The 46186-nt window shown below is 45.2% G+C and carries 40 protein-coding genes; 20 read left to right on the forward strand and 20 right to left on the reverse strand.

What is annotated here, in order from left to right; translation table 11 throughout:
• On the forward strand, positions 1–923 hold a 923-nt coding region (locus QZ327_RS07985; protein ID WP_294618548.1), incomplete at its 5' end, for a DUF3362 domain-containing protein.
• A gap of 50 nt (positions 924–973) precedes the next feature.
• Here QZ327_RS07985 and QZ327_RS07990 read toward each other — a convergent pair.
• Positions 974–2194, reverse strand: a complete 1221-nt coding sequence (locus tag QZ327_RS07990; RefSeq protein WP_294618549.1) for a permease — start codon at positions 2192–2194, stop codon at positions 974–976.
• Between the two features lie 273 nt (positions 2195–2467).
• Here QZ327_RS07990 and QZ327_RS07995 point away from each other — a divergent pair, with 273 nt between their 5' ends.
• Positions 2468–3637, forward strand: coding sequence for a DKNYY domain-containing protein (locus QZ327_RS07995; protein WP_294618550.1), 1170 nt, complete (start codon positions 2468–2470; stop codon positions 3635–3637).
• 26 nt (positions 3638–3663) lie between these two features.
• Positions 3664–4104 carry a hypothetical protein gene (locus QZ327_RS08000; protein ID WP_294618551.1) on the forward strand — a complete coding sequence of 147 codons (441 nt, stop codon included), beginning with the start codon at positions 3664–3666 and terminating at the stop codon, positions 4102–4104.
• A gap of 152 nt (positions 4105–4256) precedes the next feature.
• Here QZ327_RS08000 and QZ327_RS08005 read toward each other — a convergent pair whose 3' ends face one another.
• On the reverse strand, positions 4257–4526 hold the full coding sequence (locus tag QZ327_RS08005; protein ID WP_294618552.1) for a hypothetical protein: 270 nt from the start codon (positions 4524–4526) through the stop codon (positions 4257–4259).
• Between the two features lie 129 nt (positions 4527–4655).
• On the opposite strand from QZ327_RS08005, the gene QZ327_RS08010 reads away from it, so the two are divergent.
• The 3 genes from QZ327_RS08010 to QZ327_RS08020 are packed head-to-tail and all read left to right on the forward strand — an operon-like array spanning position 4656 to position 5601.
• Entirely contained in the window at positions 4656–4889 is a 234-nt protein-coding gene (locus tag QZ327_RS08010) for a DUF3791 domain-containing protein (protein ID WP_294618553.1), read from the forward strand.
• Positions 4886–5392, forward strand: coding sequence for a DUF3990 domain-containing protein (locus QZ327_RS08015; protein ID WP_294618554.1), 507 nt, complete (start codon positions 4886–4888; stop codon positions 5390–5392). Before QZ327_RS08010 ends, QZ327_RS08015 begins: the two co-directional genes overlap by 4 nt.
• A 2-nt stretch (positions 5393–5394) precedes the next feature.
• Positions 5395–5601 carry a DUF3791 domain-containing protein gene (locus QZ327_RS08020; protein ID WP_294618555.1) on the forward strand — a complete coding sequence of 69 codons (207 nt, stop codon included), beginning with the start codon at positions 5395–5397 and terminating at the stop codon, positions 5599–5601.
• A gap of 52 nt (positions 5602–5653) precedes the next feature.
• Here QZ327_RS08020 and QZ327_RS08025 read toward each other — a convergent pair whose 3' ends face one another.
• The 3 genes from QZ327_RS08025 to mfd form a co-directional block, all read right to left on the reverse strand.
• Positions 5654–5779 carry a hypothetical protein gene (locus QZ327_RS08025; RefSeq protein ID WP_294618556.1) on the reverse strand — a complete coding sequence of 42 codons (126 nt, stop codon included), beginning with the start codon at positions 5777–5779 and terminating at the stop codon, positions 5654–5656.
• A 10-nt stretch (positions 5780–5789) separates the two neighbouring features.
• Complete coding sequence (locus QZ327_RS08030; RefSeq protein ID WP_294618557.1) at positions 5790–6053, reverse strand: nucleotidyltransferase family protein; 264 nt, start codon at positions 6051–6053, stop codon at positions 5790–5792.
• A gap of 82 nt (positions 6054–6135) precedes the next feature.
• Positions 6136–9522, reverse strand: a complete 3387-nt coding sequence (mfd, locus tag QZ327_RS08035) for a transcription-repair coupling factor (RefSeq protein ID WP_294618558.1) — start codon at positions 9520–9522, stop codon at positions 6136–6138.
• 322 nt (positions 9523–9844) lie between these two features.
• On the opposite strand from mfd, the gene QZ327_RS08040 reads away from it, so the two are divergent.
• From QZ327_RS08040 to QZ327_RS08070, 7 genes are all read left to right on the forward strand, one after another.
• Positions 9845–10591 carry a polyprenol monophosphomannose synthase gene (locus QZ327_RS08040; RefSeq protein ID WP_294618559.1) on the forward strand — a complete coding sequence of 249 codons (747 nt, stop codon included), beginning with the start codon at positions 9845–9847 and terminating at the stop codon, positions 10589–10591.
• Positions 10592–10594: 3 nt separating this feature from the next.
• A complete protein-coding gene (locus tag QZ327_RS08045; protein WP_294618560.1) occupies positions 10595–11950 on the forward strand; it encodes a dihydroorotase in 1356 nt (451 codons plus the stop codon).
• Between the two features lie 69 nt (positions 11951–12019).
• Positions 12020–12907, forward strand: coding sequence for a vitamin B12 dependent-methionine synthase activation domain-containing protein (locus tag QZ327_RS08050; protein ID WP_294618561.1), 888 nt, complete (start codon positions 12020–12022; stop codon positions 12905–12907).
• Positions 12908–12981: 74 nt separating this feature from the next.
• Positions 12982–13467: a sigma-70 family RNA polymerase sigma factor gene (locus QZ327_RS08055; RefSeq protein ID WP_294618562.1), complete on the forward strand. Its 486-nt coding sequence runs from the start codon at positions 12982–12984 to the stop codon at positions 13465–13467.
• A gap of 3 nt (positions 13468–13470) precedes the next feature.
• Complete coding sequence (locus QZ327_RS08060; RefSeq protein WP_294618563.1) at positions 13471–14097, forward strand: hypothetical protein; 627 nt, start codon at positions 13471–13473, stop codon at positions 14095–14097.
• Complete coding sequence (locus tag QZ327_RS08065; RefSeq protein WP_294618564.1) at positions 14085–15314, forward strand: metallophosphoesterase; 1230 nt, start codon at positions 14085–14087, stop codon at positions 15312–15314. Before QZ327_RS08060 ends, QZ327_RS08065 begins: the two co-directional genes overlap by 13 nt.
• A gap of 47 nt (positions 15315–15361) precedes the next feature.
• Positions 15362–16120: a 1-acyl-sn-glycerol-3-phosphate acyltransferase gene (locus QZ327_RS08070; protein ID WP_294618565.1), complete on the forward strand. Its 759-nt coding sequence runs from the start codon at positions 15362–15364 to the stop codon at positions 16118–16120.
• Positions 16121–16138: 18 nt separating this feature from the next.
• On the opposite strand, the gene QZ327_RS08075 is transcribed toward QZ327_RS08070, so the two are convergent.
• A complete protein-coding gene (locus tag QZ327_RS08075) occupies positions 16139–16888 on the reverse strand; it encodes a DUF4369 domain-containing protein (protein WP_294618566.1) in 750 nt (249 codons plus the stop codon).
• A 133-nt stretch (positions 16889–17021) separates the two neighbouring features.
• On the opposite strand from QZ327_RS08075, the gene QZ327_RS08080 reads away from it, so the two are divergent.
• From QZ327_RS08080 to QZ327_RS08100, 5 genes are all read left to right on the forward strand, one after another.
• Entirely contained in the window at positions 17022–18254 is a 1233-nt protein-coding gene (locus QZ327_RS08080) for an anaerobic sulfatase-maturation protein (protein WP_294618567.1), read from the forward strand.
• Between the two features lie 30 nt (positions 18255–18284).
• A complete protein-coding gene (locus QZ327_RS08085; RefSeq protein WP_294618568.1) occupies positions 18285–20444 on the forward strand; it encodes a S46 family peptidase in 2160 nt (719 codons plus the stop codon).
• 139 nt (positions 20445–20583) lie between these two features.
• Positions 20584–22746: a S46 family peptidase gene (locus QZ327_RS08090; protein ID WP_294618569.1), complete on the forward strand. Its 2163-nt coding sequence runs from the start codon at positions 20584–20586 to the stop codon at positions 22744–22746.
• A 168-nt stretch (positions 22747–22914) separates the two neighbouring features.
• Complete coding sequence (trxA, locus tag QZ327_RS08095; RefSeq protein WP_294618570.1) at positions 22915–23211, forward strand: thioredoxin; 297 nt, start codon at positions 22915–22917, stop codon at positions 23209–23211.
• Between the two features lie 8 nt (positions 23212–23219).
• Positions 23220–23690: a thioredoxin domain-containing protein gene (locus QZ327_RS08100; RefSeq protein ID WP_294618571.1), complete on the forward strand. Its 471-nt coding sequence runs from the start codon at positions 23220–23222 to the stop codon at positions 23688–23690.
• 183 nt (positions 23691–23873) lie between these two features.
• Here QZ327_RS08100 and QZ327_RS08105 read toward each other — a convergent pair whose 3' ends face one another.
• The 10 genes from QZ327_RS08105 to QZ327_RS08150 form a co-directional block, all read right to left on the reverse strand.
• A complete protein-coding gene (locus tag QZ327_RS08105) occupies positions 23874–25505 on the reverse strand; it encodes an O-antigen ligase family protein (protein ID WP_294618572.1) in 1632 nt (543 codons plus the stop codon).
• An 11-nt stretch (positions 25506–25516) separates the two neighbouring features.
• Entirely contained in the window at positions 25517–26377 is an 861-nt protein-coding gene (locus QZ327_RS08110; RefSeq protein ID WP_294618573.1) for a DUF1573 domain-containing protein, read from the reverse strand.
• A 4-nt stretch (positions 26378–26381) separates the two neighbouring features.
• Entirely contained in the window at positions 26382–27467 is a 1086-nt protein-coding gene (locus QZ327_RS08115) for a BF3164 family lipoprotein (RefSeq protein ID WP_294618574.1), read from the reverse strand.
• A gap of 138 nt (positions 27468–27605) precedes the next feature.
• Positions 27606–27962, reverse strand: coding sequence for a hypothetical protein (locus QZ327_RS08120; RefSeq protein ID WP_294618575.1), 357 nt, complete (start codon positions 27960–27962; stop codon positions 27606–27608).
• A gap of 859 nt (positions 27963–28821) precedes the next feature.
• The gene (locus QZ327_RS08125; RefSeq protein WP_294618576.1) at positions 28822–29673 is read right to left on the reverse strand and encodes a histidinol-phosphatase; all 852 of its coding nucleotides are present in this window, start codon (positions 29671–29673) and stop codon (positions 28822–28824) included.
• Between the two features lie 69 nt (positions 29674–29742).
• Positions 29743–31632, reverse strand: a complete 1890-nt coding sequence (locus QZ327_RS08130; RefSeq protein WP_294618577.1) for an ABC-F family ATP-binding cassette domain-containing protein — start codon at positions 31630–31632, stop codon at positions 29743–29745.
• Between the two features lie 68 nt (positions 31633–31700).
• On the reverse strand, positions 31701–32513 hold the full coding sequence (locus tag QZ327_RS08135; protein ID WP_294618578.1) for a DUF3805 domain-containing protein: 813 nt from the start codon (positions 32511–32513) through the stop codon (positions 31701–31703).
• Between the two features lie 148 nt (positions 32514–32661).
• A complete protein-coding gene (locus tag QZ327_RS08140) occupies positions 32662–34656 on the reverse strand; it encodes a SusD/RagB family nutrient-binding outer membrane lipoprotein (RefSeq protein ID WP_294618579.1) in 1995 nt (664 codons plus the stop codon).
• A gap of 21 nt (positions 34657–34677) precedes the next feature.
• Entirely contained in the window at positions 34678–37932 is a 3255-nt protein-coding gene (locus QZ327_RS08145) for a SusC/RagA family TonB-linked outer membrane protein (protein WP_294618580.1), read from the reverse strand.
• 421 nt (positions 37933–38353) lie between these two features.
• A complete protein-coding gene (locus tag QZ327_RS08150; RefSeq protein WP_294618581.1) occupies positions 38354–39556 on the reverse strand; it encodes a hypothetical protein in 1203 nt (400 codons plus the stop codon).
• Positions 39557–39929: 373 nt separating this feature from the next.
• Between QZ327_RS08150 and QZ327_RS08155 the strand changes: the two genes are divergently transcribed.
• Both QZ327_RS08155 and QZ327_RS08160 read left to right on the forward strand, forming a co-directional pair.
• Complete coding sequence (locus QZ327_RS08155) at positions 39930–40619, forward strand: response regulator transcription factor (protein ID WP_294618582.1); 690 nt, start codon at positions 39930–39932, stop codon at positions 40617–40619.
• Positions 40594–42402 (forward strand): ATP-binding protein, encoded by a 1809-nt coding sequence (locus QZ327_RS08160; RefSeq protein ID WP_294618583.1) that lies wholly within the window; start codon positions 40594–40596, stop codon positions 42400–42402. The genes QZ327_RS08155 and QZ327_RS08160 overlap by 26 nt, the downstream gene beginning before the upstream one ends.
• Before the next feature lie 29 nt (positions 42403–42431).
• Here the strand turns inward: QZ327_RS08160 and QZ327_RS08165 are convergent, their stop codons facing one another.
• The 4 genes from QZ327_RS08165 to mutY all read right to left on the reverse strand — a co-directional run bounded on the left by QZ327_RS08165 (position 42432) and on the right by mutY (position 46007).
• Entirely contained in the window at positions 42432–43061 is a 630-nt protein-coding gene (locus QZ327_RS08165; RefSeq protein WP_294618584.1) for a 4'-phosphopantetheinyl transferase superfamily protein, read from the reverse strand.
• Complete coding sequence (gene gldE / locus QZ327_RS08170) at positions 43061–44413, reverse strand: gliding motility-associated protein GldE (RefSeq protein ID WP_294618585.1); 1353 nt, start codon at positions 44411–44413, stop codon at positions 43061–43063. Before gldE ends, QZ327_RS08165 begins: the two co-directional genes overlap by 1 nt.
• 22 nt (positions 44414–44435) lie before the next feature.
• Positions 44436–44894, reverse strand: coding sequence for a single-stranded DNA-binding protein (locus QZ327_RS08175; RefSeq protein WP_294618586.1), 459 nt, complete (start codon positions 44892–44894; stop codon positions 44436–44438).
• Between the two features lie 72 nt (positions 44895–44966).
• Positions 44967–46007 carry an A/G-specific adenine glycosylase gene (gene mutY / locus QZ327_RS08180; RefSeq protein WP_294618587.1) on the reverse strand — a complete coding sequence of 347 codons (1041 nt, stop codon included), beginning with the start codon at positions 46005–46007 and terminating at the stop codon, positions 44967–44969.
• Positions 46008–46186 lie beyond the last annotated feature (179 nt).

Here is a 46186-nt window from a genome sequence, read left to right on the forward strand (position 1 = left end):
ATATGATTAAATTCTCCGTCAACATCCACCGCGGATGTTTCGGCGGCTGTGCTTTCTGCACCATTTCGGCGCACCAAGGAAAATTTATCGTCAGCCGCAGTAAGGAAAGTATCCTGAAAGAGGTAAAGGCGGTAATGGAACTGCCTGACTTTAAAGGATACCTCAGCGACCTGGGCGGTCCTTCCGCCAATATGTACAAAATGCGGGGGCGCGACGAATCCGTATGCAAGAAGTGTAAACGCCCCTCGTGCATTCATCCCAAAGTGTGCCCGAATCTGAACACCGACCACAGCCCGCTGCTCGATATCTATCACGCGGTAGACAGCCTGCCAGGTATCAAGAAATCGTTTATCGGCAGTGGCGTGCGCTACGATTTGCTATTGCATCAGAGCAACGATGCCAAAACCAACCGAAGCACGCAGGAATATACCCGCGAACTCATCGCCCGCCACGTAAGCGGCCGTCTCAAAGTCGCTCCGGAACACACTTCGGATCGTGTGCTCAACATCATGCGCAAGCCATCGTTCAACCAATTCGGCGAATTCAAAAAGATATTCGACCGCATCAACCGTGAAGAAGGTCTGCGGCAACAACTCATTCCCTACTTCATCTCCAGCCACCCCGGCTGCAAGGAAGAGGACATGGCGGAACTTGCCGTCATCACCAAACGGCTGGATTTCCATTTGGAACAGGTGCAAGACTTTACCCCCACCCCCATGACTGTCTCCACCGAAGCCTGGTACACCGGCTATCACCCCTATACCTTGGAACCGGTGTTCAGCGCCAAGACGCAACGTGAGAAACTGGCGCAGCGCCAATTCTTCTTCTGGTATAAGCCCGAAGAGCGGCGGAACATCATCAATGAACTGCGCCGGATAGGGCGGCAGGACCTGATAGAAAAACTATACGGCGGGAAACGATAACGGATAAGGATGTCAAAATACCCATTTTGACACCCTTATCATTTTATGTATTACGATATAACATCAAATCCTGCATTGCGAACCGCCGTTATAACATCTTCGGAATTGTGTTCCCCTTCAACCGTTGCTTCACCGGTAGAAAGCTTTACATCAACCTGTTTTACACCATTTACCGCACTAATGCTTTTTACGACAGCAGCTTGACAATGTGAGCAATTCATTCCTTTAATCGTATACACCTTTGTCATGGCTGAAATATCTATATGGTGATGCTTACGTCTTTTAAAAAAGGCAACCGCAAGCAATATGACGAGTATGGCGGAACAAACGGAAGGAAACAGACCGACCACATGGCAGTGTCCGGCAATGGTATATGAATTTCCGATACGAAACCATTCTGCAGGCAGCAAATAATCTATGGTTAATCCGAACGCGATTGCACCGGTAATGATTGAAATGAGATATACGATTGCAGCCTTCCGTCCCATTTCTCGTGAAATCAGAGTAAAAGAGGCAAAATTCGCAGCAGGACCGGCCATGAGCAATACGAATGCCGTTCCGGGAGAAAGCCCTTTCAATACCAACGACAAAGCGATGGGTATCGAGCCTGTAGCACAGACATACATAGGAACGGCGATAACCAGTACGGTAATCATCGATAAAAACGGCTTGCTGCCGAGGACGGAAAAGAAATCGGCAGGGACATATACCGTAATCAGGGCAGCGATAACCAATCCCGTCACGAGCCATCCGCCAATGCTTCCCACAAGATCAATAAACCCATAGCGCAAGGCATCCAAGCATTTACGGGTAATGGTTTCCGTTTCATTGGATGCCGTATCTTCCATTCGGCAGGATTTCTCCTCGGTTCTTGTTTCCGATTTTCCGACCGCTATCCCGCCCAATACGGCAGTAATCAATGCTGCCAGCGGACGAAGGAGAGCGAAAGCAGGTCCTAACAGCGACCATGTAGCGGCAATACTGTCTACGCCGGTTTGCGGCGTGGAGATAAGAAAAGAGGTCGAAGCCGCTTTGGAAGCTCCGTTCCGGCGCATAGCGATTGCGGTTGGCAATACTCCACACGAGCAAAGAGGCAAAGGAATGCCTATTATTGCCGACTTGACAACCGATTTCCAACCTGTACCGGCAAGATGGCGCGCGAAGGTTTGCTGTGGAATAAATGCGTGCATAACTCCTGCGATAAAAAAGCCCAACAGAATATATGGAGACATCTCATTGAGCATAAATAGTAAAGAACTTAGTAATTCCATATTCTTTCTTTTTTATTCTGCCGCAAAATTACGACATCGAACCAAAATGTAAGTTGTGTATGGGAGATAAAAAATGATAAATTCAAGATTTTTTAGAGTTTATAAGTTCTTGCAAATTATAATGGTAGTTTTTTCGTTGTCTCTATAACACAAATCATTAGATTCTAAATTATTTCTACGCCCAAATCGCAATTCTTTCAAGTAAAATGCGTAATTTCGTGTAAATTAAGGCAATTAGTTACATGTTACCCACTAAATACGCAAGCATCGACTATGGCACGAGGAATACAGACTTATAAGATATTACCTTTAACGATTTTCATCTCGTTGGTTCTCGCATCATGCACCGTCGGATATGAAAATGACGGTAAGAAAGTGACATGGCACACATGGAACGAGGGTAACGGGCATAATTCGCGGGCGGTTGATGCCGACCCACAGACTTTTGAAGAACTAAATGATGATTATGGTCGCGACAAAACACACGCTTTCTACCGGGGCGATATAATAAAAGGGGCAGAGGGCGGTTCGTTCCGTGTTCTAAAAGATTGGTATGCGTCTGACAATATCCATGTCTTTCTTTCGGGAGAGTTGGTAGAAAATGCCGACCCTGCAACCTTCAAAGTTCATACCTATTATTTTGCTGAAGATTCAAATGATTATTTCTGGAAAGGGAAGCGGTTGAATGTAAGTGATAAACACTCGTTCAAATTATTAGGAGATGCTGATGACTGGAAAACATCGTGGGCAAAAGATCGAAATAATGGATACTACTTGAATGGAAGCATTATACCGGACATTGACTATAGCTCATTCCATCAGATAGATATAGGCACTAAACAACGTGGATTATCAGGATGCTATGCTGCGGATAATAAAAGGGTGTTCTTTATGGAAAAGGAAGTACCCGGTGCTGACCCGGCTACATTCAGAGAAGTTGGTTTTTATATAGGCCAGGATAAACATAGGGCTTATAAGGGTGCAGTGCCTACACAGATACGAGACTACACTAAATTAAAAAATTTAGGTGGCATGTATTCTGATGGCATAAACATCTATGATTATGATTTTCATATTCTTCCCAATGCTGATGTTAAATCATTTGAGCAAATAGAGCGAAACTGGTATAAAGACAAATATCATGTGTGGTGGGACAATAAAATGCTTGTCGGAGCAAATCCAAAGACATTCATCCCCGTTCCCGTTTCGTCATATCGTTATGGCAAGAAAAAAGCACTGAGTAGTGGAGACTTTAATTACGGGAAAGATGACATACACGTATTCTGTCAGGACTCCATTATTCCTGGGGCAGATGCGGCCAGCTTCGAAAAAATCGACTTTCCGGATGGTGACAGTTGGACGGTATTCGACCGCAACCGTGTGTATCAAGGCAAAGATTCTCCGAAACTCAGGGAATATCTGAAAAAGAAATACGGCAAATGATGGATCAATTCATAGTTTAGATAATTATGAAACAGTGGCAGAAAGTAATAGGCGTTATAACCTTCGGAGCGATTGGCATTTGTTCCGGATGCACTCGTTCCATAGATTACAGTAATGGCGAAAAAGTTGTATATTCCGATTTGCCCAAAGAAGTTCAGGACACTTTGATTTGGTGGGGAGAGCATACAATAATTTCAATAGATGATACTGCCAGCATCGAACTGCCGGACGTAATTTGCTTTAAGTCTGACTATTCATTTCTACGCTCTACCTTTGGCCCTTGGATAATATCGCGTAGATTAAGGCGCAATACCGATGGAAAAGAGTGGAGTTTTTCCGGAAATATAAATATTCCACTACCGATTGTTGCGATTGGAGACACCATATATGTTCCTTCAGAATACATGCTTGTGGCTTGTACGGAAATTAATAATAATGCTATTTTTATACGACAGACACTTAGATAAGCAAAACCGGTATGTTTAACGCTCATGGATTATATCGGTCAGATGGAAAAGTTGAATACAAAAGAACGGCTGCTAATGGCAGGATTACTTTTTTAGGGATATTCCTAATTAGATCATCACGTAAAACCACCACCAAACAACCGGTAACAGAACTAGCCCAACAAGAACACCACCGTAAAGCACAGTATAAGAAAAAGATAAGCCCTACGCAGGAACACTTGGTCCGAACGCTCCTTTTCGGCAATATTCTTACGTATATCTTCCAGTTGCTCGATAGAGACATCGGAACGCCGTTCCGTACCTTTTCCTTTTTCCACAAGATAATTATAGTGCCCTCGCATCCGCTCCCTGTTCAGTTTACGGAGCGTACGATTCTCCTTATCCCGTTGCAACATATCGTTGATACAGCCTAATGTTCCCATAAGTAAAGATTTTATTATCAGTTTACCAAATACAGCTTATCATCTACAAAAATATAGAAATAACAGCTATTTATTGATGAAAATATCGTAATTTTACAAGTGATAATAAAATTCAGAAAAACAGAGAGTATGAGCTATACAAATAATGAAACATACAAACGCATTCATTTCGCTGTTATGGCGATAGAGAGCGGTGCCCGCAAATTGTGTATCTCTGGTAAGGAGATGCACGACAGACTACAGAAGCAGGGATTAATACATCGCCGTTTGATAAGAAAATATGAAGACCTTCATACCCAAAGCCTGGACTGGGTAGCCGATGACATTTGCGAAACACTATTAAATTGGGAGAAAGAAGCATGATTACACTATTTCATGGATCTTATGTGCATGTTCCAACACCACTTGTAAAATTAGGCAGGAAGAAAGTGGATTTCGGTCAAGGGTTTTATCTTACCAAACTGCGAATACAAGCGGAATCATGGGCAAGAACAATCGCGGAAAGAAAAGGACGGAACGCCCAACCCATTTTAACGACCTATTCGTTTGACTACAATACTGTCAAGTCTGCCGTCTTTCGTATTAAGATATTTGAATCCTATGACCTTGAATGGCTAGAATATGTGGTGGATTGTCGAAGAGGCGGTGCGATGCAGCAGCAATATGACATAGTAGAAGGGGGCATCGCGAATGATAATGTCATTGACACCGTTGAAGACTATGAGAACGGCATTATCACAGCAGAACAAGCACTGGGGCAGTTAAGATATAAAGAAGTAAATCATCAGATTTGCATCTTGAACCAAGACATTGTAAATAGGTACTTGTCATTTATTTCGTCTGAAACACTAAAAATGGAAGATTGATTATGAGAGATACAGTACTTTGGCGTAAACAGAGCCGGATAATCATGTTGTTGGCTGACGCTTTGCAAATTGACGCAGAGCGAGCCCTTGACCTGTTTTACACGACTAAAGTCTATCAGCAACTGTCTGACCCCAAATATGGTTTGCAACTGATGAGTGACGGTTATATTCTTGAAGAACTTATTGATGAGTTAAGAAATTCACAATAGAAGAAAAAGATAATCAAGCAGATAGAGTAAAAAGCATCAACCCTTCTTATTATTATTCTTCAACAATCCTAATGCTATGTATATTCACCGTTCTCTCCTGCAAGCGTAGAATAGCCTGCTCTATCTGCTTCAGGATACCCAAAGCGATTTCTTTCTTATAGGGAGATAAGGATTCCATCTTTTTCTATCTATTTTTTGAGAAAATCATTCATATTCTTATGGATGCGAACTACATCGACCGGACATCCTAATTGTTCCTCCAAGAATCTCTTTAACTCAACGTGCAAAAACAGATTTGGTTTCATATCTACACAAACATCCACATCGCTATGCTCTTTCTGTTCGTTACGGGCAACTGAACCGAAAATGCGCAGAGAAGTAACCCCAAAATAAGAACGTAGCACATCGCTACATTTCTTTATTATTTCAATATATTCATTCAGGGATTTCATACAACAAACATTTGGTTTACACAAAATTAAAAAGAATGTTTCAAAAGAGCAAATATACAGAACCTTTATTTCAAAAATTCACTCACTCCTCCATTTGTATCGCCACAATCTCCTGCAATGCCGCCACAGCTCCCTCTACGGAAGTGACATCCTTCACCACCATGCTCCGCTTGTTGTTCTGTTCGCGCAGGTCGCAGCGGCGGGTATATTGCATCATATAAGCAATGACCTTGCCGAATGCCCGGCTTTGATAGTAAAGGCTGTCGGGATTGGAGACAAAGAACAGCGTCATACGACCACCTTTCAGAAACACCTTCTCCACTCCCAGGCGGGCGGCAAGGCGGCGCAGGGGGACGATGCGAAGCAACTCTTCCGTTTCGGGGGGAACAGGTCCGAATCGGTCTTCAAGACGGGCACGGAAGTCATCTACATCCTTATCCAACAGCAGCCCATCCAATTCCCGATAGAGCAACATGCGCTCGCTACTGCCGGTGACGTATGTGGCGGGCAACAGCAACTCAAGATCGCTTTCCACCTGGCATTCATCTACAAACTGTTCGCCGCTGATGGTACCGTCACCTTTCAACTCTTCGGCATAAAGGTCGGCAAACTCGTCAGTCTTGAGTTCTCGTACGGCTTCGGAGAGTATCTTCTGATAAGTTTCATACCCCAAGTCGGCAATGAAGCCGCTTTGCTCCGCACCAAGCATATTGCCCGCCCCACGGATATCGAGGTCTTGCATGGCAATGTGGATGCCGCTGCCCAAGTCGGAGAAGTTCTCGATAGCCTGCAAGCGGCGCTTGGCTTCCGGCGTAAGCGAGGACAAGGGGGGAGCCAGAAGATAACAGAAAGCTTTCTTATTGCTGCGTCCCACACGTCCACGCATCTGGTGCAAATCACTCAAACCGAAATTCTGTGCCTGGTTGATGATAATGGTATTGGCATTCGGTATGTCGATGCCACTCTCTATAATGGTGGTGGCAAGCAGTACATCATAATCGTAATTGACAAAGTCGAGGATAATCTTCTCCAGTTCGGCAGGCTCCATTTGCCCGTGACCGATACAGACGCGGCAATCGGGAATGTTTCGCTCTATCATCGCTTTCAGTTCCGCAAGGTTGGAAATGCGGTTGTTTACGAAAAACACCTGTCCGTTGCGGCTCATTTCGAAGTTGATGGCATCGGTGATAATCTCGTCACCGAAAGTATGTACTTCCGTCTGAATGGGATAACGGTTGGGGGGCGGCGTCTGGATGACACTCAGGTCGCGCGCACCCATGAGGGAGAACTGCAAGGTACGGGGAATGGGCGTGGCGGTCATGGTCAGGGTATCCACGTTCACCTTGAGCTGGCGGAGCTTCTCTTTGACAGAGACACCGAACTTCTGTTCTTCGTCGATAATCAGCAAGCCGAGGTCCTTGAACTTTACGTCTTTTCCTAAAATGCGGTGAGTACCGATAAGTATATTCACCTCACCGGTTGCAAGACTCTTGACAACGGCTTTGGTTTGTGCCGCCGTACGGGCACGGCTCAAATATTCCACACGGCAAGGCAACCCTTTCAGACGATCCTTGAAGGTCTGGAAGTGCTGATAGGCAAGAACGGTAGTAGGCACAAGGACGGCAACCTGCTTATTGTCCGCCACCGCCTTGAAAGCGGCACGCACGGCAACCTCTGTCTTTCCGAAACCTACATCGCCACATACCAAGCGATCCATAGGACGGGCGCTTTCCATATCCGCCTTTACATCGGCGGTCGCTTTGCTCTGGTCGGGAGTATCCTCGTAAATGAAGGACGCTTCCAATTCCCGTTGCAAGAAACTGTCGGGGCTGTACTGAAAGCCTTTCTCTTCACGCCGTTGCGAATAGAGTTTTATCAGGTCGCGGGCTATGTCCTTAATCTTGGTCTTGGTACGATCTTTCAACTTCTCCCACGCACCGGTTCCCAACTTGTTGAGACGGGGCGCTTCGCCCTCTTTTCCTTTATACTTGGAAACTTTGTGCAAAGAGTGAATGGAGACAAAAACCACATCTTCATTCTGGTAGACCAACCGCATCACTTCCTGCGTCGTATCGCCGTTGGGGATGCGTACCAGTCCGGTGAAGCGTCCTACACCGTGATCGGTATGCACCACGTAGTCACCGGGTGTAAATTGGTTCAGTTCTTTCAGACTCAGCGCCACCTTGCCGCTACGGGCTTTATCGCTCTTCAGATTGTATTTATGGAAACGGTCGAACAGCTGGTGGTCGGTAAAGATGCAGAAACGCATCGTGTCGTCGGCAAACCCCTCGTGCAAGGTGCGCTCAACGGGTGTAAAGGAAATGTTATCGCCCCGGTCCTCGAAAATAGCACGGATACGTTCGGTTTGTTTCAGGCTGTCGCTGCATATATAGAGGGTATAATTGCGGGCAAGATAATCGTGGAAACTTTCCGCCACCAAGTCGAACTTCTTATGGAAGATAGGTTGTGCGGTGGTACTGAATGCCACGGTCGCATCCGGCGTTCCGGTAGGCTTCGTACCAAACTCCATGCGGCGGAAATCGAGGGCACGCAACGTAAACTCGCCACCGTCAATCAATTTGCCTTCCAACGAAATCGAACCGTTGTCTTCGGCTTCGCGGGCGGCAATTGCCTGTGCGGTAAGTGCCTCGTCGCGAACAATCTGAACACGCTCGCGCAACCAAAGAAAATCACGCATTGCCAGCAATGTATCCGGACGGAGGAAATCCAGAAACGAGACCATTCCGCCACTTCCCCCTTTTTCCAGGTTATGGCTCAAATCGGGAACGATGACAATATCGGTTTTCCTCTCTTTGGAAAGCTGGCTCTCCACCTCGAAAGTACGGATACTCTCCACTTCATCTCCAAAGAAATCAATACGGAAAGGAAACTCGGACGAAAAAGAAAAGACATCGATGATGCTGCCACGCACGGCATATTGTCCGGGCTCGTACACATAGTCAACAAACTCAAAATCATAGCTACGTAACACTTCCGTGACGAAATCCATATCCACCCTTTCGCCCACATGGAGTTTCAAGGTTTTATCTCCCAACTCCTTACGGGAAACGACTTTCTCTGCCAGCGCATCCGGATAGGTAACGATGTAGAGTTCTTCCTCTCCTTTCTGCAAGCGGCTCAACACTTCCGTGCGGAGAATTTCGTTGGCGGCATCTTTCTGCCCGTATTTTATGGCACGGCGAAAAGAGGAAGGAAAAAACAGCACCCGTTCGGTTCCCAAAATCTGTGTCAGGTCGTGATAGAAATATCCGGCTTCTTCCAAATCGCCGAGAATAAAGACAAACGGACATCCCGCCCGCTGCACTAATGCGGATGAAAACAGGGAAGCGGCGGAAGCGCACAGACCACTGCAATAAAGGTGGCGGACAGAATTGTCCTTCAGCAGCCGACACACGCCTTCTACATTGGGATGGGCGGCATATCGTTGTTGTAGTTCGGTAATAATCATTGATTGTCTTTTTTAGTCCCTACAGCCTATTCCTATCCGCACAAATAAAAAAATCCGACAAATTGTGGAACTTGCGTGCGTTCCATAGGGAATTTTTCGTTGCAAAAATACATAAATAATCCTTTTGTTTTATCTGTGAGTAACAGAAAAGCACTACATTTGTTCCCATTAAACAAGCCTATATTAAGTATTAATGATTAATTGTCTTATACTGCCTGCCACTCAGAGCATAGCAAAAAAATTTCTGCTCTTTACTACGCCATGAGCGACAGATAGTCTATGATATAAATTAATTTTAATAACTCTCTTATTTTCAACAAATATGCAGATATCAGACAGCATCGTCATTATCCCCACCTACAACGAACGGGAGAACATCGAGAATATCATTCGTGCCGTTTTTGCTTTGGAACACGGATTTCACATACTTATCATCGAAGACGGTTCGCCCGACGGCACTGCCGCTATCGTCAAAGAGTTACAACACGAATTTCCCGACCGCCTGTTTATGGTGGAACGCAAAGGGAAGTTAGGATTGGGCACAGCCTATATAGCCGGATTTAAATGGGCGTTGCAACGCGACTATGAATACATATTCGAAATGGATGCCGACTTCAGCCATAACCCCAAAGACCTGCCACGCCTCTATCAGGCTTGTGCCGCAGAGGGAGCGGATGTGGCTATCGGTTCGCGTTATGTGAGTGGTGTGAATGTAGTAAACTGGCCTATGGGACGTGTGCTGATGTCTTATTTCGCATCCAAGTATGTACGGATCATCACGGGACTGCCCATACACGACACTACAGCCGGTTTTGTCTGTTACCGCCGCAAGGTTTTACAGACAATCAATCTGGACGGCATTCGCTTCAAAGGCTATGCTTTCCAGATAGAAATGAAATTCACCGCCTACAAGTGCGGAGCGAATGTAAAGGAAGTGCCGGTCATCTTCATCAACCGGGAATTGGGAACATCCAAAATGAACAGCAGTATTTTCGGAGAAGCCGTGTTCGGAGTCATCCGGTTGAAATGGAACAGTTGGTTTCACAAATTTCCAAATTTAAAAGATTAAGGTATGAAAAGGACACTGATACATAACGCAACGATTGTCAACGAAGGCCAGTCCGTTCAAGGTTCGGTAGTAATAGAAAACGGACGCATTGCCGAAGTGTTGACCCACCAGAAACCTCTTTCCGCCCCCTGCGAAGAAGTGATTGATGCGACAGGTTGCTACCTGCTGCCCGGCATCATTGATGACCATGTACACTTCCGCGACCCGGGACTTACCCATAAAGCGGACATCCTGACAGAAAGCCGTGCAGCAGCAGCCGGTGGCGTCACCTCCGTTATGGACATGCCCAACACCAATCCGCTGACCGTAACGTTGGATGCCCTGAATGCCAAGTTCGACTTGCTGAACGAAAAATGTATCGTCAATCACTCTTGCTATTTCGGCGCCACCAACGACAACTACACGGAATTTGACAAACTGGACAAACACCGCGTTTGTGGCATCAAACTGTTCATGGGTTCCAGCACCGGCAATATGTTGGTGGACAAGATGAACAGCCTGCTGAAGATATTCAACGGCACGGACATGCTGATTGCCGCCCATTGCGAAGACCAGGAGATAATAAAAGCCAACATCGAGAAATACAAGGACAAATACAAAGGAGAGGACGATGTTCCTGTCAACTCCCACTCCGGCATCCGCTCTACCGCAGCCTGTTATGCTTCCTCCGAACTGGCTGTCCGTCTGGCAAAGATTGCCGGGGCACGCTTGCACATCCTGCACGTATCCACGGCCAAAGAGTTGCAACTGTTCAGTGACGAATCTTTGGAGAACAAGAATATTACATCCGAAGCATGCGTGGCGCATCTGCTCTTTACGCAGACGCATTACAACGGTTTGGGTGCGCGTATAAAATGTAATCCTGCCATTAAACGGAAAGCAGACCGTGAAGCTCTGCGGGCTGCCGTCAATTCCGGACTGATTGATGTCATTGCTACCGACCACGCCCCGCATCTGCTGAGCGAAAAAGAGGGTGGAGCACTGAAAGCAATGTCCGGCATGCCTATGATACAGTTCTCCCTCGTCAGCATGTTGGAGCTGGTGGACGAAGGAGTATTCTCATTGGAGACTCTTGTTCAGAAAATGTGCCATGCACCTGCCCGGATATACGGTATTTGCCAACGCGGCTATATCCGCGAAGGCTATCAGGCGGACTTAGTACTGGTGCGCCCCGGCTCTCCCTGGGAAGTCACCACCGATAAGATTTTAAGCAAATGCGGCTGGAGTCCTTTGGAAGGACATACCTTCAACTGGAAAGTAGAAAAGACCTTTGCCAACGGGCACCTTATCTATAACGGCGATACGGTAGATGATGCTTATCGGGGAGAAGAGTTGAGATTTCAAAATTCAAATTTCTGATTTCAGATATTTGGATTATAACTTATAAAATCAGAAATCTGAATTTTAAAATCTGAAATCATCCCCCTCTTGCCCATCATTCATTATACAGTCCACGAGGTAAGTCCCTACATCAACTGGATCTATTTTTTCCACGCCTGGGGCTTTCAACCCAAGTTTGCGGCAATCGCCAATATTCATGGGTGCGACTCTTGCCGTGCCCTGTGGCTTGCCGCTTTTCCACAAGAAGAGCGTGCAAAAGCCGCCGAAGCGATGCAGCTGTTTAAGGAAGCCAACAGAATGCTCAACCGGTTGGATGAGGTTCTTGCGGTTCGATGTATCTACAGGTTGTGCCGTGCCAATGCCGAAGGGGATAATCTTATTATCGAGGATACGCCATTCCCCCTGCTCCGCCAGCAAACACCCCATCCGGACGGAAGCCCGTTTCTATGCCTGAGCGATTTCATACGACCGCTTTCATCCGGAAAGGCGGATACAATAGGCCTGTTCGCATCTTCCATCAGTGTGGAGAGCAAAGAATACTACAAAGAGGACCCTTATAAGCATCTGCTCGTTCAAACCTTGGCAGACCGACTTGCCGAAGCGGCAACGGAAAAGATGCACGAATATGTGCGCAAGACGGCTTGGGGATATGCTCCGGATGAATCGCTTTCCATTCCGGACTTGTTGATGGAGAAGTTTCAGGGTATCCGCCCCGCAGTGGGTTATCCTTCCCTGCCCGACCAATCCGTAAACTTCATACTGGACGAACTGCTGGATATGAAACGGATAGGTATCACACTCACCGAAAACGGAGCCATGTACCCACACGCTTCCGTCTGCGGTCTGATGTTCTCGCATCCTCAGGCGCACTATTTTGCCATAGGCAAAATAGGTGAAGACCAATTGGAGGATTATGCCCGCCGACGCGGTATGCCGGTGGAGGAAATGCGAAGGTTTCTTACAGGATTAGAATAGAACCTTATCCGTTGGCAAGTGTGATTTTCCGACTCCTGCCACGACAAACTAAATAAAGCGAGAAAGAATAGACAATGGAAAACGTAGAACAAGAGTTTATGTCCGTCATACGGGAGTATGAGCGCGTAATCTATAAGGTATGCTACCTGTATACTACCCCAAACGCGACTCTCAGCGACCTGTATCAGGAAGTAGTGCTCAACATCTGGAAAGCGTTCCCTAAATTCAGAAGGGAATGTAAAGTTTCGACATGGATTTACCGTATCGCCTTGAATACCTGCATCAGCTTTATACGGAAAGAGAAGAACATCCCTGAGATTGTGACCCTGACACAGGAAGCCGACCGCAGCGAAGAAGCCGATGAGACGCAAGCCATGTTACGCCAACTCTACCGGATGATAAACCGGCTGGGACAGTTGGAGAAGTCTATCATCCTGCTCTATCTGGAAGAAAAAAGCTATGAGGAGATTGCAGAGATTACCGGACTGACCCTAACCAATGTAGCTACCAAACTCAACCGCATCAAAGACAAACTGAAAAAAATGAATAAGGAGAAATAATATATGGAACTGGATGAACTGAAAAAATCATGGAACGCATTGGGTGCACAATTGCAAAAGACATCTATTGCCGACGAACGACAGATAAAGGAATTGATTGCAAATTATAAGAGGAGCACACGGCACAGCCTGGAACGTATTATACGCCTGCAACGCTTCTCGATTGGAGCAGGTGTGATAGCTCTGGCTGTTCTCGTGCTGATAGGGTGCCTGTTGCCTGCCTTCGGCTGTAACGAATACCTGCAAAACAAGAATATCGTATTCCTGGCTTTCATCGCTGTCTCTATCCTCGGCGGTATATGGTGGGACAGGAAAGTCTATCTCTGGAACAAGAACACCCGGGTAGACGAAATGTCCGTAGCCGAAGTGAGCCGTCGTATGAACACATTCCGTGGCTGGACCCGCTATGAGGTATGGGCAGCGGCTATTTGGGCAATCCTCTTCACCGCACTGGTCTATTGGGCAATGGATTTCCATACGATGCCTCTCGGCATACAAATCATTTTATTGGGATGTTTCGCCATCGGGGATGCCATAGTTATCTATTTCATCTACAAGAAAATGGTCTACAAACATCTCGACAATATTAAAAAGAACATTGAAGAACTGGAAGATATATGCACCGAATAACGCTCATACTCATCTTATGCCTGCTTTTACCGGATATGTACATCTACCTGGTGTACATCGCGAGAAAAACCCGTAACATCATCTGGCGCACGGCATATTGGCTTCCTACCATTGTACTGGCAGGTATATATATGTATTACATCTATATGACAGGCGACAATGCACTTTCACATCACGCGCAAGGCATCGGCAGATTGGCAGTGGCGACAATGCTGTTTGCCGCTCCGAAGAGCGCGTTTATGCTCTGCTCATTGCTTGGCATAATGATGCGGGGAGTCTGCCGATTCCTCTCGTTCATCATCTTTCGTACACCTTTCAGGAAACCCCGCTCTCCTTTTGTAGTCCACCGGCTTCCTTACACGCTCCTCGGTCTGATAGTGGGAACACTCTGTTTTGCCAATATCCTATACGGGGCCGTGGCGGGCATCACACATTTCGAGGTGAAGAATGTAGAATACCGGTCGGAAAACATTCCCAAAGGATTTGACGGTTACCGTATCCTTCAGTTGTCGGACATCCATATAGGCAGTTGGCAAGGAAAACCGGAAGCCGTCCGGCAGTTGGTCAACCTGGTCAACGAACAGGAAGCAGACCTCATAATCTTTACCGGCGACCTGGTCAATCAGCAAAGCCACGAACTGGACGGTTTCAAAGAGACGCTTTCCCGGCTTCATGCCCCCGCCGGAGTATATTCCGTTCTGGGCAATCACGACTACGGAACCTATTACCGCTGGCGCAGCAAGAAAGAAGAGGTTGCCAACCTGCAATATTTAATAGAACAACAAAAAAATATGGGTTGGAAAACGTTGAATAACGAACACGCCATTCTGTATCATAAGGGCGACAGCATAGCATTGATAGGTGTGGAGAACGATGGCGAACCGCCCTTCTCGCAATTCGCCGACCTTCCGAAAGCCATACAAGGCACGGAAAGCATGTTCCGTGTTCTGCTCAGCCATAACCCTACCCACTGGCGGCGTGAAGTATTACCGGAATCCGAGATAGAACTAACCCTTTCCGGACATACACATGCCATGCAGATGGAACTGTTCGGACGCTCGCTGGCCTCACTCATCTATCCGGAATGGACCGGCATGTACTACGAAGGCAACCGCGCCCTGTATGTCAATGTCGGTATCGGCTACGTAGGACTGCCTTTCCGCTTCGGCGCATGGCCTGAAATCACCGTCATAAAATTAGTTAGCGGGAAAGGGTGACAAAATGCAAAAAAGGGCTATCTTTGTGGCAATAAAATCCAAGCCCCATGAAGATACTCTATGCCATCTACCAGATTTGTTTCGCACTGCCTATTTTGTTGGTGTTGACCATTCTTACCGCACTGACCACAATTATCGGTTCATTATTGGGTGGCGCTCATTTCTGGGGATATTATCCGGGGAAAATATGGTCGCAACTGATTTGTCTCCTGCTGCTTATTCCGGTAAAGATAAACGGACGGGAGAAAATTCACAAGCACACTTCCTACGTCTTTGTCCCCAATCATCAAGGGGCTTTCGACATATTCCTGATTTACGGTTTCCTGGGAAGAAACTTCAAATGGATGATGAAGAAAAGCCTGCGTAAAATCCCCTTCGTAGGCAAGGCTTGCGAAAGCGCCGGACACATCTTTGTGGACCGTTCCAGTCCTAAGAAAGTGTTGGCTACGATGCGGCAGGCGGAAGCTTCTTTAAAAGACGGGGTATCATTGGTGGTATTCCCCGAAGGGGCACGCACATTCACCGGACACATGGGGTATTTCAAGCGGGGAGCTTTCCAACTGGCAGACGAGTTGCAATTGGCGGTGGTGCCTGTCACCATCGACGGTTCATTCGAGATACTTCCCCGCACGGGCAAGTGGATACACCGTCACCGCATGATACTGACCATCCATGAACCGATTGCCCCCAAAGGGCAAGGAGCAGAGAATGTCAAAACAACTATGGCAGAAGCATATTCAGCCGTAGAAAGCGCTTTGCCCGCACAATATAAGGGAATGGTGAAGAACGAGGACCAGGACAGATAGAAATAGCGAATTCCGAAGTTAATTCAGGGAAGTATCGGACGCATTTTGCGCGGCACGTTGGTGCTCTTCAATCAACTGCTTGTTCTCTTTGGCTTTCGAGAGGAAATCCTTTACCAGTTGGTTTTGCTTGAATGACAATGGAGCGGTTCTCATAATATCCTCTATTTCAGTAGTGATGATAGGATACGGTAATGTACTGCACATCATCATGAATACACTCGGTCCTAAAACATTCTCATAGTTATCAATGATGAACTGCTTCACATAGGTGTTCATTTCGTTTATAAGATTTTTACTCTCTTGCTCCAATTCCTTACGGACATCTTCCAGATTGGCTCCGTCCAGCACCATACGCGCTTCCTTACGGTCAAGTTCTTCTATCTGTAGTTCCAAGGCGTTCCGTTTCTCTATAAATTCATACAAGCGGTCATTAAGCAACGTACCTTTCGCAGCCAACTGCGTATTCGAGATGGACACCTCTATCTTTCCGTCTTCCAATACAAGCGGCATAATTCCCTCATCGTCCATATAAAGGGTTACCATCATCACGGAATCGGCTCCGCCTTTCATCGAGAAAAGCCCGTGAACCACCTCCGACGAATCAACCGTCACCCACTGCCCGTCTTGCAGTGCTTTGAGAAATAGCATCTTACCGTCAAGACTGGTCACCGAAGAACTTCCTTCAATCTTATATTTACGACTACATGAACTGAAAGAGACAAGCAACAACAAAAAAGGCAAAATATAGTTTACATTCATTCTAATCATGCAGGAAACGATTTATGAATTACACGCTGCAAAGGTATTAATATTCCTTATAAACCGGATAGAAAGAAAGGTATTTTCAATTGGTTTACGTATTTTTGCACAATTATAAACAATAAAAATCGGAGAAATATACATGTCAACCTATGCTCCTTTTGCCAAACCTCTGTATGTGATGCTCAAGCCCGTAGGGGCGGTATGTAATCTGGCATGCGATTATTGTTATTATCTGGAGAAATCCAAACTGTATGTAAACAATCCTAAACACGTGATGAGCGATGAACTGCTGGAGAAGTTCATCGAAGAATACATCAACTCGCAGACGATGCCGCAGGTGCTGTTCACCTGGCATGGCGGGGAGACCTTGATGCGCCCGCTGGCTTTCTATAAAAAAGCGATGGAACTGCAAAAAAAGCATGCCAACGGACGGACCATCGACAACTGCATACAAACAAACGGCACGTTGCTCACCGATGAATGGTGCGAGTTCTTCAAAGCGAACAATTGGCTGGTGGGTGTGTCCATCGACGGCCCGCAGGAATTTCATGACGAATACCGCAAAAACAGGCTCGGAAAACCGTCGTTTGTCAAAGTGATGCAGGGCATCAACCTGCTGAAAAAGCATGGTGTGGAATGGAATGCCATGGCGGTGGTAAACGACTTCAATGCCGACTATCCGCTCGACTTCTACAACTTCTTCAAGGAAATCGGCGCCCGCTACATCCAGTTCGCCCCTATCGTAGAACGGATTACCCCCCATCAGGACGGACGCCACCTTGCCTCGCTGGCGGACAAGGAGAAAGTTTCGGAACTGGCAGACTTCTCCGTCAGCCCGGAGCAGTGGGGTGACTTCCTCTGTACCCTGTTCGACGAATGGGTGAAACAAGATGTAGGGACTTACTATATCCAACTCTTCGACTCCACCCTTGCCAACTGGATAGGCGAGCAACCGGGCGTATGCACCCTGGCAAAGACCTGCGGCCACGCCGGTGTAATGGAGTTCAACGGTGACGTATATGCCTGTGACCACTTTGTGTTTCCGGAGTATAAATTAGGAAATATCCACCAGAAAACATTGGTCGAAATGATGTATGGCGACCGGCAGCAAGCCTTCGGGCTGATGAAACAAAAGTCACTCCCCACCCAGTGCCAAGAGTGCGAATGGTTGTTTGCCTGCAACGGTGAATGTCCCAAAAACCGTTTTGCACATACCGCAAACGGCGAACCCGGGCTGAACTACCTCTGCGCCGGATACCGGAAATACTTCCGGCACGTGGCTCCTTACATGGATTTCATGAAACAAGAGTTGCTGAACCAACGTCCGCCCGCCAATATCATGGAAGCTATCAGGGAAGGAAAATTCAAATAAAAACCATACAGCAAATTAAAAATAAGAAGAATGAAACCAACAAAGTATTTGATTGCGGTTATTGCCGCATTGGCAGTCTGCTCCGCACGTGCAGACGAAGGGATGTGGCTGCTTCAACTGATGAAGCAGCAGAATTCCATCGACATGATGAAAAAACAGGGATTGAAACTCGAAGCCGATGCCTTGTACAACCCGAACGGCGTATCGCTGAAAGATGCCGTAGGCATTTTCGGAGGCGGCTGTACCGGAGAGATCGTCTCACCGGAAGGACTTATCCTCACCAACCACCACTGCGGCTACGGTGCCATCCAACAGCACAGTTCGGTAGAACACGACTACCTGACAGACGGTTTTTGGGCAAAGAACCGCAGCGAGGAGCTTCCTACCCCGGGATTGAAGTTTCGTTTCGTGCATCGCATCGTAGACATCACCGACCTTGTAAACGAGAAAGTCAAGTCCGGAGAAGTGACGGAAGTGAATGCACTCACCGCCCCATTCCTCGGCAAACTTGCCAAAGAAGAACTGGAAAAGAGTGATTTGAAAGGCAAACCCGGCATCGAGGCAAGAGCACTGCCTTTCTATGCAGGAAACAAATTCTACCTGTTTTATTACAAAGTGTACAGCGATGTCCGCATGGTTGCCGCTCCTCCCTCCTCGGTAGGCAAATTCGGCGGCGAAACGGACAACTGGATGTGGCCGCGCCACACGGGCGACTTCTCCATGTTCCGCATCTATGCCGATGCCAACGGCGAACCGGCTGAATACAATGCAGCCAACGTCCCCTTGAAGACCCCGAAGTTCCTGCCCATTTCCATCAAGGGATTGAAAGAGAATGACTATGCCATGATTATGGGTTTCCCCGGCAGAACCAGCCGTTATCTTACCCAATCGGAAGTGAAGGAGCGCATGGAAGCAGACAACCAAGCCATGATTGACATGCGCGGCGTCCGCCTTGAAGTTTTGCGCAAATACATGGATGCCAGCGACAAGACCCGCATCCAGTATGCCAGCAAATTTGCCGGAAGCAGCAACTATTGGAAAAACTCCATCGGTATGAACAAGGCAATCATCGACAACGATGTGTTGGGTACCAAGGCAGAACAGGAAAAGAAATTCGCCCAATTTGCCAAAGGCAAACCCGAATACGAAGGCGTAGTAGACAAGATTGACGACATCATTGCCAAAAGGATGCCCGTCTCACGCCAGTTCAACTACCTGTACGAGGCATTGAACGGTGCCATCGAGTTCGGCAGCCCGTACATGATTATGGACAAGATAAAAACGGCGTTGGAAGAGAAAAACGACTCCTTGCTTGCCGCCTCCAAAACCCAATTGGAAGAAGTATTCGACGGCATCCATAACAAGGACTACGACCACGAAGTGGACCGTGCCGTTGCCAAGGCCATCTTGCCCGCCCTTGCGCAAAAACTGCAACCGGAACAGTTGCCCACCTTCTATCAGACCATCCGGAACCAGTATAAAGGAGACTACAATGCTTTCATAGACGATGTGTACGACAATTCCATCCTCTCCAGCCGTGCCAACCTGGACAAATTCATAAAGAAGCCCACGGCAAAAGCCATTGAGAAAGACCCTGCCACGACATACTCCCGTTCGAAGATAGAGAAACTGAGAGCCGTCCTTATGGAAGAACAAGCGCTGAGCGACGGGATGGAACTGCTGCACAAGGCATATATCCGCGGTTTGGGCGAAATGAAACTGCCCGTGCCGTCTTATCCGGATGCCAATTTCACGCTCCGGCTCACCTACGGTAACGTAAAATCGTACAGTCCGCGCGATGCCGTGCACTATACCTACTACACCACCACAGACGGTATTCTTGAAAAGGAAAATCCTGAAAACCGCGAATTTACGGTTCTCGCCAAGCTGAAGGAACTTATCCTCAACAAGGACTTCGGACGCTACGCCATGGCGGACGGCACCATGCCCGTCTGCTTCCTGACGACCAACGACATCACCGGTGGCAACTCCGGCAGTCCCGTCATCAACGGTGAAGGTGAGCTTATCGGTTGCGCGTTCGACGGCAACTGGGAGTCTCTGAGCGGTGACATCAACTTCGACAACAACCTGCAACGTTGCATCGCGCTGGATATCCGCTACGTGCTCTTCATTTTGGAGAAACTGGGCGATTGCGGACACTTGATAAAAGAAATGAACATTATCGAATAAACGGAGTACGCCTCTAAAAAGTAGATACGAGTGAATGGCATTCTGTCGTATACTGAATGGCATTCACTCGTATATTGAACCCTATTCAGTCGTATACTGAATACTCCCCCTTTCAAAACACTTTCTAACGTATATTCACATGAAACGAATCATATTATCATTATTATTTACATCCGGCATTCTTTCGGCATACGCCGATGAAGGAATGTGGATGTTGACCGACCTCAAACGGCAGAACGAGGTAGCCATGACAGAACTGGGGCTGCTTATTCCTGCCGAAGAAATCTACAATCCCGGCGGCATAGCCCTGAAAGATGCGGTAGTGCATTTCGGCGGCGGTTGCACGGGCGAGGTCATCTCGGCAGAAGGATTGGTGCTGACCAACCACCATTGCGGCTACGGAGCCATCCAGCAACACAGCAGTGTGGAACATGACTACCTGACCGATGGTTTTTGGGCAATGTCGCGCAACGAGGAGCTGCCCTGCAAAGGACTTACCGTTACCTACATTGACGAAATAATGGACGTGACGGACTACGTCAACGCCCAATTACAGATAGATGCCGACCCTAACGGCACGAATTATCTGTCGCCGAAATATCTTGCCATGATAGCCGACCGTTTCCTTTCCGAACAAGGCACCACACTGGCAGCCGGCCGTAAGGCGGAACTGAAGGCATTCTACGGTGGAAACAAATACTACCTGTTTCTCAAGACCACCTATAGCGACATCCGCATGGTGGGTGCTCCCCCCTCTTCCATCGGCAAGTTCGGTGCCGATACGGACAACTGGATGTGGCCGCGCCACACGGGCGACTTCTCCTTATTCCGCATCTATGCCGATAAGGATGGGCAGCCGGCGGCATATAGTCCCGACAACGTGCCCCTGCGGGTAAAGAAACACCTCACCATCAGCCTTGCCGGCTATCGCGAGGGAGACTTCACGTTTGTCATGGGATTTCCCGGACGCAACTGGCGCTATATGATTTCCGATGAAGTGGAAGAACGCATGCAGACCACCAACTTCATGCGCCATCACGTACGCGATGTGCGCCAGAAAGCGCTCATGGAACAAATGCTGAAAGACGATGCCGTGCGCATCCACTACGCCAGCAAATATGCCTCATCCGCCAACTACTGGAAGAACGCCATCGGCATGAACGAAGGTCTTGTACGCCTGAAAGTGCTGGATACGAAGCGTGCGCAGCAAGAACAACTCCTTGCACGCGGCCGCGCGCTGAACGACAGCTCCTTTCAAAAGGCTTTCGACCAGATACGCAGCATTGTGAAGCATCGCCGCAACGCCCTCTACCATCAGCAGGCAATTTATGAAGCATTGGTGATGGGACTCGATTTCATGAAGATTCCAAACACCACCTCCCTTGTATCCGCCTTGAAAAGCAAGGACAAAGCCCGGATAAAAGCCGCAGCCGACAGCCTGCAGACAGCCGCCGATGCATATTTCGCCTCGGTCCCCTTCCCCGAAGTGGAGCGGATTGTAGGAAAAAAGATGTTGCAGACCTACATGGAGTATATCCCTGCCGAACAACGCATCGGTATCTTCAAAGTTATCGACAAACGCTTCAAGGGAGACAGCAGCGCGTTTATTGATGCCTGCTTCGAGCATTCCATCTTCGGCAATAAGGAGAATTTTGCCAAGTTCATCCGTAAACCCAACCTGTATAGAATCGGCAGCGATTGGATGACGCTGTTCAAGTATTCCATCACCGATGGCCTGTTGCAGACCTCCATCGCCATGATGGATGCCAACCGCAACTATAACGCCGCCCACAAAATATGGGTAAAGGGCATGATGGACATGAAGCAGGCAGCCGGCACACCCATCTATCCCGATGCCAACTCCACCCTGCGCCTGACCTACGGACGCGTATTGCCGTATCAGCCTGCCGACGGTGTGGAATACGGGTATTACACCACTCTGAAAGGAGCTATGGAGAAGGAAAATCCCGACAACTGGGAATTTGTGGTTCCCGCCAAACTGAAACAGTTGTATCAGGCTAAAGACTTCGGGCGGTATGCCATGCCCAACGGAGAAATGCCCGTCTGCTTCATTGTGAACACGGACAATACGGGCGGTAATTCCGGAAGTCCGGTCTTCAATGCCAAAGGCGAACTGATAGGCACGGGATTCGACCGCAACTATGAGGGTCTGACGGGCGACATCGCCTTCCGCCCCTCTTCGCAGCGTGCGGCTTGTGTGGATATCCGCTATACATTGTTCATCATAGACAAGTATGCCGGTGCTTCGCACATCATCAAAGAGCTGACGATTAAAGAGTAGGAATTGGCAACGAACTTTTTTTCCACTTATCTGTTACATAATTATATCGTCATTAGTTTTGCCGCATATATCTTTCATCCATGTCTCAGTGCAGTTACCGGAAGAGGAGGAAGCGAAGCTAACGGCGATGCAGAATACAATCATTAATCATCAATACGTAAAAAGATTATGGAAAAATTTGAAGAATTAATACAATCGGACAAACCTGTTTTAGTGGACTTTTTTGCAACTTGGTGCGGACCTTGCAAAGCCATGCACCCCGTACTGGAGACATTGAAAAGCGAAATCGGCGATAAGGCACGTATCGCAAAAATCGATGTAGACCAGCACGAAGAACTGGCTGCAAGCTATCGTATACAGATGGTTCCTACGTTCATCCTGTTCAGAAAGGGCGAAGCGGTATGGCACCATTCGGGCGTAATCAGCGGCAAGGAGCTGAAAACCATTATCGAACAAAATTCATAATGAAGAAAATGAAGAAAATTGTAGCTATGGCGGCTCTCATCCTCTCAAGCATGCTGACGTATGCTTGCACCGATGGAGCCAAACAAAAACAAGCGGACACGCAAGAGACTGCCCAAGACGGTACCGTCATCGTAATGAACAAAGATATGTTCATCAAGGACATATTCGACTACGAGAAATCCAAAGAATGGAAGTACAAAGGCAGCAAACCTGCCATCATCGACCTGTACGCCGATTGGTGCGGACCTTGCCGGATGACGGCCCCCATCATGAAAGAACTGGCAAAAGAATATGCCGGACAAATCGTGATATACAAAGTCAATGTGGATAAGGAGAAAGAGCTGGCTGCCTTGTTCAATGCCACCAGCATCCCGCTGTTTGTCTTCATCCCGATGCAGGGCGAACCGCAACTGTTCCGCGGAGCTGCCGATAAGGCAACCTATAAGAAGGCTATTGACGAGTTCTTGCTGAAGAAGTAATATAAAGGTGTCCAAAACACCTCAAATACACAAATCACCCCTGCCATAGATATCTGTGACAGGGGTGATTTGGTTAATAGGAGAGTTTCGACGCACCCTCATTATTTCTCTTTTAAAGGTTATCTATCGGCACTTCCCTCCACACACCGCCATACAGTTCCATCACCGTCTCATACCCTGCCCTTATTGAAAATAATTTTTATTTAAATCATCACGCATTTCTTGTATTGCAATTGAATATACCTTAGGCCTCTTTGTCAACACAATCTTTTTCATATTAGCATATTTCTCTGGAGAATAAAAAGCTGGTTCCGCATACAATTTTGCCAACAAATAATAAGGGTAAATTCTATTAGGTAAACGATATACGGCACGAATAAAATACTCCTCTGCTTTCACATAATTTGCTTGTTTCTGATAATTTTTTCCAATGATATTCAAAATCATCGGGTCACAATTATATTTTTCAGCCTCTTTCAAGATTTCATTAGATTTATCATAGTTCCCCAATCGGCTTAAACATTTTCCGTACTCAAACAAAAAAGTACCAGATTTTTTTAATTTTAAATACAATTTATCATATTCTGGTATCACAAATTCATCACCACATAATTTACCAAGTTTTCTATATCTATACCATTTTTTATCTGACATATAAGTATCTTCATTATCCCAACAAATGCCTATTCCCCCTATAAATAAGCAAAAAACAATAAACACAATAGAAGATTTTTCACTCACACAAGTTAATAATAATACAATAGCTGTTACTACAATAGACGGATATGACAACGGATAAGAAAATAGCGAGAAAGCCATTAAAGATAAAATTGCTCCGCATAGTCCAACATATTTTCTTTTCAATCCTTCTGATAAGAAATAGAACAACACTAACAAACAGATAATTAACACAAATATACCATACTCTAAAGCGATTCTCAAATACTCATTAAAAGCATATTGTGGACTTCCGGCTACAAGCTCTTCTTTCTTTGAGTAATTTCCACTTTTAAAATATCCTTCTTGTGTCTCACCATAAATCTTTAAAAAGCTATCTTCTCCATATCCTGAAGGTCTTTTACTGATTGCCAAAGATGTTATTTTCCATATAAACAACCGACCGTCAGCAGAATCCTTTTTTAAATAATAAACACCCAAACAACATATTGAAAGAATAATAAAAATACAAATTACACACACAATCATCCTTTTGCAATATAAATACCATTTTTCTCTTAAACTATTAAAATAAGAATAATGTATACTACACACAAAAAAACAAGAAATTAACACAGCAAACCATGAAGCACGGCTCATCCCTATTAATAACATACAAATCAATAGCGACATTATTACACAAAGTAAATAATATACAACACTTGTACTTTTGTTTTTTACCACATCACTTACACACAGAAATTCATATAATACTATTGGAAAAATCATTGCCAAATATCCACTATAAGGTCCCGGATTATAAAAAGAACCTGTAATTGAAAACAAATAGTGATTAGAAGAAAGAAAACCCAATAATTGCCCTAATCCCCAAAATACTTCTATACACCCCCATAAGATCAAACTCCACGTTACAAATTGCTGTAGATAAAGATGAGCCTTAGGATATATTATAACTGAAACTATTCCACAAATCGCAAATAGCCCATTGGTTTTTCCCGCCCATAAATATTGAAAGGACATTTCCCCCGCAGGAATATCTGCAGTATATGCACAAACAGAACTTAACACTCCCAATACTCCAATCAAAAGTAAACCACAAGCTAAATATATTCTACTTCTTACTTCTAGGATCTTCATACAGCACAAGTTTACATACATTTACCCTTTACTTTTATTATAAGAGGAGATGATGCTGAATTACAATACACAGTTACTGTTTCCTCAAAATATCCACTTCTTTTCGGTTGATATGAAATATTTAAAACAAAATCTTCGCCTGGAGATACAGAACTGTTATCACATTCTATAGAGATACAATCACACGATGTTATAATATCATTGACAATCAAAGGAACATCTCCTACGTTTTGAATTATAAACTGTTTCTTCTTTGTTTCCCGATACATAAACTTTCCAAAATTCAATATATCAGAACCTAAGCGTACTGATGTTTGCTTTTTAGATTGTCTAACTTTCAAACCTTGACCTTTTAAAACATCGGAAATCAAGTAGCCTATTTGAGGATTATATATTGGATTACCAACAATTAATACCCTATTTTTATCATCCAATAAGAAAGTTTGGTATCGCAAATCTTTTGGAAAATCATTTAATATTCCTATGCTATCTTTTACATCAACACATACCGGAATTTTAAATTCATAATCTTTCAATACATTGTTTACTGATGCAACACTAAGATGAGAAAAGAAAAATAAAAACTGAATTTGCTCATCAGTAATCGTTCCAATATATGCCATAAATCTTCTCCAATCCCCCAAACGTAATTTACAACCGACACAGCCTATTGAATCTGTATAAATCAACATTTTATATTTCGTTTGTTTCAAATAATCAACAGTATCATTCCCTTGGATAAATATAGGATTTCTTTGAAAAACGATTTCTTTACCTTGCCATTCGCCCAATATCAGTGCTATTTTTTCTTTATTTTGACCAGCACATGAATACAAAAACAATACTAAAAATGAATACACAATATACTTCATAAAACTATTCTATTATATATCGTTTCATATCATATTGCTTTACCTCTTCATCGTTCATCATTGCAGCATAAACCATTCCGCTTTTCTCATCTAAGGAAAAACACTTAATATCATCCTTTACCTTTATTTTATGCAGCAAATTTCCATTCCAATCAAAAACATGAAAATAGGAAGGGGAAGCCCCCTTATCACCCAATTGAACTCCATCTTTATACAAAGCCACAATACGATGGCTTGTGCAATACACATCCTTATAAAACTCCCCTGGTTCATCAATATATGCTTGCAAGTTATTCTTTTTACCGAATGGATAAATCTGCCGGGATGTTCCAGTGTCAATATCCGTTATAGAGAACATCGGCATATAGTACATAAATATCACAACTTTTTTATAATCAGCACTTATACATTGCGCCCCTCTATACAGCAGAGCTGCATTAGGGATAAAAGGAAGATTGGTAGCATAGAAACTGTTTATAACATGATTATTCCTATAATCATATAGTTCAAAATAAACATTGTAATCATCCGACTTTCCACTTCGTTCCGGATTCTTAGTTAACAACAATGTATTTTTATCAATATAATAAACCGCATCCGAAGCTATAAAAACCGCATTACGCTGATTATCCCTGAAACTATATTTGTGTTCGTAAACCGTATGTTCTTCTTGCAAACTTTTATACAAATCCAATATAGCCAAATATTGAGGATAGGATTGTATAATAATTTTTGGAGAATCAACGTGGCTGAGAGTCTGCCTGAATCCTGAACACAAAGCTACCTCATTTGGTCCTCCACCTTTACGCAAGAAACTTCCTAAAAAGCGTTTACTTTGCAGTCCATAAGCTTTTATCATTGCACCTTCATAATCCTCAAAAAACAGCAACATAGTATCTACACATTGTATATCTAATGGACAAAGCAAATTAAAATCAACGTTTACTCCGTCTAGCTCAACAACCTGTAACGAATCAATATTAACAAATTCTGTCACACTCCGCATGGTGCTTTTCTGTTGCTTATTACAAGAAATACATAAAAACAACACAACAAAAGCCACCAATATTACATTTTTTCGGTTTTGCATTTTACTATATTTTCGGTTTCACAATAAATAACTGTCCTAATTTATAGAAATTCAGCCACCAAAGTCAGTAAAGGAAAAAGAATACTACTAACTCCCCTACTGACAATGCGACTATAATTTACAGAAATAGAACTATTCTTACCCAACTTCATCTCCACCGGCAGTACGAACACACTCTAAACACTTCTTTCCCGAAAAAGGATACATCGGCTTACGACCTGTAACAGCACCACACTCCAACATACCACCTACAACCGTTGAAGAGCCTGAACAAGTTGCATAATAAACATTTGGATCATTTTCATTAGTGAACTTTTCATAGCATACTTTAGTAACCCACTCAATACAAGGATCTTCATATTCAATACCTGCTAACGCATCTAAATTCATCAACGACAATTCAGACAACCGATCAGCTTCATTCATCTTATTGTAAATAGCAAAAACTATTGCTATTACAGAAGATGTAACAATTACAAAAAACATTTTTCTCATTAACGGTAAAATTTAATATTAAACATTATATAGAAATTTGAGTATCACAATCAATGTTCTATTCCAGTATATTGTAATTCAAGATATAATAATCACCGCATAAAAGTAAGAATACATAAAGAAAATCTTCTCATATAAATCGTGAGAAAAACGTGAGAAAAGCGTGAGAAAAGCGTGAGAAAAGCGTGAGAAAAGCGTAAACCATTTTTTCTCCTTTGTACAACAGTCAATTGATACCCTCCTCTGTTTCTTACAGATTTTATTTCTACAGTAGAATCTACAAATAATTTTCTTAATTGGGAAACAGCTGTTCTATGCCGCTCATTCAATCCACAAACCTCTGAAAGCCATGAACAAGTTTTCACAATCTCCTCATAAGAAAGGAATCTATCTTCAGACTCCATGAAAGCGATTAGTAACAAACAATCTTGATGAGTACAATGAATTTCCTTTCCACGCAATACCAAGGCGCATTTCTGTTTTGAGAAATAATAACTTCCAATAAAAAAAATCTCCAACAGGTACACCTACCAATGATGACAATATCTTCGAATAGATATTCAAAAAAATCTCCAATACATTCATAATATAGATTTTCAGTTTTAATTTTAACAAAGATAGCCACATCATTGATAATGCCATTACAGATATATCTCAATGTCTATCAATTTTATGCCAAACATATAAATATAATAACCTCATCAGAATATTTAAGAATGTATAGACAATCGTAAGTTGTATATGGATGGTTTGTACTGTTCAAGATAAATAAAAAGGCTTATGGACATAAGCCACAAGCCGTACTCCAAGATGTTACGAGAATAAAGACCAACAATTTTATACAATCAACCTTTTATCGCTATAAGCCTATCGGCACTTCCCTCCACACACCGCCATACAGTTCCATCACCGTCTCATACCCCGCCTGCTTCAATGCACGCAAAGCTTCGGGACGACCGCTGTTAATCCGCTCCGGATAGTGGGCATCGCTATTCACCTGGACACGGATGCCCAAATTGCGTAATAACGGGAAATAGCGTTCGTTGGGATAGAACGTACCCAAATCGTGATAGGATTTGGTGTTGATTTCCACCTGATAGCCACGTGCGGCAATATCCTCGAAATACTCCCGGACAAGCGCGTCATACCACGGTTCATCGAGCAGGCCGGGACGATAGCAGGCGGCATTATAGTGCATCTTGTCCGCATGCCCTACGATGTCGAAACCGCCCAACTCCAACATGCGTCTCAACCGTCCGTAGTACAGATATACCACCCGTTCCAGGTCACCGCCAAACTGTTCATCCACAATTTGCCTGAACGTATCGGCGGAAACGTCCACATCCACTACCTCCGACCTTTCATTATATAGCATATGTACGGAACCGATACGATAATCCAACGGAAGTTCCCGAAAACGGTCAATGGAGGGATTGCTCTCTTCATTCAGATAATCTATTTCCAGACCGAGATAAAGCTCTATCTTTCCGGCATACTTCTCCTTCATCCGATGAAACTCCGCCAAATAATCGTCCATACGATCCCACTCCATCGCCCATGCCGTAGAAAAAGGCACCGGGGCATGGGATGAAAAGCCATACGAAGTAAATCCTTCGCTCAAGGCAAACCGCACAAAATCTTCCATACCGGCACGTCCGTCACAATACAGGCTGTGACTATGATAGTTCGTCAGATTTCCACTCCTGTTCATTCTCTTATATATTAGTTATCCGCTTACTCCCGAGCCTCATAATTTGTTGATAAAGCCCGAAACGATATCTTAGTTCGCCTCTATTTCGCTCAGTTCCAGCCAGCGCATGGTCTTCTCGTCAATCAGGTCTGTCAGCTCCGGCAGGCGTTTCGACTTCGCCGTCAGTTCCTCTACAGACAGCGCACCGCTGCACAGCGCCTCTTCGATAGATTGCTTCTCGGCTTCCAATGCCGCAATATCCTGTTCGAGCTGTTCAAATTCGCGTTTCTCCTTGAAGGACATACGGCGCTTTTCATTCAAGCGGACTTTCGCTGTTTTCTCTTCCTGAACTTTTGTCGCTTCCCGCTCCTTTTCTTTCTCTTGAGCGGCTTTCACATCCTTCCAGTCGCGATATTGGGTATAATTGCCGGGGAAATCACGAATGTCTCCCTGACCGTTAAATACCAACAGGTGGTCTACTACCTTATCCATAAAGTAGCGGTCGTGGCTCACTACAATCACGCATCCCTTAAAATTTTGCAGATACTCTTCCAGCACGTTCAGCGTCACGATGTCAAGGTCATTGGTAGGCTCGTCCAGTACCAGGAAGTTCGGATTGCGCATCAGCACCGTGCAGAGGTAGAGACGGCGACGCTCGCCACCACTCAACTTGTAAACATAGCTGTGCTGCGTTTCGGGCGTAAAGAGGAAATGTTGCAGGAATTGCGATGCAGTCAGCCGCTTGCCGTTGCCCAGCTCTATCACTTCCGCGATGTCCTGCACCACGTCAATGACTTTCATCTGCTCATCGAACTGCAGACCGTCTTGCGAATAGTAGCCGAAACGGACGGTTTCACCGATGTCCAGCGTACCGTTGTCCGCCTGCTCCTGCCCCATCAGTATCTTGATGAAGGTAGACTTCCCCGTACCGTTGTTTCCTACGATACCCATCTTCTCATAACGGGCAAAGATGTACGAGAAATCATCCAGTATCTTCAAGTCTCCGAAAGATTTATAAAGGTGGTCCGCCTCGAATATCTTGCTGCCGATGTAGGATGCCTTTACATCCAGCTTCACGTTGTCGTTGTTGAAACGCTGCTTTGCCACCTTCTCCAATTCGTAAAAGGCGTCTTCCCGATAGCGCGCCTTATGACCTCTGGCTTGCGGCATGCGGCGCATCCATTCCAACTCCGTGCGATAAAGGTTATTGGCACGTTCTATCTCTACGGTCTTGGCTTCGATACGCTCTTCGCGCTTCTCCAGATAATAGCTGTAATTGCCCTTATAGTGGTATATCCGGCGATTGTCTATTTCGATAATCTCCGAGCAGACACGGTCGAGAAAATATCGGTCGTGCGTCACCATCAGCAGAGTAAGGTTGGTGCGGCGCAGGTAATCTTCCAACCACTCGGTCATGTCAAGGTCCAAGTGGTTGGTAGGTTCGTCCAATATCAGTAGGTCGGGCTCGGTGATAAGCGTATTGGCAAGCGCCACGCGTTTCAGTTGCCCGCCGGACAACGACTTCACCAACTGGTTGAAATCACGTATTTTGAGTTGCGACAGGATTTGTTTGGCTTTCTGCTCGTACTCCCAAGCTTTCTCATGGTCCATGCGTACCAGAATTTCGTCCAGCCCGGGATGTCCTTCCGTCTCCATGCACCGTTCGTACTCTTTAATCAGTTCCACAGTGCTGTTGCCATGATGAAAACAGGCTTCCAATACGGTCAGTTCTTCCGGATATTGAGGGTCTTGTTCCAAATATCCCACCCTTATATCGCGCCTGAAAGAGATTGTACCGTCATCGTAACCTTCTTTCCCGGAAAGGATGTTAAGCAATGTGGACTTGCCGCTGCCATTCTTGGCAATAAGTCCTACACGCTGCCCCTCGGACAGGCCGAAGGATATATTCTCGAATAACACCAAATCGCCAAACGACTTGGTCAGGTTTTCCACTTGAAGGATTGAATTTACTGCTGCCAAAACTTATTAGATTGAGAATTAAAAATTGAGAATTGCCGTACGGACGGCAATGGATACTGGGTTCAGGCTTATTCTGAAAGCAAATTCCGGTAAATCTCCGCAAGATTACAGGTCTCTCCGGCCTTCACCTTGCTCCATACCAGTTTCATCGGGTCTATCATGGCATCGCTCGCAACACTCATCAGGACAGGCGCTTCACGGTTACCGTCAATGAGCGTGTGCCATTCCATGCCGTCTACTTCATTAGCCAGAATAACGCAAAGCGCAATGCCCAGCGACAACCATGCTTCTTTCTTCTTGGCACCTATGCTGCCACTGTCTATCACCTGTTGCATATTGGCTATATCTTCTTCCTGCCCCTGAAAGTCTTTTTTCAACTGCTCTTTTACAGTGGCACTCACCCACTCGTACGCTTCGTTTATCTGGTAGATTTCGGAAAGGCGCACCGGGATTATCTCTGCCGGATATTTCTGATTGGTCCTGCGCACTTCCAATGAAGCGATAATCTCTTCGGCTTCCGCCACCGGTTCTCCCTTGCGCACCGTAAACGAGCACTCAAAAGCCACATCGCCTATGCCTGTTATCCATAGATGGGAAGTGTAGTATGTCCCTTCTTCCTCGAACATCTCCATACTGTATGCGCAGTCCGAACAGCCTATTTTCGCAAGCATCGCCGAAGGATTGTCCTTCAGTTCCTGCTTCACGGCTTCCTTGCCATACGTTGCGCCTCCCTTATATGCCGATATACGGAAATTACCGGTCCACTCATTAGGATTATAAAACAGGAAAGAGCCTTCCCCGTCTTCAAATTCGTTCCAATCTGCCGGATAAACCATAGAGAACCATGCTCCCGGAGAGATAAATTTCTTACCTTGTTTCATACTTCATTGACTAAATGACTTCTTTCTTGCAAAAATAGCACTACCGCTGTTGATATGCAAACAATCCCAATAAAAACAGCCGATTCTCACGAACCGGCTGTTCCAATCATCATCTATGAATGAAGACGATAAGAGTCTTCAGTAGTTATTACTTGATATATCCATAGTATTCATCATCCGTAGCACAATCCCACCAGATAGGATAACACCAAACGTCAGTATCAAAAGCCTTGGAGTTTGCAGCCAAAGCATTCTCCGCATTATATTGCAGCTCCAATGTTGCCGGCAATCTCCAACGACGCATCCAATAAGTAGGATCGGAAGGAGAAGAACCTGTAATAGCCGACTGACCGGCAAACAACGGACTACGTTTGTACCCAGGATAAACAACCCCGAAGTCTCCGACATTTCCCGCACTGTAGTTGAAGCGGCGCATATCATTCCAGTTTTCAATGCTACAGCCCATTGCCAAATATTTCTGCAACATAACATCCGCCATCGTCAAATCGGCAGAATTCTGACAAACCGCCCCACTTGCCATGTAAGCACTGATTTCGTTTTCATCCATCGGCCACATATCCGGATTTTCGTAACCTGCGCCTTTCCATTCCGTCAACTTAGCCTGCATCATATCGATATGTGCCTTGATACCGTCTTTATATGCAGCCAAAGCCTTGTCCTTATCACCCTTGCGCATATAAACTTCCGCCTTTATAAAACACATCTCATGATAAGTCAATAGTTCAAAGTCTGAAACCGGACGAATTTGGAAAGACCCTGTTGAACCGACCGCTCCGGCATTTATGCCATCAGCATTATTATAAAAGTGCCAATACAAATTCATTTCGCCCACACTACCATTGCCCGTCAGGCAGGCATTGCTACGCAAGTTCACATAAATCGTATCACCGGCATACATATAATTTGTCGCATCAACATACGAAGAGCCTTTGGCATAAGTGACCGTTACTTTTTCACCTTCCACACTATATACATGCTTACCTGCCAATCCGGCAATGAATGCATTCCGTTTATCATTGTCTTTGATTTCATAAGTGATTTTTTTATCTACGGTCGCAAAGTTCACCAATTGGATGGAAAGTTCTCCTCCGTCCTTCAATCGTTCTGCCTTATCCAGACAGTCTACTCCGGCCGAACGTAACCATTCATAAGATTTCACTTTTCCGCTGGCATCCAGTTGCATGTTGCACATAGCGGCAGGAACAATCTTCGTCATACGGGGGTCGGTCACTCCAGCTCCGCGCATATCGGTCAGCAAATCGCAATAGTACTTGGAAAAACGCTGATTACTGCCATAAGCAGCACAGTCCCAATTAGAGTTTGTCATAATGGGGTCGCCCATCATATAGTCCGTAACATCATTCGGACTATTGTAACATGGCGAAACCGTATTGTCCGCATTTGATTGGGGAGCTTTCGCCAAACACTCAAGTATGGCATCCGCATCAAACAAATCGGCTTTCTTGGAGAGTTTCAACAAATAACGCGCTTTCAAGCCATAAGCCATTTTCAACCATTTCTGTGCGTCTCCCCCATTCCACATATCTCCTTCAGACAATCTGGTAGCAGTAGCTTCCTGTTCTTTGCCCAACAATTCGATTGCCTCATCCAATTTCGCAATACATCCATTGAAAATGACTTTTCCATCATCATATCCCGGACTGGGCGATGCACCCAACGCCTGGGTATAAGGAATTTCTCCATACAAATCCAGCATTTCCATAAATCCCATAGCATGCAATATATTAGCGGCTGCCATATAGTGATACGCCCCTTCACGCTCTGCTTTGTTATAAGTGTCAATCAGATTGGAAGCTGTAGTGACAAAGAAACTTTGATAAGGAGTGGTTGTCGTACCTGCCTGGCAGTTCCAAGTAACAGCCAATGCGTTATTGTTTCCATTATTGCTATAATAGACACCTGCCTGACAAGCAGTACGCATGTTTGTAGTACCAGCTCCATACATATAGAATTTCTGTATCCAAGGCAAACGGTTCGAAACCAAAGCACTCTGATTGTTTGGGGAATCTTCATCCACATTCACATCCAGCCAATCTTCGCAGGAGGTCAAGCCCAAGGCAAATATACATCCCAACGCTATATATTTCATATTTCTTTTCATATACATATTCTTTAGATTAATTTAGAAAGTCAAATTCACACCAAAAGAAAAACCGGCTGTAGAAGGAACACTGCAATAGTCAATGCCGGTAGCACCGGAACCACCGGTACCACCTGCTGTGGAAACTTCCGGATCCATTCCTTTATAGTTGGTCCATGTCAGCAAGTTAGTGCCGGTTGCCGTAGCAATCAAACGCTTAATGACATTCTGGCGTTTAATCAGCCTGCTGAAATCATAGCTCAAAGAAACAGAGCGCAATTTCAACCAATTGACCGACTGAATGAAATTAGCCGAATTTGAACGATAGTTGTCCCAATAATTCTGTATCATGGCTTCTCCCGAATAATCCACACCATTGATGTTATAGGTCTTGCCAGCCTCGTAGGTAATGGTCTTATCTACAAAATTCGGTTTTTCGGCAGTACCTTCATTTATCGCACCCACCAAAGTCACAGACTTACGGTCGTTCAACAATGTTCTCTTACTCAAACCATTAGAAACCATATAATATTCTGTCCCGTTAAATACATCACCTCCGATACGGAAATCAAGCAGGAAAGATAAAGTCAAATCTTTAAAACGGATTGTGTTGCTAAAACCACCTATCAGTTTCGGTTCACGGTTACCAACAATCTCACTGGATGAGTTGTAAACTTTGTAAAGTCCCGTCTTGGGGTCTATCTCACGCGTCCCCCCAATATGTTCTACACGTGTATCAGACGTGATAACACCTGCCTCGTTTTTCACAGCTTCGCCTGTCACTGCATAAGCGTACCGATAACCTACCAATCCTAAGAAATTGCCGCCATTAGGGATAGAAGCCGCTTTTACATTTCCAAACTGGGCATCGGTAGGATAGAACATGCCTACTCCCGGAAGGAAATCACCCAATTTCCCACGATTATAAGAAGTATTGATTGTCGCTTCCCAACTTATGTCCTTCTTATCAATAATTTTTCCCGTAAGGGCAATCTCCATACCTTCATTAATTACAGAACCCGAATTAATGGATGAGAAAATATATCCGTTGGCATTCGACAAACGAGGAGAAGCAATCTGATTTTTTGTAGAACTATGATAGTAAGTATAATCCAATCCCAAACGCCCGTTCAAGAAACGCAGTTCCGCACCTACTTCCCATGCTCTTTGAATTTCCGGTTTCAAATACCCATTTCCTTGTTGCCAATCATTACCTACCATATTAAATTTGCCATAAGTATAAGGACTACGCAAATAAGTCATTGTCACATAAGGACTTGCCGCCTTTCCTACTTGTGCCCAACTGGCACGAACCTTACCAAAACTCAACACATTATTCGCAGGCAACAATTCTGTGAAAACAAACGAACCGCTAACCGAAGGATAGAAATAAGAACGGTCGGAAACAGGCAATGTAGAATCCCAATCGTTACGTCCGGTCACCGTCAAATAAGCAATGTTCTTATAAGCGGCACGAAACTCACCATATACCCCTACCATGCGATGCTTGGAAGTACGGTCTGTAAAGAATTTATTTTCGGTCGCAATATTGTTGAAGCTGACAGTACCGGCTGTAATAAAGTTATATCCCCAATGTGTTTGATTGGTGTTTTTTATACTTTCAGTCATTGTACCAACCAATAAGTTAAAATCAAAGTCGCCTATCTTCTTGTTGAAATTACTCATCACATTGGTAGAGATATAGTTATAAGTATAATCGCTCTTACTCAAACGGCCATTCTGATACATTTCTTTAGTCACAGCTTCCGGAGCAATGTAAGTATATGCATCCGTGGTATATTGGTCATACCCCACCCGGGCGGATATACTCCACCAGTCGGCAATATCAAACGATGCGTTCAATGCTCCGGTAAACCGTTTTGTCTGATCCGTCAGTTTGTTCTTGTTGATAATCCAATAAGGATTTTCCCGATCGCTCGCCAAGTCCAACCGTCCTTCGAACAGACGGTATTTAGTACCATCTTCATTCAAATACTTAGACATGTTCTCTGTCTGCGGCCAGCTGTAAAGGGCTGTCATAGTACCATTACTATCACTGTCCCACAAACCGGCAGACGTAAGGGTCTTATCCGTATCCGCTATAGAGTAGGAAACATTGGCTCCAACCGTCAATCGTCCGTACCTCTGTTCTCCGTTAAATCGGACTGTAGTTTTGTTATAGCCGGTTTTATTGATAATACCTTGCTGGTCGTAGTTGGACATTGACAAGAAGAACGAACCATTCTTGGAACCACCCGATACGCTAACACTGTTGTCCCACACTACCCCATTTCTAAAAAAGTCTCCGATATTGTCATAGACCGGAGTTCCGGCAGCAATTTTCTCACCCCACGAATTGTAGGTTAAATCATCCAATACTCCGTTATTGGTGTAATAGCCACGTCCAAAAACTGTTTGCGCTTCCGGCAATTTAGTTGCCCATGAAGTAGTCAACTTGCTGGATACATCTATCTTAACAGCACCCTCACTACCTTTTTTGGTGGTAATGATTACCACACCGTCGGCAGCCCTGGATCCATACAGGGCGGCAGCGGCTGCACCTTTCAAAACAGACATGGTTTCAACATCTTCCGGGTTGATATCCATTACACGGTTTGAATAAGTCGTCGCACTACGTGTCATGCCATCTGTCCCACTGTTGCCCAATACAGAAGTGGAGTTATCATAAATAATGCCATCGACAACAAACAAAGGTTGATTTTCACGTCCTTCAGATGTTGAATTACCACCACGAATTACGATACTCGAACCGGCACCCGCCGCACCACTACTTTGGGTAATATTTACACCGGGCACTTTGCCTGCCAACGAATTAATGACATTTGTATTTTTGTTCTTCAATAATTCTTCCGATTTTACCTCGGACATGGAATATCCCAAGGCTTTACGTTCTTTTTTGATACCCATTGCAGTAACCACCACTTCGTCCAACGCTTGAGAATCATCTTGCAAAACGATTGTATAAGCCGAAACATTCGTCACTTTCAAAGTTTCCGTCCTATATCCGATAAAAGATACTACCAATGTGCTACCCGCTGGAGCTTCTACTGAAAATTTTCCGTTAATATCCGTAACAGCACCTGTACCGGAGCCTTGCACCAATACACTGGCTCCAATAATCGGTTCACCTGTTGCATCTACAACTTTACCTGTGATTGTTTTAGCTTGCTGAGTACTTCGGGAACTTAGCACATTATCAGCGGCGATGGCTGAATATGGCGTAGACATCCCAAACAATGCAAGCAACACTAATGATAAGCAATAATTTCTTTTCATAAGCTCTATTTTATTTGGATTTGTTTGCAAATTTATAAATTAATTCAGCAAATCAAAGAGAGGTTAATTTAAAATATATTAAATAAACGTTGATATAATTGTTTTTGTAATTTTGCAATATAACCAAATATAAAATAACAATCCTTATTATTCCTTATCAAATAGATTGTAGATACGCCATGCGTCCCTATCACTATATAATAGATTGTTTATGGATTTTTCAGAAAATAGAGGTTTATTATAGAAAAAATCAGTACTAATGATTAATTATCCGATTTCTATCTGTTATTTCAATTATTATTTAGAGCATAACAAAGAATGACAGATAGTATATGGCATGTTTCTGGAAACAAGATACAATCTGTTGTATAGAAAAAGTTCCCGAAGAACTATATAACCTTATCCAAAAATTCCATTTTCCCTATTTCCCTATCGGCTGTATCCGCCTTCTTACATCTTTGGATATTTCCAAAAACATGTAATTCACCCTACCCGAATGAATGCCTTCTTCATTCTCCTTATATTTCCTGCCGGCATACTCTTTAGACTTATCAAAAGTTATGCGAGACATCTGATTCTGTGTTTTTCCTACCATGGTAGAATCCAGTTGTTCGTCAGGAAAGAAATCGTCCAAATCGACATCACCGATCATAGTAGTCTCAAGAAACTTCATATCCTCATGATTTGCATCGGTGTAATATCCCACAAACATGTGTCCGGGCGTACGTACCAGTATCGGCTCGATATTAATGGCACGAAGCAAGGAAGCGAACAGGACACTTCCGTCCACACAATTGATCTGAGAAGATTCCAACGCATCATCAAACGTACGGACACGCTGGGAAAAGACGACATTGCTGGACAAACTCGTATTGGAAACGGAGCTATACCGGAATTTACGTTTCTGCAAAACATTCCACAAGGCGTAGACCTGATTGTCGACAGCCTCAGGGCTGCCTTGATAACCCAAAAAGCGGTTCACGATACGAGTATTCAATGCCTCGCGCAGCAACCGGTCTATCATAGGATTCTCTTCATTCACATAAGCCGCAAAGAATATTCCGGTATCATGAAATTTCGTACCTTCCGTAATGTATCCCAACAGGCATTCATTGATGCTACGCACCGAAAAAGTACGTACCCGTTGCCCAAGCTCTTTCCCATTCATCTCCACCGTAACGGCAACGCTCACCGGTTCCGCCTGATTATTATTCTTCAAAGCCTCGTAGTTCCAGATAATATCGGGATAGATTGTATACTCGGCATGCGGCTTTGCCAACACAAACTCCGAAACCGAACGGGCAAAGAAAGGAGTCTCGGCAACCTCTATCCGTACCCGGCTATAAACCTTCGTCGAACGGATTTTCACTCCGATGCAAGATTTGGGATTTCCTACAAACATAGAATCGGCAGGCACAATCACCTGGGCGTCTGTCGTTGCGACAGACAGGATGCCGGAAGGAAAAATATTCCCACCCAATACATCCGTTATCTCAAACCCGGAACGGAAAGGAGCCACGTTCAGCCAAACCGAACCGGCGACTGCAACAGCCAACGCAGCCACCACGAACGGCACACGCCATTTGACCTGCCCCCACTTCGCTCTATTTCTTAATTCTTTCATACAGCCATCCGCCTTAAAAACAACACAAAGATAATACTTAATCGGGGGAAACCGGAATTTTGTAATAATAATGTAACACCCGTTTCATTCTATCGTAACAAAAACGCCGCAACTTTGTCGAAGAAGAAAAATAAAGTTTAACTTTGTAATAAAGAAATGCTGCATGTCTCTTAGAGCCTGTTTAATTTTGTTCAGCATTATTTTGACAGTTCTTCTCAAGGATGTTTTTCTGTTTTTATAAGGAACATAGCGGGCTATGTGACGAATAAAAAAGAGGAAAACAGACCGGAAAGAGGCCAAAAGAAACTGAAGAAAAACTTTTTGAGGAAAATTCAAACCGGCTTTTATTACGTTACGACAATAAAAAAGTACAATGAACGAATATCGGATTTTAGTAGTAGACGACGAGGAAGATTTATGCGAAATCTTGAAATTCAACCTTGAAAACGAAGGCTACCAAGTAGACACCGCCAACTCTGCGGAAGAAGCCTTGAACATGGATATCTCCGCTTACGACTTATTGTTGCTGGATGTGATGATGGGAGAAATCTCCGGATTCAAGATGGCAAGCATATTGAAGAAAGAAAGGGAAACCGCCCGGATACCCATCATATTCATTACCGCCAAAGACACCGAAAACGACATGGTGACCGGATTCAATTTAGGAGCGGACGACTATATCTCCAAACCGTTTTCACTGCGGGAGGTATCCGCACGCGTGAAAGCCGTACTGCGCCGCACGCGGCAAGCGGGAACCGGACAGGAACCGGGGCAAATCATCCACCGGACATTGCTGCTCGACATCACCAAAAAGAAAGTAAGCATAGATGGAGAAGAGATACTCCTCACCAAAAAAGAGTTCGAAATATTGTGCCTGTTGCTGCAAAACAAAGGACGTGTGTTTTCCCGCGAAGACATACTAAGCCGCATCTGGAGTGACGAAGTATACGTGCTGGACCGTACCATAGACGTAAACATCACCCGCCTGCGTAAAAAAATAGGAATATACGGCAAATCCATCGTAACCCGTTTAGGATATGGTTATTGCTTCGATGCCGAATGACGACAGGCAATTCCTGTCATTCAGCCGGAAGCTGTTCCTTTCGGTAATCTCGCTGTTTCTTGCATTCGCCGCCTGTTTCATCGCCTATCAGTATCAACGGGAAAAAGAGTACAAGGCGGAACTGCTCGACACACAGCTTCAGGACTACAACGAACGCCTGCGGCAGGAACTGAAAAGCATGCCGGACAGCCTGTGGACCTCCGCCTTAAACCGGTATACCGCCAAGGGCACGGGTTCGCACCGTGACATCCGTGTCACTGTCGTAAACCTGCAAGGAGACATCCTTTATGACAATTGCCGTGAAACCTCCCGAGAAACATTCAACAACCACATAAACCGCCGGGAAGTCCAAAAAGCATTAAAGAACGGGAAAGGATATGCCGTAAGGCGTACTTCCGAGACCACAGGCATACCTTATTTCTACTCGGCAACCCTCTATCCCGATTATATCATCCGCTCGGCATTGCCTTATGACGTCGACCTGATAAACAGCCTGGCCGCCGACCCGCACTACCTTTGGTTCACAATCATCGTCACTTCACTGCTGATATTCATTTTCCATAAGTTCACCTCCAGATTGGGCACGGCAATCAACCACCTGCGCGAGTTTGCCAAACGCGCCGACAGGAACGAACCGGTGGAAGCCGATATGCAATCCGCCTTCCCGCACAATGAGCTTGGCGAAATATCCCAGCATATCATACAGATATATAAACGCTTGCGAAAGACCAAAGAAGCGTTGTATATCGAACGCGAGAAGCTTATCACCCACTTGCAGACCTCGCGCGAAGGACTGGGGGTATTTACTAAAGACAAAAAAGAAATCCTGGTCAACAACCTCTTTACGCAATATGGCAATTTAATTTCCGACTCCAACCTGCAAACCACCGAAGAGATATTCTCCGTTTGCGAGTTCCGGGAAATCACCGACTTTATCGGCAAGGTACAAAAACATCCTGCCGACAAAGAAGAGAAAGAGAAGCGTCTCTCCGTCAACATCAGTAAAAACGGACGTATATTCATTGTGGAGTGTATCATCTTCCAGGACTTGTCCTTCGAAATATCCATCAACGACATCACTCTGGAAGAAGAACGAGTGCGCCTGAAACGGCAGCTGACACAGAACATCGCACACGAGCTGAAAACCCCCGTAAGCAGCATTCAAGGCTATCTGGAGACCATAGTAAGCAACAGGAACGTCCCCCACGAGAAAATGTATGCCTTTCTCGAACGGTGTTACGCGCAAAGCAACCGGCTGAGCCGCCTGCTACGTGATATCTCCGTACTGACACGCATGGATGAAGCAGCCAACATGATGGAAATGGAGCAGGTGGACATCGGCATGCTTGTCGGCAACATAGTCGGCGAAGTGTCGTTGGAGCTGGAAGAGAAGCGCATCACGGTAGCCAACAGCCTGCCCCCCGGCATATTGATAAGGGGCAACCACTCGTTGCTCTACTCCATCTTCCGCAATCTCATGGACAATGCCATAGCATACGCCGGAACGGATATCCGCATCCACATCAACTGTTTCCGGCAAGACGGGCAGTTCTATTATTTCAGTTTTGCGGATACAGGCACAGGCGTTCCGCCGGAACATCTGAACCGCCTGTTCGAGCGGTTTTACCGCGTGGACAAAGGTCGCTCACGAAAATTGGGCGGTACGGGCTTGGGGCTTGCCATCGTAAAAAACGCCGTCATCATTCACGGCGGCACAATCTCCGCCAAAAACAACCAAGGCGGCGGACTGGAGTTTGTTTTTACATTAGGAAAAGAGAACTGACTTCCCCCATCCGTTTTGGAAAGGCCGGGCTACAGGCTTAGTGTCAGAACGAAATCGGGAAACAAACAGTAGCGAATCCGAAAGTTCCGCCTCTCCGCCGTACGGTATTCGGCGGCAGAAAACGTCCCTTGCTCCCCGACCGCAAACGGCAATACATGCAGGTGCTCACGGAAGTCTACATCGGCAGCACCCATGCACTTGAACATCGTCTCCTTTGCAGACCAATGAAGCAACAGCGACCAGGTTTCCGTATTCCTGAACAAAGAAACCTTTTCATCCTCACGCATGAATTTATGGGCCACTTTCCTTACCCGCTCGCTGTAATATTCGATATCAATGCCGACTTCCTGCCCGGGACTGCCTAACAGAACAGCTACATAACCTTTGGTATGCGAGATGCTGATTGAAAAAGAACCGTCCGCTAGGTAAGGTTTTCCGTTAGGACGATAACTTATCTCCTTCTCCTCACCGAGCATCGCATATAGCAATACGCGAACCGCCAGCCACTCCGATTTACGGGAAGCAGCCGTAAAGTTCCGGATGCACGCCTCATGTTTTTCCCGATGGGGAAGCATGGCAAGCAGTTCTTCCAGGGTTTCACTTGTTTTCCAGATACCCCACTTGCAGGAACCTTCGGCGTATTGTTTAAAAACAGGCATTATTTCTCCGCTTCGGCAGTTTCTTGAAGCGGCTCGTTGACAATGAATTTCACTTTCAAGATACGACGGTTGTCCATTTCAAGCACCTCAAATTCATAACAACCGTAAGCCACTTTCTCGTGAAGCACCGGAAACTCCCCTTTCAATTCGAGCAAAAGTCCAGCCAAAGTATCGGCATCACCTGCCACTTCGTCAAAAGTGTCTTCGTCTATCTTGGTAATCTTATAGAAGTCGGTCAACTGTGTTTTTGCCTCAAACACCCACGTATGGTCATTGAGTATGGCGTACGTACGCTCTTCGTCATCGTATTCATCGCGTATCTCGCCCACAATCTCTTCGATGATATCTTCCATCGTGACAATTCCCGATGTCCCCCCGAACTCATCCACTACAATGGCAATATGGATTTTGTTTGCCTGGAAGTCGCGAAGCAAATCATCAATCATCTTGGTTTCCGGAACAAAGTATGCAGGCCGGATGAGCGACTGCCAACGGAAGTTATCCCCCTTGTTCAAATGAGGAAGCAGGTCCTTGATGTAGAGCACTCCCTTGATGTTGTCGCGCGTCTCCGCATAGACAGGAATGCGGGAATAGACATTCTCGACAATGCACTTCACCACGTCCTTGAAAGAGGTGCGTATCTCAAGGTCGACCACATCCAGACGCGATGTCATCACTTCCTTGACCGTTTCACCGCCAAAGCGGATAATGCCTTCCAAAATATTGTTCTCCTCCGAAAGTTCGGCTTTATCCGTCAATTCCAAAGCATGCGAAAGCTCGTCTACCGAAATGTTATGATTCTTGCGCACAAAATGCTTGTTGAGGAATGATGTGGAACGTACCAACATCGATGACAACGGATAGAATATGGAGCGGCATGCCATGATGCCCGGAGCGGCAAAACGACAAAAAGCCAATGTTTTCTGCGCCGAATAAATCTTCGGCATGATTTCACCGAAAAGCAACAGCAGGAAAGTCAGGACAACCGTCAGAATCAGAAACTCCGCAATGACCGAATGGAACCGGAATACATTCATAAAAAAGAAGTTGCAGAGCATGATAATCGTCACGTTCACAAAATTGTTCGTAATCAATATCGTAGCCAGCAAACGTTCCGTGTCGTCCAGCAGATTTCTGATTTTCTCGTCAGAAGAATGTTTTCCCTCTGCGACAGAACTCAAGTCGGAGGGCGAAAGTGAGAAGAATGCTATTTCGGAAGCCGAAGCAAAACCGGATGCAAGCAAGAGCACACCTGCCAATACAATGGCTATAACAGCCGAAATAGAAGGAGCATGTACGGTTATACCGTTAAAAATATCTGCCAATTGGCATAAAAAAGCGTCTGGGTCCAAAGCTTTGGTTTTAGTTAAACAATTAGAACGGCAAGTCGTCCGTCGGATTATTTTGTGCAGGGGTTGCCTGCGATTGTACCGTCTGTGCAGAAGCGGCGCCCGCTTGTCCTGGCACACCGGCTTGCGGAGCGGCACCCGATGCCGCATTTCTTGCGGAAAGCATTTCCATATTATCGACAAAGATTTCCGTCACATAGCGTTTTGCACCGGTCTGGTCGTCATACGAACGAGTCCGTATTTTGCCCTCCACATAAAGTTTATCTCCTTTATGCACGTATTTTTCAGCCGTTTCCGCCAGTCCGCGCCAAAGGACAAGATTATGCCACTCCGTACGCTCGGGAACCTGTGTCCCATTTGCCAATGTATAGGCACGGTCTGAAGTAGCCAAAGGGAACGTGGCGACAGCTACACCCGTATCAAGATACCTCACTTCAGGATCTCTGCCTACATTTCCCAACAATATCACTTTATTTACCGACATAGGTTTCCTCTTTTAAAATTCGTTGCCAAAATTAACGAGAATAACAACATCATGCAAGAATACAGTCAACTTTTATATATATTTCTCCAAGAACGCATGTACCAGACGGGATACCGGATACTGTTCCATATCTTCTATCCTGATGCGCTGATATCCCGGAAACGAACGTGACTCCTCAGGCAAAACAACTTCATAAAAGTTGGCATAAATCACCCGGTGAGACAAAACGTGTTTCACATTCCGAAGTACCGGACGCACTTGCGGTGTCTCTCCTTCCGCTATATGCGAACAGAAAGAAGCCGATGCAAGAAACTCCTCTTCCGGCAAATCCCGGTCTGTTTCAACCAACGGCAATTCAAACAGATTCTTCCAGATATCATCGCCCGTCCGCTTATGTATAAGAGTACACGCGCCCATGCGTACATATATATAATTAAAATAACGGTTGGATGTCTTTGTCTTATGCCGCTTCACCGGAAGTTGCATCACCTGCCCCCTGGAGAGAGCGGTACAACTATCCGCCAAAGGACAAACCCTACAGTCCGGAGACTGCGGCGTACACTGGATAGCTCCAAAATCCATGATGGCTTGGTTATAGGCGGCAGGACGGGATTTATCAAGCATTTCATCCGCCAAAGCGGCAAAAACCTTCTTCCCCTCCGTAGAGTCGATAGGGATATCGATGCCGCAATAACGGGAAAGCACGCGATATACATTTCCGTCCACCACTGCGTATGGCATATTATAGGCTATGGAACAGATAGCGGCTGCCGTATAGTCTCCTACTCCTTTCAAAGCACGCACTTCCCGATAGCTTTCCGGAAACTTGCCGTTCATGCTCCTGGCAGCCGCATGCAGATTTCGCGCACGCGAGTAATATCCCAATCCTTGCCAATACTTCAAGACCTCTTCTTCCGAAGCCGATGCCAAAGTCTCCACATCAGGAAAACGACGGATGAAACGAAGAAAGTATTCGTATCCCTGCGCCACCCTTGTCTGTTGCAAAATAATCTCGGAAATCCATATCCGGTAAGGGTCGGCACTATCCCGCCACGGCAAATCGCGTTTATTGTCCGCGTACCAATCCAGTAAAATCCCAGTAAATCTATTCATATATAACTTTATAGTCCCAAAGGAGAGACTTCTTTTTTCAAAAGAACAAAAATACGGTTTTTCACTCTAAGAAAGTTTAATGCTTAGACTTTTTTCAAAAAATGTCCGAAATATATTTTTCAGAGCCGCAGAAAAGCTATATATTTGCAGTCCAAAAAATTAAGATATAAGTATAACAA

The organism is uncultured Bacteroides sp. (assembly GCF_910578895.1).
Classification (GTDB): domain Bacteria; phylum Bacteroidota; class Bacteroidia; order Bacteroidales; family Bacteroidaceae; genus Bacteroides.

Bases quoted from the DNA above. Each gene is read 5' to 3' on its own strand.
- QZ327_RS07990 (WP_294618549.1), bottom strand. From the start codon at position 2,194: ATGGAATTACTAAGTTCTTTACTATTTATGCTCAATGAGATGTCTCCA.
- QZ327_RS07995 (WP_294618550.1), top strand. From the start codon at position 2,468: ATGGCACGAGGAATACAGACTTATAAGATATTACCTTTAACGATTTTC.
- QZ327_RS08000 (WP_294618551.1), top strand. From the start codon at position 3,664: ATGAAACAGTGGCAGAAAGTAATAGGCGTTATAACCTTCGGAGCGATT.
- QZ327_RS08005 (WP_294618552.1), bottom strand. From the start codon at position 4,526: ATGGGAACATTAGGCTGTATCAACGATATGTTGCAACGGGATAAGGAG.
- QZ327_RS08010 (WP_294618553.1), top strand. From the start codon at position 4,656: ATGAGCTATACAAATAATGAAACATACAAACGCATTCATTTCGCTGTT.
- QZ327_RS08015 (WP_294618554.1), top strand. From the start codon at position 4,886: ATGATTACACTATTTCATGGATCTTATGTGCATGTTCCAACACCACTT.
- QZ327_RS08020 (WP_294618555.1), top strand. From the start codon at position 5,395: ATGAGAGATACAGTACTTTGGCGTAAACAGAGCCGGATAATCATGTTG.
- QZ327_RS08025 (WP_294618556.1), bottom strand. From the start codon at position 5,779: ATGGAATCCTTATCTCCCTATAAGAAAGAAATCGCTTTGGGTATCCTG.
- QZ327_RS08030 (WP_294618557.1), bottom strand. From the start codon at position 6,053: ATGAAATCCCTGAATGAATATATTGAAATAATAAAGAAATGTAGCGAT.
- mfd (WP_294618558.1), bottom strand. From the start codon at position 9,522: ATGATTATTACCGAACTACAACAACGATATGCCGCCCATCCCAATGTA.
- QZ327_RS08040 (WP_294618559.1), top strand. From the start codon at position 9,845: ATGCAGATATCAGACAGCATCGTCATTATCCCCACCTACAACGAACGG.
- QZ327_RS08045 (WP_294618560.1), top strand. From the start codon at position 10,595: ATGAAAAGGACACTGATACATAACGCAACGATTGTCAACGAAGGCCAG.
- QZ327_RS08055 (WP_294618562.1), top strand. From the start codon at position 12,982: ATGGAAAACGTAGAACAAGAGTTTATGTCCGTCATACGGGAGTATGAG.
- QZ327_RS08060 (WP_294618563.1), top strand. From the start codon at position 13,471: ATGGAACTGGATGAACTGAAAAAATCATGGAACGCATTGGGTGCACAA.
- QZ327_RS08065 (WP_294618564.1), top strand. From the start codon at position 14,085: ATGCACCGAATAACGCTCATACTCATCTTATGCCTGCTTTTACCGGAT.
- QZ327_RS08070 (WP_294618565.1), top strand. From the start codon at position 15,362: ATGAAGATACTCTATGCCATCTACCAGATTTGTTTCGCACTGCCTATT.
- QZ327_RS08075 (WP_294618566.1), bottom strand. From the start codon at position 16,888: ATGATTAGAATGAATGTAAACTATATTTTGCCTTTTTTGTTGTTGCTT.
- QZ327_RS08080 (WP_294618567.1), top strand. From the start codon at position 17,022: ATGTCAACCTATGCTCCTTTTGCCAAACCTCTGTATGTGATGCTCAAG.
- QZ327_RS08085 (WP_294618568.1), top strand. From the start codon at position 18,285: ATGAAACCAACAAAGTATTTGATTGCGGTTATTGCCGCATTGGCAGTC.
- QZ327_RS08090 (WP_294618569.1), top strand. From the start codon at position 20,584: ATGAAACGAATCATATTATCATTATTATTTACATCCGGCATTCTTTCG.
- trxA (WP_294618570.1), top strand. From the start codon at position 22,915: ATGGAAAAATTTGAAGAATTAATACAATCGGACAAACCTGTTTTAGTG.
- QZ327_RS08100 (WP_294618571.1), top strand. From the start codon at position 23,220: ATGAAGAAAATTGTAGCTATGGCGGCTCTCATCCTCTCAAGCATGCTG.
- QZ327_RS08105 (WP_294618572.1), bottom strand. From the start codon at position 25,505: ATGAAGATCCTAGAAGTAAGAAGTAGAATATATTTAGCTTGTGGTTTA.
- QZ327_RS08110 (WP_294618573.1), bottom strand. From the start codon at position 26,377: ATGAAGTATATTGTGTATTCATTTTTAGTATTGTTTTTGTATTCATGT.
- QZ327_RS08115 (WP_294618574.1), bottom strand. From the start codon at position 27,467: ATGCAAAACCGAAAAAATGTAATATTGGTGGCTTTTGTTGTGTTGTTT.
- QZ327_RS08120 (WP_294618575.1), bottom strand. From the start codon at position 27,962: ATGAGAAAAATGTTTTTTGTAATTGTTACATCTTCTGTAATAGCAATA.
- QZ327_RS08125 (WP_294618576.1), bottom strand. From the start codon at position 29,673: ATGAACAGGAGTGGAAATCTGACGAACTATCATAGTCACAGCCTGTAT.
- QZ327_RS08135 (WP_294618578.1), bottom strand. From the start codon at position 32,513: ATGAAACAAGGTAAGAAATTTATCTCTCCGGGAGCATGGTTCTCTATG.
- QZ327_RS08140 (WP_294618579.1), bottom strand. From the start codon at position 34,656: ATGAAAAGAAATATGAAATATATAGCGTTGGGATGTATATTTGCCTTG.
- QZ327_RS08145 (WP_294618580.1), bottom strand. From the start codon at position 37,932: ATGAAAAGAAATTATTGCTTATCATTAGTGTTGCTTGCATTGTTTGGG.
- QZ327_RS08150 (WP_294618581.1), bottom strand. From the start codon at position 39,556: ATGAAAGAATTAAGAAATAGAGCGAAGTGGGGGCAGGTCAAATGGCGT.
- QZ327_RS08155 (WP_294618582.1), top strand. From the start codon at position 39,930: ATGAACGAATATCGGATTTTAGTAGTAGACGACGAGGAAGATTTATGC.
- QZ327_RS08160 (WP_294618583.1), top strand. From the start codon at position 40,594: ATGGTTATTGCTTCGATGCCGAATGACGACAGGCAATTCCTGTCATTC.
- QZ327_RS08165 (WP_294618584.1), bottom strand. From the start codon at position 43,061: ATGCCTGTTTTTAAACAATACGCCGAAGGTTCCTGCAAGTGGGGTATC.
- QZ327_RS08175 (WP_294618586.1), bottom strand. From the start codon at position 44,894: ATGTCGGTAAATAAAGTGATATTGTTGGGAAATGTAGGCAGAGATCCT.
- mutY (WP_294618587.1), bottom strand. From the start codon at position 46,007: ATGAATAGATTTACTGGGATTTTACTGGATTGGTACGCGGACAATAAA.